At 60.4% G+C, this 55,346-nt stretch carries 61 protein-coding genes, 1 pseudogene and 1 riboswitch (2 of these 63 cut by a window edge); of the genes and pseudogenes, 39 read left to right on the plus strand and 23 right to left on the minus strand.

Annotation, left to right across the window (positions count from 1 at the left end; translation table 11 throughout):
• From rplB to I5L03_RS06435, 28 genes and pseudogenes are all read left to right on the plus strand, one after another.
• On the plus strand, window positions 1-462 hold the 3' portion of the coding sequence (gene rplB / locus I5L03_RS06300) for a 50S ribosomal protein L2 (RefSeq protein ID WP_197920904.1). Its footprint begins 375 nt before the window's first position; the window shows 462 of its 837 coding nt (coding positions 376-837); its start codon lies beyond the left edge, outside the window; the stop codon is at window positions 460-462.
• A 6-nt stretch (window positions 463-468) separates the two neighbouring features.
• On the plus strand, window positions 469-744 hold the full coding sequence (gene rpsS, locus I5L03_RS06305) for a 30S ribosomal protein S19 (RefSeq protein WP_197920905.1): 276 nt from the start codon (window positions 469-471) through the stop codon (window positions 742-744).
• Window positions 744-1,121: a 50S ribosomal protein L22 gene (rplV, locus tag I5L03_RS06310; protein WP_197920906.1), complete on the plus strand. Its 378-nt coding sequence runs from the start codon at window positions 744-746 to the stop codon at window positions 1,119-1,121. Before rpsS ends, rplV begins: the two co-directional genes overlap by 1 nt.
• Window positions 1,121-1,816 carry a 30S ribosomal protein S3 gene (gene rpsC / locus I5L03_RS06315; RefSeq protein WP_197920907.1) on the plus strand — a complete coding sequence of 232 codons (696 nt, stop codon included), beginning with the start codon at window positions 1,121-1,123 and terminating at the stop codon, window positions 1,814-1,816. Before rplV ends, rpsC begins: the two co-directional genes overlap by 1 nt.
• A 14-nt stretch (window positions 1,817-1,830) precedes the next feature.
• Complete coding sequence (gene rplP / locus I5L03_RS06320) at window positions 1,831-2,268, plus strand: 50S ribosomal protein L16 (protein ID WP_197920908.1); 438 nt, start codon at window positions 1,831-1,833, stop codon at window positions 2,266-2,268.
• Window positions 2,268-2,486, plus strand: a complete 219-nt coding sequence (rpmC, locus tag I5L03_RS06325; RefSeq protein WP_197920909.1) for a 50S ribosomal protein L29 — start codon at window positions 2,268-2,270, stop codon at window positions 2,484-2,486. Before rplP ends, rpmC begins: the two co-directional genes overlap by 1 nt.
• A 10-nt stretch (window positions 2,487-2,496) precedes the next feature.
• Window positions 2,497-2,778, plus strand: a pseudogene (gene rpsQ, locus I5L03_RS06330) (30S ribosomal protein S17); the annotation flags it as partial.
• 182 nt (window positions 2,779-2,960) lie between these two features.
• Window positions 2,961-3,329 carry a 50S ribosomal protein L14 gene (gene rplN / locus I5L03_RS06335; protein ID WP_197920911.1) on the plus strand — a complete coding sequence of 123 codons (369 nt, stop codon included), beginning with the start codon at window positions 2,961-2,963 and terminating at the stop codon, window positions 3,327-3,329.
• Window positions 3,329-3,649, plus strand: a complete 321-nt coding sequence (rplX, locus tag I5L03_RS06340; RefSeq protein ID WP_197920912.1) for a 50S ribosomal protein L24 — start codon at window positions 3,329-3,331, stop codon at window positions 3,647-3,649. The genes rplN and rplX overlap by 1 nt, the downstream gene beginning before the upstream one ends.
• Window positions 3,642-4,223 carry a 50S ribosomal protein L5 gene (rplE, locus tag I5L03_RS06345; protein WP_197920913.1) on the plus strand — a complete coding sequence of 194 codons (582 nt, stop codon included), beginning with the start codon at window positions 3,642-3,644 and terminating at the stop codon, window positions 4,221-4,223. The genes rplX and rplE overlap by 8 nt, the downstream gene beginning before the upstream one ends.
• A 25-nt stretch (window positions 4,224-4,248) precedes the next feature.
• Window positions 4,249-4,554 carry a 30S ribosomal protein S14 gene (rpsN, locus tag I5L03_RS06350; RefSeq protein ID WP_197920914.1) on the plus strand — a complete coding sequence of 102 codons (306 nt, stop codon included), beginning with the start codon at window positions 4,249-4,251 and terminating at the stop codon, window positions 4,552-4,554.
• A gap of 11 nt (window positions 4,555-4,565) precedes the next feature.
• Complete coding sequence (rpsH, locus tag I5L03_RS06355) at window positions 4,566-4,961, plus strand: 30S ribosomal protein S8 (protein ID WP_197920915.1); 396 nt, start codon at window positions 4,566-4,568, stop codon at window positions 4,959-4,961.
• Window positions 4,961-5,494: a 50S ribosomal protein L6 gene (rplF, locus tag I5L03_RS06360; protein WP_197920916.1), complete on the plus strand. Its 534-nt coding sequence runs from the start codon at window positions 4,961-4,963 to the stop codon at window positions 5,492-5,494. The genes rpsH and rplF overlap by 1 nt, the downstream gene beginning before the upstream one ends.
• Window position 5,495: 1 nt before the next feature.
• Window positions 5,496-5,840 (plus strand): 50S ribosomal protein L18, encoded by a 345-nt coding sequence (gene rplR / locus I5L03_RS06365; protein ID WP_197920917.1) that lies wholly within the window; start codon window positions 5,496-5,498, stop codon window positions 5,838-5,840.
• Entirely contained in the window at window positions 5,840-6,673 is an 834-nt protein-coding gene (rpsE, locus tag I5L03_RS13440) for a 30S ribosomal protein S5 (protein ID WP_234035114.1), read from the plus strand. Before rplR ends, rpsE begins: the two co-directional genes overlap by 1 nt.
• Before the next feature lie 5 nt (window positions 6,674-6,678).
• Complete coding sequence (gene rpmD / locus I5L03_RS06375) at window positions 6,679-6,867, plus strand: 50S ribosomal protein L30 (RefSeq protein ID WP_197920918.1); 189 nt, start codon at window positions 6,679-6,681, stop codon at window positions 6,865-6,867.
• A 100-nt stretch (window positions 6,868-6,967) separates the two neighbouring features.
• Window positions 6,968-7,492, plus strand: a complete 525-nt coding sequence (gene rplO / locus I5L03_RS06380) for a 50S ribosomal protein L15 (RefSeq protein ID WP_197920919.1) — start codon at window positions 6,968-6,970, stop codon at window positions 7,490-7,492.
• A gap of 107 nt (window positions 7,493-7,599) precedes the next feature.
• Window positions 7,600-8,964: a preprotein translocase subunit SecY gene (gene secY, locus I5L03_RS06385; protein WP_197920920.1), complete on the plus strand. Its 1,365-nt coding sequence runs from the start codon at window positions 7,600-7,602 to the stop codon at window positions 8,962-8,964.
• Between the two features lie 42 nt (window positions 8,965-9,006).
• A complete protein-coding gene (locus tag I5L03_RS06390) occupies window positions 9,007-9,657 on the plus strand; it encodes an adenylate kinase (protein WP_197920921.1) in 651 nt (216 codons plus the stop codon).
• 42 nt (window positions 9,658-9,699) lie between these two features.
• The gene (locus I5L03_RS06395) at window positions 9,700-10,260 is read left to right on the plus strand and encodes an SRPBCC family protein (RefSeq protein WP_197920922.1); all 561 of its coding nucleotides are present in this window, start codon (window positions 9,700-9,702) and stop codon (window positions 10,258-10,260) included.
• A gap of 294 nt (window positions 10,261-10,554) precedes the next feature.
• Window positions 10,555-10,923 (plus strand): 30S ribosomal protein S13, encoded by a 369-nt coding sequence (rpsM, locus tag I5L03_RS06400; RefSeq protein ID WP_197920923.1) that lies wholly within the window; start codon window positions 10,555-10,557, stop codon window positions 10,921-10,923.
• Between the two features lie 58 nt (window positions 10,924-10,981).
• The gene (gene rpsK / locus I5L03_RS06405; RefSeq protein ID WP_047005430.1) at window positions 10,982-11,371 is read left to right on the plus strand and encodes a 30S ribosomal protein S11; all 390 of its coding nucleotides are present in this window, start codon (window positions 10,982-10,984) and stop codon (window positions 11,369-11,371) included.
• Between the two features lie 109 nt (window positions 11,372-11,480).
• Window positions 11,481-12,536: a DNA-directed RNA polymerase subunit alpha gene (locus I5L03_RS06410; protein WP_197920924.1), complete on the plus strand. Its 1,056-nt coding sequence runs from the start codon at window positions 11,481-11,483 to the stop codon at window positions 12,534-12,536.
• Window positions 12,537-12,693: 157 nt separating this feature from the next.
• Window positions 12,694-13,113, plus strand: a complete 420-nt coding sequence (gene rplQ / locus I5L03_RS06415; RefSeq protein WP_197920925.1) for a 50S ribosomal protein L17 — start codon at window positions 12,694-12,696, stop codon at window positions 13,111-13,113.
• A 154-nt stretch (window positions 13,114-13,267) separates the two neighbouring features.
• Complete coding sequence (locus tag I5L03_RS06420) at window positions 13,268-14,662, plus strand: serine hydrolase domain-containing protein (RefSeq protein WP_197920926.1); 1,395 nt, start codon at window positions 13,268-13,270, stop codon at window positions 14,660-14,662.
• An 88-nt stretch (window positions 14,663-14,750) separates the two neighbouring features.
• Window positions 14,751-16,916 (plus strand): prolyl oligopeptidase family serine peptidase, encoded by a 2,166-nt coding sequence (locus I5L03_RS06425; RefSeq protein ID WP_197920927.1) that lies wholly within the window; start codon window positions 14,751-14,753, stop codon window positions 16,914-16,916.
• Window positions 16,917-17,026: 110 nt separating this feature from the next.
• Window positions 17,027-17,629, plus strand: coding sequence for a hypothetical protein (locus tag I5L03_RS06430; protein ID WP_197920928.1), 603 nt, complete (start codon window positions 17,027-17,029; stop codon window positions 17,627-17,629).
• A gap of 95 nt (window positions 17,630-17,724) precedes the next feature.
• Window positions 17,725-18,534 (plus strand): hypothetical protein, encoded by an 810-nt coding sequence (locus I5L03_RS06435; RefSeq protein ID WP_197920929.1) that lies wholly within the window; start codon window positions 17,725-17,727, stop codon window positions 18,532-18,534.
• A gap of 7 nt (window positions 18,535-18,541) precedes the next feature.
• Here I5L03_RS06435 and I5L03_RS06440 read toward each other — a convergent pair whose 3' ends face one another.
• The 14 genes from I5L03_RS06440 to I5L03_RS06505 all read right to left on the minus strand — a co-directional run bounded on the left by I5L03_RS06440 (window position 18,542) and on the right by I5L03_RS06505 (window position 32,706).
• Window positions 18,542-19,171: a trimeric intracellular cation channel family protein gene (locus I5L03_RS06440; RefSeq protein WP_407647604.1), complete on the minus strand. Its 630-nt coding sequence runs from the start codon at window positions 19,169-19,171 to the stop codon at window positions 18,542-18,544.
• A complete protein-coding gene (locus I5L03_RS06445) occupies window positions 19,168-19,893 on the minus strand; it encodes a PepSY domain-containing protein (RefSeq protein WP_197920930.1) in 726 nt (241 codons plus the stop codon). Before I5L03_RS06445 ends, I5L03_RS06440 begins: the two co-directional genes overlap by 4 nt.
• Window positions 19,894-19,925: 32 nt before the next feature.
• A complete protein-coding gene (locus tag I5L03_RS06450; RefSeq protein WP_197920931.1) occupies window positions 19,926-20,354 on the minus strand; it encodes a VOC family protein in 429 nt (142 codons plus the stop codon).
• A gap of 31 nt (window positions 20,355-20,385) precedes the next feature.
• Entirely contained in the window at window positions 20,386-21,204 is an 819-nt protein-coding gene (locus I5L03_RS06455; RefSeq protein WP_197920932.1) for a hypothetical protein, read from the minus strand.
• Window positions 21,204-22,622 (minus strand): dihydrolipoyl dehydrogenase, encoded by a 1,419-nt coding sequence (lpdA, locus tag I5L03_RS06460; protein WP_325100110.1) that lies wholly within the window; start codon window positions 22,620-22,622, stop codon window positions 21,204-21,206. The genes I5L03_RS06455 and lpdA overlap by 1 nt, the downstream gene beginning before the upstream one ends.
• Entirely contained in the window at window positions 22,615-22,950 is a 336-nt protein-coding gene (locus I5L03_RS06465; RefSeq protein ID WP_197920934.1) for a hypothetical protein, read from the minus strand. The genes lpdA and I5L03_RS06465 overlap by 8 nt, the downstream gene beginning before the upstream one ends.
• Window positions 22,951-22,970: 20 nt before the next feature.
• Window positions 22,971-24,215, minus strand: a complete 1,245-nt coding sequence (gene odhB / locus I5L03_RS06470; protein WP_197920935.1) for a 2-oxoglutarate dehydrogenase complex dihydrolipoyllysine-residue succinyltransferase — start codon at window positions 24,213-24,215, stop codon at window positions 22,971-22,973.
• Window positions 24,216-24,239: 24 nt separating this feature from the next.
• On the minus strand, window positions 24,240-27,074 hold the full coding sequence (locus tag I5L03_RS06475; protein WP_197920936.1) for a 2-oxoglutarate dehydrogenase E1 component: 2,835 nt from the start codon (window positions 27,072-27,074) through the stop codon (window positions 24,240-24,242).
• Window positions 27,075-27,109: 35 nt separating this feature from the next.
• The gene (gene sucD / locus I5L03_RS06480; protein ID WP_197920937.1) at window positions 27,110-28,000 is read right to left on the minus strand and encodes a succinate--CoA ligase subunit alpha; all 891 of its coding nucleotides are present in this window, start codon (window positions 27,998-28,000) and stop codon (window positions 27,110-27,112) included.
• A gap of 28 nt (window positions 28,001-28,028) precedes the next feature.
• Window positions 28,029-28,304 carry a hypothetical protein gene (locus tag I5L03_RS06485; protein WP_197920938.1) on the minus strand — a complete coding sequence of 92 codons (276 nt, stop codon included), beginning with the start codon at window positions 28,302-28,304 and terminating at the stop codon, window positions 28,029-28,031.
• Window positions 28,301-29,263, minus strand: coding sequence for a malate dehydrogenase (gene mdh / locus I5L03_RS06490; protein WP_197920939.1), 963 nt, complete (start codon window positions 29,261-29,263; stop codon window positions 28,301-28,303). The genes I5L03_RS06485 and mdh overlap by 4 nt, the downstream gene beginning before the upstream one ends.
• Window positions 29,264-29,466: 203 nt before the next feature.
• Window positions 29,467-31,092: a putative bifunctional diguanylate cyclase/phosphodiesterase gene (locus I5L03_RS06495; RefSeq protein ID WP_197920940.1), complete on the minus strand. Its 1,626-nt coding sequence runs from the start codon at window positions 31,090-31,092 to the stop codon at window positions 29,467-29,469.
• A 114-nt stretch (window positions 31,093-31,206) separates the two neighbouring features.
• Window positions 31,207-31,524 (minus strand): hypothetical protein, encoded by a 318-nt coding sequence (locus I5L03_RS06500; protein ID WP_234035116.1) that lies wholly within the window; start codon window positions 31,522-31,524, stop codon window positions 31,207-31,209.
• 129 nt (window positions 31,525-31,653) lie between these two features.
• Window positions 31,654-32,706, minus strand: coding sequence for a cell wall hydrolase (locus tag I5L03_RS06505; protein WP_197921482.1), 1,053 nt, complete (start codon window positions 32,704-32,706; stop codon window positions 31,654-31,656).
• Window positions 32,707-32,827: 121 nt separating this feature from the next.
• Window positions 32,828-33,025, plus strand: a riboswitch (cobalamin riboswitch).
• Between the two features lie 94 nt (window positions 33,026-33,119).
• Here I5L03_RS06505 and I5L03_RS06510 point away from each other — a divergent pair.
• From I5L03_RS06510 to I5L03_RS06530, 5 genes are read left to right on the plus strand one after another with little or no spacing between them, the layout of a single operon-like run.
• A complete protein-coding gene (locus I5L03_RS06510; protein ID WP_197920941.1) occupies window positions 33,120-35,021 on the plus strand; it encodes a TonB-dependent receptor plug domain-containing protein in 1,902 nt (633 codons plus the stop codon).
• On the plus strand, window positions 35,018-35,824 hold the full coding sequence (locus I5L03_RS06515) for an ABC transporter substrate-binding protein (RefSeq protein WP_325100111.1): 807 nt from the start codon (window positions 35,018-35,020) through the stop codon (window positions 35,822-35,824). Before I5L03_RS06510 ends, I5L03_RS06515 begins: the two co-directional genes overlap by 4 nt.
• Window positions 35,821-36,786, plus strand: coding sequence for a FecCD family ABC transporter permease (locus tag I5L03_RS06520; RefSeq protein WP_197920942.1), 966 nt, complete (start codon window positions 35,821-35,823; stop codon window positions 36,784-36,786). Before I5L03_RS06515 ends, I5L03_RS06520 begins: the two co-directional genes overlap by 4 nt.
• Window positions 36,783-37,526 (plus strand): ABC transporter ATP-binding protein, encoded by a 744-nt coding sequence (locus tag I5L03_RS06525; protein WP_197920943.1) that lies wholly within the window; start codon window positions 36,783-36,785, stop codon window positions 37,524-37,526. Before I5L03_RS06520 ends, I5L03_RS06525 begins: the two co-directional genes overlap by 4 nt.
• Window positions 37,523-37,831, plus strand: a complete 309-nt coding sequence (locus I5L03_RS06530) for a GCN5-related N-acetyltransferase (RefSeq protein WP_325100112.1) — start codon at window positions 37,523-37,525, stop codon at window positions 37,829-37,831. Before I5L03_RS06525 ends, I5L03_RS06530 begins: the two co-directional genes overlap by 4 nt.
• Before the next feature lie 17 nt (window positions 37,832-37,848).
• On the opposite strand, the gene I5L03_RS06535 is transcribed toward I5L03_RS06530, so the two are convergent.
• The 7 genes from I5L03_RS06535 to I5L03_RS06565 form a co-directional block, all read right to left on the minus strand.
• Window positions 37,849-38,094, minus strand: a complete 246-nt coding sequence (locus I5L03_RS06535; RefSeq protein ID WP_197920944.1) for a hypothetical protein — start codon at window positions 38,092-38,094, stop codon at window positions 37,849-37,851.
• Window positions 38,095-38,209: 115 nt separating this feature from the next.
• The gene (locus tag I5L03_RS06540) at window positions 38,210-40,381 is read right to left on the minus strand and encodes a M3 family metallopeptidase (RefSeq protein ID WP_234035118.1); all 2,172 of its coding nucleotides are present in this window, start codon (window positions 40,379-40,381) and stop codon (window positions 38,210-38,212) included.
• Window positions 40,382-40,546: 165 nt separating this feature from the next.
• Window positions 40,547-41,173 (minus strand): hypothetical protein, encoded by a 627-nt coding sequence (locus tag I5L03_RS06545; protein ID WP_197920946.1) that lies wholly within the window; start codon window positions 41,171-41,173, stop codon window positions 40,547-40,549.
• Window positions 41,174-41,286: 113 nt separating this feature from the next.
• The gene (locus tag I5L03_RS06550) at window positions 41,287-42,036 is read right to left on the minus strand and encodes a lysozyme (protein ID WP_325100113.1); all 750 of its coding nucleotides are present in this window, start codon (window positions 42,034-42,036) and stop codon (window positions 41,287-41,289) included.
• A gap of 300 nt (window positions 42,037-42,336) precedes the next feature.
• Window positions 42,337-42,870 carry an RNA 2',3'-cyclic phosphodiesterase gene (gene thpR, locus I5L03_RS06555; RefSeq protein ID WP_197920947.1) on the minus strand — a complete coding sequence of 178 codons (534 nt, stop codon included), beginning with the start codon at window positions 42,868-42,870 and terminating at the stop codon, window positions 42,337-42,339.
• Window positions 42,871-42,929: 59 nt separating this feature from the next.
• Window positions 42,930-43,286: a hypothetical protein gene (locus tag I5L03_RS06560; RefSeq protein ID WP_197920948.1), complete on the minus strand. Its 357-nt coding sequence runs from the start codon at window positions 43,284-43,286 to the stop codon at window positions 42,930-42,932.
• A gap of 196 nt (window positions 43,287-43,482) precedes the next feature.
• Window positions 43,483-43,848, minus strand: coding sequence for a UrcA family protein (locus I5L03_RS06565; RefSeq protein ID WP_197920949.1), 366 nt, complete (start codon window positions 43,846-43,848; stop codon window positions 43,483-43,485).
• A gap of 213 nt (window positions 43,849-44,061) precedes the next feature.
• On the opposite strand from I5L03_RS06565, the gene I5L03_RS06570 reads away from it, so the two are divergent.
• From I5L03_RS06570 to I5L03_RS06595, 6 genes are all read left to right on the plus strand, one after another.
• Complete coding sequence (locus tag I5L03_RS06570) at window positions 44,062-46,344, plus strand: winged helix-turn-helix domain-containing protein (RefSeq protein ID WP_197920950.1); 2,283 nt, start codon at window positions 44,062-44,064, stop codon at window positions 46,342-46,344.
• Between the two features lie 132 nt (window positions 46,345-46,476).
• The gene (gene uvrA / locus I5L03_RS06575; protein ID WP_197920951.1) at window positions 46,477-49,392 is read left to right on the plus strand and encodes an excinuclease ABC subunit UvrA; all 2,916 of its coding nucleotides are present in this window, start codon (window positions 46,477-46,479) and stop codon (window positions 49,390-49,392) included.
• A gap of 110 nt (window positions 49,393-49,502) precedes the next feature.
• The gene (locus tag I5L03_RS06580; protein WP_197920952.1) at window positions 49,503-50,591 is read left to right on the plus strand and encodes a hypothetical protein; all 1,089 of its coding nucleotides are present in this window, start codon (window positions 49,503-49,505) and stop codon (window positions 50,589-50,591) included.
• Window positions 50,588-51,046, plus strand: a complete 459-nt coding sequence (locus tag I5L03_RS06585) for a hypothetical protein (protein WP_197920953.1) — start codon at window positions 50,588-50,590, stop codon at window positions 51,044-51,046. The genes I5L03_RS06580 and I5L03_RS06585 overlap by 4 nt, the downstream gene beginning before the upstream one ends.
• 562 nt (window positions 51,047-51,608) lie before the next feature.
• Window positions 51,609-51,797: a hypothetical protein gene (locus tag I5L03_RS06590; protein ID WP_197920954.1), complete on the plus strand. Its 189-nt coding sequence runs from the start codon at window positions 51,609-51,611 to the stop codon at window positions 51,795-51,797.
• Complete coding sequence (locus tag I5L03_RS06595) at window positions 51,794-52,735, plus strand: hypothetical protein (RefSeq protein WP_197920955.1); 942 nt, start codon at window positions 51,794-51,796, stop codon at window positions 52,733-52,735. Before I5L03_RS06590 ends, I5L03_RS06595 begins: the two co-directional genes overlap by 4 nt.
• A gap of 36 nt (window positions 52,736-52,771) precedes the next feature.
• Here the strand turns inward: I5L03_RS06595 and I5L03_RS06600 are convergent, their stop codons facing one another.
• Together I5L03_RS06600 and I5L03_RS06605 are read right to left on the minus strand one after the other, a co-directional pair.
• The gene (locus tag I5L03_RS06600; protein ID WP_234035119.1) at window positions 52,772-53,338 is read right to left on the minus strand and encodes a septal ring lytic transglycosylase RlpA family protein; all 567 of its coding nucleotides are present in this window, start codon (window positions 53,336-53,338) and stop codon (window positions 52,772-52,774) included.
• 907 nt (window positions 53,339-54,245) lie between these two features.
• On the minus strand, window positions 54,246-55,346 hold the 3' portion of the coding sequence (locus tag I5L03_RS06605) for an argininosuccinate synthase (protein ID WP_197920956.1). The gene runs 114 nt beyond the window's last position; 1,101 of the gene's 1,215 nt are visible here — the last part of the coding sequence; its start codon lies off the right edge, out of view; the stop codon is at window positions 54,246-54,248.

Genomic DNA, 55,346 nt, shown 5'->3' on the forward strand with positions numbered 1-55,346 from the left:
CCTGGCAACGCCATGCTTCTGGGTCAGATGCCGGTCGGCACCATCTGCCACAATGTGGAGATGAAGCCGGGCAAGGGTGGTCAGATCGCTCGTTCGGCAGGCACCTATGTGCAGCTGGTCGGTCGTGACCGCGGCATGGTCATCGTGCGCTTGAACAGTGGTGAGCAGCGTTACCTGCGCTCCGACTGCATGGGCACCGTTGGCGCCGTGTCGAACCCCGACAACCAGAACCAGAACCTGGGCAAGGCCGGTCGTCGCCGTCACATGGGCATCAAGCCGCTGACGCGTGGTGTCGCCAAAAACCCGGTCGACCACCCGCACGGTGGTGGTGAAGGCCGCACCAGCGGTGGCCGTCATCCGGTTACCCCGTGGGGCAAGCCGACCAAGGGCGCCCGTACCCGTAAGAACAAGCAGACCGACAAGATGATCATCCGGTCGCGTCACGCGAAGAAGAAGAGGTAAGAGACAATGGCACGTTCCGTCTGGAAAGGTCCGTTCGTCGATCTTCACCTGCTGAAGAAGGCGCAGGACGCGCAGGAAGCAAACAGCACGAAGCCGATCAAGACCTGGTCGCGTCGTTCTACGATCCTGCCGGATTTCGTTGGCCTGACGTTCAACGTCTACAACGGTCACAAGTTCATCCCCGTCTCGGTCAACGAGGAAATGGTCGGCCACAAGCTTGGTGAATTTGCGCCCACGCGCACGTTCCCGGGTCACGCTGCTGACAAGAAGGGTAAGCGATAATGGGCAAGGCAAAGTCTCCCCGTCGCGTTGGCGAAAACGAAGCAATGGCTGTCGGCACCACGATCCGTGGTTCGGCGCAAAAGCTGAACCTTGTTGCTGCGCTGATCCGCGGCAAGAAGGCAGAAGAGGCATTGAACATCCTCTCCTTCAGCAAGCGTGCCATGGCTCGTGACGCCAGCAAGGTTCTCGCATCGGCTATCGCCAATGCAGAAAACAACCACGATCTCGACGTGGACGCACTCGTCGTCGCTGAAGCCAGCGTCGGCAAGTCGATCACGATGAAGCGGTTCGCAACGCGCGGCCGTGGCAAGTCCACGCGCATCCTGAAGCCGTTCAGCCGGCTCCGGATCGTCGTGCGCGAGCAGGAGGAAGCGTAATGGGTCATAAGAGCAATCCGATTGGCCTGCGCCTGCAGATCAACCGTACCTGGGACAGCCGCTGGTACGCCGAAGGCGGCGACTATGCGAAGCTGCTCAAGGAAGACATCGAGATCCGCAAGCACATCACCACGAGCCTGCCGCAGGCAGCGATTTCAAAGGTGGTGATCGAGCGTCCGGCAAAGCTTTGCCGCGTTTCGATTTATGCTGCGCGCCCCGGCGTCATCATCGGCAAGAAGGGTGCAGACATTGAAAAGCTGCGCGCCAAGCTCGCCACGATGACGGACAGCGAAGTGAAGCTGAATATCGTCGAAATCCGCAAGCCGGAAATCGACGCCAAGCTCGTCGCTCAGGGCATCGCGGATCAGCTGGTTCGCCGTGTGGCGTTCCGCCGCGCGATGAAGCGCGCCATGCAGTCGGCCATGCGCCTTGGTGCTGAAGGCATCAAGATCATGTGTGGCGGCCGTCTTGGCGGTGCGGAAATCGCCCGTGTCGAACAGTACCGTGAAGGCCGTGTGCCGCTGCACACCCTGCGCGCCAACATCGATTATGCCGAAGCCGAAGCACTGACTGCTTATGGCATCATCGGCATCAAGGTGTGGGTCTTCAAAGGTGAAATCCTGGGTCACGATCCGACCTCGCAGGATCGCCTGATGATGGAATCGCAGACGTCCGGCGTCCGCCCGGCACGTTGAGGTGAGTAGATAACATGCTGCAACCGAAGAAAACCAAGTTTCGTAAAGCCTTCAAAGGCAAGATCCATGGCAATGCCAAGGGCGGAACCGAGCTGAATTTTGGCTCCTATGGCCTGAAGGCCCTGGAGCCGGAGCGTATTACTGCACGTCAGATCGAAGCTGCACGTCGTGCGATCACGCGCCACATCCGCCGTCAGGGCCGTCTGTGGATCCGCGTGTTCCCCGATGTTCCGGTGTCGAAGAAGCCTGCCGAAGTCCGTCAGGGTAAAGGTAAGGGTTCGGTCGAATTCTGGGCTGCTCGCGTAAAGCCGGGCCGCGTATTGTTCGAGCTTGATGGCGTTCCCGGCCCGCTGGCCGCCGAAGCCTTCAGCCGCGCTGCGATGAAGCTGCCGATCAAGACCAAGGTTATCGCCCGCCTGGGTGATACCTCGCACCTCGGAGGGAACAAGTAATGGCGAAGACAACGTCCACTATGGAAGACCTTCGTACGAAGACTGACGATCAGCTCGCAGAGCAGCTCGTCATGCTCAAGAAAGAGCAGTTCAACCTGCGTTTCCAGGCCGCGACCAACCAGCTCGAGGGTTCTGCCCGCGTGAAGGAAGTCCGCCGCCAGATCGCGCAGATCAAGACGCTTCAGGGCGAACGCGCCCGCGAAGCAGCAAAGGCTTAAGGAGCTTACGATGCCGAAGCGTATCCTGACCGGTATTGTCTCCTCCGACAAGACCGACAAGACCGTGACCGTGCTGGTCGAACGCCGCGTGAAGCACCCGCTTTACGGCAAGATCATCAAGCGTTCGAAGAAGTATCACGCGCACGACGAGAAGAACGAGTACGTCGTTGGTGACAAGGTTCGTATCGAGGAGACCAAACCGATCTCCAAGACGAAGACCTGGACGGTGAAGGACCGTCTCGTCGCCAGCAAGGGTCAGGCCATTGCCGCCGACCTCGACGTAGCCGAAGCAACGCCGACCGGCGCTCCTGAGGAGAAGAAAGCTCCGCAGAAGCCCGCCAAGGCGAAGAAGGAAGAAGCGACCACCGAGGACGCCGAAGCCTAAGTTAGCAATTCGTTTTCCGCATCAGCGGGAAGCAGACGTTAGGAACTGCCAGACTGGTTCTGGCAAGCCAATGAGAAGGAACCGGATCAATGATCCAGATGCAATCCAATCTCGACGTCGCAGACAATAGCGGCGCCAAGCGCGTCCAGTGCATCAAAGTGCTGGGTGGCTCGAAGCGTCGTACTGCGAGTGTCGGGGACGTGATCGTGGTTTCCGTGAAGGAAGCCCAGCCACGCGCCCGTGTCAAAAAGGGTGACGTTCACCGCGCGGTGATCGTGCGCACCCGCAAGGACGTTCGTCGTCCTGACGGCAGCGTGATCCGTTTTGACAGCAATGCTGCTGTCCTCGTGAACAAGACCGAGGAGCCGATCGGCACTCGTATCTTTGGCCCGGTTGTGCGTGAACTGCGCGGCAAGGGCTTCATGAAGATCATCTCGCTTGCTCCGGAGGTGCTGTGATGGCGTCCGCTAAGATCAAGAAGGGCGATACGGTCGTCGTGCTGTCCGGCAAGGACAAGGGTGTCACCGGCACCGTCCAGCAGGTCATGCCGAAAGAAGGCAAGGTTCTCGTGGAAGGCGTCAATGTGATGACCCGCCACCGCAAGCCGAGCCAGGCCAACCCGCAGGGTGGCATCGATCGCATTCCCGCTCCGCTGCACATCGCCAAGGTTGCGATTGCCGATCCTAAGGATGGCAAGCCCACCCGCGTCCGTTTCGAAGAAAAGGACGGCAAGAAGGTGCGCGTTGCTGTGAAGTCCGGGGAGACTATCGATGGCTGATTACACGCCTCGCCTTAAGCAGAAGTATAACGATGAAATCGTCAAGGCGATGACCGACAAGTTCGGTTATAAAAATCACCTTGAAGTTCCGAAGCTGGAAAAGATCACGCTCAACATGGGTGTGGGCGAAGCCAGCCAGGATAAGAAGAAAGTCCAGACTGCTGCTGCGGAAATGGAAAAGATCGCTGGCCAGAAGCCGGTGATCACCAAGGCCAAGAAGTCGATCGCCCAGTTCAAGCTGCGCGACGGCATGCCGATCGGTTGCAAGGTGAACCTGCGCCGTGACCGCATGTATGAATTCCTGGACCGTCTTGTGACCATCGCGATGCCGCGTATTCGCGATTTCCGTGGTCTCAATGCAAAGTCGTTTGATGGCAATGGCAACTACGCCATGGGCATTAAAGAGCAGATCATCTTTCCGGAGATCAGCTACGACCAGATCGACACGGTGCGTGGCATGGACGTGATCGTCACCACCACCGCCAAGACCGATGAAGAAGCACGCGAACTGCTGCGTCTCTTCGGTTTCCCGTTCCCGGCTGAAAAGGCCGATGAAGAAAAGGAAGCGGCGTAAGCCGCTGCAGGAGAGCTTAAGTCCAATGGCGAAACTGAGTTCCATCAACAAGAACGAGAAGCGTAAGGCTCTCGTCAAGAAGTATGCTGGCAAATATGCCAAGCTGAAGGCAATCGCAGACGATGAATCGCTCGACGATTCAGAGCGTCTGATCGCGCGCCTGAAGATGGCTGAACTGCCCCGCAATGCGAACCCGACGCGCGTTCGCAACCGCTGCAACACCACCGGCCGTCCGCGCGGCTATTACCGCAAGTTCGGGCTTAACCGCATCGAGCTCCGCGATCTGGCCAACAAGGGCCTGATCCCGGGTGTGACCAAGTCGAGCTGGTGAGGAATTAGACAATGGCTATGACCGATCCCCTGGGTGATATGCTCACCCGCATCCGCAACGGCCAGCAGGCAAAGAAGGACTCCGTCCTCTCGCCCGCCAGCAAGCTGCGTGCAAACGTTCTCGAAGTGCTCCAGCGCGAAGGCTACATCCGTGGCTACAGCGAAGATGCTTCGGGCAAGCACCCCGCCCTGCGGATTGAACTGAAGTATTTCGAGGGCGAGCCTGCAATCAAGCACATCGCCCGCGTCTCCAAGCCGGGTCGCCGGGTCTATTCGGGTTCGAAAGAGCTTCCGACTATCCGCAACGGCCTTGGCATCACCATCGTCTCGACGCCGAAGGGCGTGCTTTCGGATATCGAAGCACGCAACGATAATGTCGGCGGCGAAGTGCTTGCGGAGGTGTTCTGATGAGCCGCATTGGCAAAAAGCCGGTGGCGCTTCCCAGCGGAGTGACCGCCAAGACCGAAAACGGCGTGCTGAGCGTTAAGGGCCCCAAGGGCGAGCTTAGCATGAGCCAGTTCGACCTGATCGAATACAAGATCGAAGACGGCGAAATCCAGGTCAACCCGATCAACAAGACGCAGAAGGCGCGTCAGTTCTGGGGCATGCAGCGCACGCTCGTTCAGAACCTGGTCGACGGTGTGACCGAAGGATTCACCAAGGTGCTGGAAATCAACGGCGTTGGTTACCGTGCGCAGGCCCAGGGCAAGAAGCTCAAGCTTCAGCTAGGCTTCTCGCACGACATCGACCTCGATGTTCCGGAAGGCATTGACGTCAAGACCCCCGATCAGACCACGGTCGAGATTTCGGGTATCGATAAGCAGAAGGTCGGTCAGTTCGCTGCCGAGATCCGCGAATGGCGCAAGCCTGAGCCTTACAAGGGCAAGGGTGTGAAGTATCGCGGCGAGTACATCTTCCGCAAGGAAGGGAAGAAGAAGTAAGATGGCAAAGCTCTCTCTCTTTGAACGTCGTCGCCGCCGCGTGCGGACCGCGCTTCGCAAGCGTTCGGGCGACAAGCCGCGTTTGTCCGTGCACCGCACCGGCAAGCACATCTATGCGCAGATCATCGATGACAAGGACGGCAAGACCGTCGCCGCAGCAAATACGCTGGGCGAGAAGTCTTCGGGCGCCAATGTCGATGCCGCTGCCAAGGTGGGCAAGGACATCGCCGCCGCCGCCAAGAAGGCTGGCGTGACCACTGTCGTGTTTGATCGCGGCGGGTTCCTGTTCCATGGCCGCGTGAAAGCGCTGGCCGATGCCGCTCGCGAAGGCGGGCTGGAGTTCTGATGATGGCTGACGAAACCAAAAACGAAGAAACCAAGGCGGACACCGTCAAGGAAACGCCGGAAGTGGCCGCTGCTAAGGCCGCTGCCCAGGTGCAAGAAAACATCGACGGCTCGACCCCGACGCCTAGCGTTACGGGTGAAAGCGAAGCTGCTGCCAACCAGTCGGCTGCGCAGGGCGCAGAAGGCCGTCCGCGTCAGCGCGGTGGTCGCGACAACAACCGCGGCGGTGGCCGTGACGGTGGTCGTGGTCGTGGTCGCGGTCGTGACGATCGCCGTGGCGGTCGCGGCGATGATGATGGCGAAGAGCTGATTGAAAAGCTCGTCCACATCAACCGCGTTGCCAAGGTGGTGAAGGGCGGTAAGCGCTTCGGTTTTGCTGCACTGGTTGTGGTTGGTGACGGCAAGGGCCGCGTCGGCTTCGGCCACGGCAAGGCGCGCGAAGTGCCGGAAGCCATTAACAAGGCGACTGCTGCTGCAAAGAAGAAAATGATCCGCGTTCCGCTGAAGGAAGGCCGCACGCTTCACCATGATGGCAAGGGCCACTTTGGCGCAGGCCGCGTGGTCGTTCGCTCGGCACCTCCGGGTACCGGTATCATCGCCGGTGGTCCGATGCGTGCCGTGTTCGAAGCGCTTGGCGTGGCAGACGTGGTGACCAAGTCGGTCGGTACGTCCAACCCCTACAACATGATCCGCGCCACATTCGATGGCCTGACCAACCAGTCTTCTCCGAAGGCTGTGGCTCAGCGTCGCGGCAAGAAGGTTGCAGACCTTCTCGGCCGTGGTGGTGCGAGCGAAGCCGAGGCCCAGGCCGACGCTGAAGCTATCGCGGAGTAATTCAGATGGCTGACAAGAAAACAATCAAGATCAAGCAGATCGGTTCGCCGATCCGCCGTCCTGAAAACCAGCGCAAGATCCTGATCGGCCTCGGGCTGAACAAGATGCACAAGGTTGTCGAACTGCAGGACACCCCGGAAGTGCGCGGCGCCATTAAGAAGGTGCCGCACATGGTGGAGATCGTTGAGGGCTAACGCCTTCAACCTCCGCAAAACAATTTGACGGTGGTGGTCCGCTCGGTTAGCGGGCAATTCCTTTTTATCAGCGCGAAAACAGCGAAAGCGAGTGCATATTATGAAACTGAATGAAATCCGCGACAACAAAGGCGCCCGCCAGGACCGTACCCGCGTCGGACGCGGCATCGGCTCGGGCAAGGGCAAGACCGGTGGCCGTGGTCAGAAGGGCCAGAAGAGCCGTTCGGGCGTTGCCATCAAGGGCTTCGAAGGCGGCCAGATGCCGCTCCACATGCGCCTTCCGAAGCGCGGCTTCAACAATCCGTTCGGCAAGGAGTATGCCGAAGTGAACCTTGGCCAGGTGCAGCGCCTTGTCGACGACAAAAAGCTCGATGCCAAGGGCACGATCGATCACGAAGCCCTGAAGGCTGCTGGCGTTGCGCGCGGTGGCAAGGACGGCGTTCGTCTGCTGGGCAAGGGTGAATTCTCTGCCAAGCTGACTTTCAAGGTTGCCGGTGCATCCAAGGGTGCTGTCGCCGCAGTCGAAAAGGCTGGCGGCAAGGTCGAAGTGATCGACAAGGGCAAGCCCGAGCACGAAAAGAAGGCCGAGCGTCGCGAGGCCAACAAGGCTAAGAAAGCCGGATAAATTCGAAATTTGGGAAGCGCGGGTTCGACATCGGGCCTGCGCGTCCCTATCTAGCCTTCCTGAGCCGGGAGGGACCGGCGTCTTGACCAGGATCTGAAAGATTTCTCATGGCTTCACGCGCCGATAATATCGCAAGCTCGCTCAGCTTCTCCAATTTCTCGAAAGCGACCGAGCTCAAGCAGCGCATCTGGTTCACCATCGGTGCACTGATCGTTTTCCGTTTCCTCAGCTTCGTGCCGCTTCCCGGCGTGAATCCGATGATTCTGGAGACCCTTTACGATCAGACGCGCGGCGGCATTCTCGACATGTTCAACATGTTCTCCGGCGGATCGCTGGAGCGTATGAGCCTCATCGCGCTTGGTGTGATGCCGTATATTACGGCCTCGATCGTCGTGCAGCTCGCATCCTCGCTTCACCCCAGCCTGATGGCGTTGAAGAAGGAAGGCGAAGCTGGGCGCAAGAAGCTCAACCAGTACACCCGTTACGGTACAGTTTTCCTGTGCGCGATCCAGGGCTGGTTCCTCGCTTCCGGCCTCGAAGCCTACGGCGCGCAAAGCGGCCTGCAGGCTGTCGTAAACCCCGGCATCATGTTCAAGGTCGTGGCTGTCATCAACCTTGTCGGCGGCACCATGTTCTTGCTGTGGCTGGGTGAGCAGATCACCGCGCGCGGCATCGGCAATGGCGTTTCGCTTATCATCATGGCGGGCATCGTTGCCCAGTTCCCGACCTTTACGGCTAACCTTTTCGAAGGTGGCCGTTCGGGCTCCATCAGCAGCGGGCTCATCGTCGGCCTTGTGATCATGTTGATCATCTTGATCCTAGTGATCTGTTTCTTCGAGCGTGCACAGCGCCGCCTGCTGATCCAGTATCCCAAGCGCGCCACGCAGCGCGGCGGGATGCAGGCAGACCGTTCGCACCTGCCTCTGAAGCTCAACACTGCCGGTGTGATTCCGCCGATCTTCGCTAGCTCGCTGCTGCTGCTGCCGCTAACGATCACGCAGTTTGCCGGTAACTCGATCGACACGACCAGCACCGGTGGCAGCATCATCCAGACGCTGAACCAGTACCTGGCGCATGGGCAGCCGCTCTACATGCTGCTGTACGGTCTTGGGATCATCTTCTTCTGCTTCTTCTACACCGCTGTCGTCTTCAATCCGGAAGACACCGCTGAGAACCTCAAGAAGCAGGGTGGCTTTATTCCTGGCATCCGCCCGGGCAAGCGCACCGCCGATTATCTCGACTATGTGCTCAGCCGCATCACCGTGGTCGGCGCGATCTACCTGACCGCAGTCTGCGTTATTCCCGAATGGGGTATCGCCCAGACCGGCCTGCCGCTGTTCCTTGGCGGTACCAGCCTGCTGATTGTGGTGAACGTTACGGTCGATACGATCAGCCAGATCCAGTCCCACCTTCTTGCCCACCAATATGGTGATCTCATCAAAAAGGCTAAGTTGAAGGGACGGATGCGCTAGGCTAGCCCTGTTCGTCCAAGCAACAGGGATTCGCTCAGCCATATGAACATCATCCTTCTCGGCCCTCCGGGTGCTGGCAAAGGCACGCAGGCTAACCTGCTCGTTGACAACCACGGCATGCGCCAGCTCTCCACCGGAGACATGCTGCGCGCCGCAGTCAAAGCGCAAACGCCGGTTGGCCTCGAAGCCAAGGCTGTGATGGAGCGCGGTGAGCTGGTGTCGGACGAAATCGTCTCGGCGCTTATCGATGCCGAGCTGAACGCTATGGATGCGGAGACTGGCGCTATTTTCGATGGCTTCCCGCGCACCGCACCGCAGGCGGCGATGCTGGAAGAGATTCTCGCCAAGCACGATCGCAAGCTCGATCTGGTAGTCGAACTCGTCGTCGATGAAGATGCTCTGGTCGACCGCGTCACCGGTCGTTACACATGCGCCAATTGCGGTGAGGGCTATCACGATCGCCACAAGCAGCCTGCCGTCGAGGGCGTGTGCGACAAATGCGGCTCAACCGAATTCAAGCGGCGCAAGGACGATACTGAAGAGACCGTGCGCATGCGCATGAAGGAATATCGCGCCAAGACCGCGCCGATCTTGCCGGTCTATGAACCGCGCGGCATCGTACACCGGGTGGACGGCATGGCGTCGATCGACGAAGTGACCTCTGCCATAGAGAAGGTCTTGGCTTCGGCCTGATCCTGCGGCTATCCCTCTCTCGCACCACGCGGGAGGGATTTTATGTATCGTACCGGTCTACTTTTGGCTGCCGCAGCTTTCGCCGTCGCGCCTGCCAGCGCCTCGGCCGAAATCATCGAAAGCGAGAATGGCGGCTTTGCAAGCAGGCATAGCGTTGTGGTTGCTGCGAGCAGGGCGGATGTCTGGCGCGAATTGGTCCATCCGGAAAACTGGTGGACGCACACATGGTCGAACGATGCACATAATCTGCACCTCGATGCGCGAGCCGGTGGATGCTTTTGTGAAGCTCTGCCGCCGACAGATGGCTGGGCCGCTGGTTCGGTCGAGCACATGCGCGTGGTGATGGTGATGCCGGGCTCGCTCTTGCGTATGTCCGGATCGCTCGGGCCATTGCAGGCGGAAGGCCTCACCGGAACGCTCACCGTCACTTTGGCGGAGGAAAGCGAGGGCACGCGGATTACCTGGGATTACATTACCGGCGGACAGGCGCGCTTCCCGGTCGAGGAATTTGGGCCGATTGTCGATGGTGTGCAGGCGGAATTTCTGGGCGGTCTTGTCGCGCGGTTGGGGGACGAAACTGTCTCTGCAGCAAGCGAAAGTTAACGCCAATTTTGACTAGCGCGCGGCGCGGCGCTATAGACTGTATCACAACACGGGAAGACCGGAACGGGCTGCGGATGCCGCAGGCTCGCTTTCGCCTGTTGACGTAGAGGGGGAATCACCCTATCTGCGCCCTTCATTCGTTCAATTATCACAGATTTGTGTGCTTTGCCGTGCGCGCTGCGTCCGCCGGGCTCCCGCTTTGAAGATGATAGGGCGAGAATGAAAGCTATGAGATAGAGGCAGCTCAAGACCTTGCAGGACTTGAAAAATCCTCTGTGGAGCATGGAGATTTAAGTGGCTCGTATTGCCGGGGTAAATATCCCCACAAATAAGCGTGTGATCATCGCGCTCACCTATATTCACGGAATCGGTTCGACATCTGCGAAGAAGATCGTCGACAAGATCGGTATCGATCACGCGACCCGTGTGCAGGACCTTACCGATCAGGAAGTCCTGCAGATTCGCGAAACCATCGATGCTGATTACACGGTGGAAGGCGACCTTCGTCGTAACACCGCGATGAACATCAAGCGTCTGATGGACCTGCGGTCCTATCGCGGCCTGCGTCACCGTAACGGTCTTCCCGTTCGCGGTCAGCGCACCCACACCAACGCCCGCACCCGCAAGGGCAAGGCCAAGCCGATCGCCGGCAAGAAGAAGTAAGCTGCGGGTCTAGACCCACAGGCTTTTTCCTTCTTTCGAGATACGAGGAACAGAGAAAATGGCACGCGAACCAGGCCGAGTAAGGCGCCGCGACAAAAAGAACATTTCAAGCGGTGTTGCGCACGTCAACGCCAGCTTCAACAACACCATGATCACCATCACCGATGCGCAGGGCAATGCAATCAGCTGGTCCAGCGCGGGCATGATGGGCTTCAAGGGCAGCCGCAAGTCCACTCCGTATGCAGCACAGGTTGCAGCGGACGATGCCGGAAAGAAAGCCGCCGAACACGGCGTGCGTACCCTCGAAGTCGAGATCAAGGGTCCGGGTTCGGGCCGCGAAAGCGCGCTTCGTGCCCTGCAGGCGGTGGGTTTCACCATCACCTCGATCCGTGACGTGACGCCGATCCCGCATAACGGTGTGCGGCCGTCCAAGCGTCGCCGCGTCTGATCGAAGCCTGCCGCGGGGCACCTGCCTCGCAAACACAGTCATCGCATCGGCCGCGGCGGTTCAACCACCCCGCGGCTTTTGCGCAACCTAGATACCTTAGGGGAAGTCCATGTCCGTCAATACGAAGAACTGGCAGGAACTGAAGAAGCCCAACACGCTCGACATCAAGGAAGGCGCCGACAAGAAGCGTAAAGCTACTTTCGTTGCTGAGCCGCTTGAGCGTGGTTATGGCCTGACACTCGGCAACGCCCTGCGCCGTGTGCTCCTGTCCAGCCTTCAGGGTGCCGCGATCACCTCGATCAAGATCGAAAACGTCCTGCACGAGTTCAGCTCGCTTGCCGGTGTGCGTGAAGACGTCACCGACATCGTCCTGAACGTGAAGCAGATCGCGCTCAAAATGGAAGGCGAAGGCCCCAAGCGCCTGCAGCTTTCCGCAACCGGCCCGGCCGAAGTCAAGGCTGGTGACATCGCCGTTTCGGGCGACATCGAAGTCCTCAACAAGGACCTCGTGATCTGCCATCTCGACGAAGGCGCAACGCTCAACATGGAGCTGACCGCCGACACCGGTAAGGGCTACGCCCCGGCGGTCGCCAACCGCCCGGCTGATGCACCCATTGGCCTGATCCCGGTCGACAGCCTGTATTCGCCTATCAAGCAGGTCAGCTACAAGGTCGAAAACGCCCGCGTGGGCCAGGAACTCGACTTCGACAAGCTGAACCTGACAATCGAGACCGACGGCACGATCACCCCTGAAGATGCGATCGCCTATGCAGCGCGCATCCTGCAGGACCAGCTGACGCTGTTCGTCCACTTCGAAGACGGTATCCCGCAGCCGCAGAGCGCCATGATCGGCGTTGCTGCAGAGCCGCAGGAAAGCGACACCAACCAGCTCAACCGCTACCTTCTCAAGAAGGTGGACGAGCTGGAACTGTCGGTGCGTTCGGCCAACTGCCTCAAGAACGACAACATCATCTATATCGGCGATCTGGTCCAGAAGACCGAAGCCGAGATGCTGCGCACGCCGAATTTCGGTCGCAAGTCGCTCAACGAGATCAAGGAAGTTCTTTCCAGCATGGGTCTGCGCCTCGGCATGGATATCCCGGGCTGGCCGCCTGAGAACATCGAAGAAATGGCCAAGAAGCTCGAACAGGAACTTCTGGGTTAAGGCAAATGTCGTCACCCCAGCGAAAGCTGGGGTCTCGATTTCCGAAGAGATCCCAGCTTTCGCTGGGATGACGTTAGAGGGCAAAGGTGGCGGCCCAAACAGTCACCAGCATCGGGCTACCTCATACGGGCCCCCTACGAACTGAAGGAAGATAAAAATGCGTCACGGTATTTCCGGCCGTAAGCTCAGCCGTAAGTCTCAGCACCGTACCGCCATGTTCCGCAACATGGCTGCTGCGCTGATCAAGCATGAGCAGATCCTCACCACGACTGCCAAGGCGAAGGAAATTCGCCCCTATGTCGAAAAGCTGATCACGCTCGCAAAGCGTGGCGGCCTGTCGAACCGTCGTCTTGCGGCCGCTCGCCTCATGGACGATGCGCAGCTGGCCAAGCTGTTCGACACATTGGCAGAGCGTTATGCTGATCGTGAAGGCGGCTACACCCGCATCATCAAGGCCGGCTACCGCGCAAGCGACGCCGCAGCCATCGCCTACATCGAACTCGTCGATCGTGACGAGGACGCCAAGGGCCAGGACAGCGGCCCGGTGATGACCGAGGACGATTTCGAAGACGCGTAAATAGCCGTCACCCCAGCGGAGGCTGGGGTCTGGTTGTTAAGCGTCGAAATCTGTTTGGGCAGATCCCAGCTTTCGCTGGGATGACGGAATTCAGGGCTGCCGGAGCGATCCGGCGGCCCTTTTCTTTTGCGCGAATGCTGGCACAGTGCGCGCCATGATCCGGACAATTATTCTGACAGCCGCCGCGCTGTCGCTCGCCGTTCCCGCCTCGGCGCAAAGCATTTCGCAGAGCGAGTTGGAAGAACGCTACGATCGCGCGCTTGCAGCAGGGTATGTTGCCCTCTTCACCTGCGGTGCGATCGCCAATGCGGAACGCAGTGGGCAAATGCGCTCGCTGGAAAGCGTCAGAGAATGGGAGCTGACAGGCATCTATCCGCGCATTGCCGATATCGCCGCGGATATGGAGCCGCGTCTGCTTCGTGACGCTGACGGGCGGCTCGCCTTGGTCGAGGTTGATTGGGCTGATGACATGGCTGCGCGCTTTGCCGAGGTTCGCGGTGACGAGGGCTGCGCTCTCGCACCGATCGGGCTCTCTCCCAGCATGCCGGAAACAGTAGCTGTGTCGGCCGAGGCGACTGAGACCGTTTCCGGATGGGTCGCGCCGATGATTGGCCCCGCAACCGCATCACGCCCGCTCGATGAGGAATTGGAGGCGGCCTTTGACGGCACTTATGGCGAAGATGCGCGCACGACTGCGGTCATCGTGAGAGGCTCCGTGCTGCAACGCGTGCGATACGCTCCTGGGTTCAACGCCAATACTCCACAACGTACATGGTCGGTCGCAAAAAGCATCGCGGCGACTTTCGTTGGGGCTGCCGTCCACCGGGGCGAGGCCGATGTCGAAGCGCCGCTGGTCTACGATGATTGGCGTTGGGACGAGCGCCGAGTTATCACCATCGACGACCTGCTGCGCATGGCTTCGGGCCGTTATTCGGATACTCCGGGCAACCGCACCGATCCGCTTTACATGGGTGGCTCGGGTGTCGAGGAAACCGCCAGCAACTGGCCTTTGCTCCACGAACCCGGCGCCGTCTTCCGCTATGCCAACAATGACACGCTGATGGCAGTGAAAGCGATTGAAGACAGCTTCGATACAGTCGATGCTGCCGACTTTCTCGAGCAAATCGGCATGGACGATACCGTGGCCGAGACCGATTGGGCGGGTGACTACATCCTTTCGAGCCAGGTCTGGGCGACTGCTCCCGATCTGGTGACGCTTGGGCAATTGCATCTCGACGATGGCGTTCTGCCCGATGGAACACGCGTGCTGCCAGAAGGCTGGGTCGACTACATCTCCAATCCGGCAGGTCCGCAACCGGGTGGCTCACGCAACTGGGGTTATGGCGCGGGCTGGTGGTTGCTCAACCAGAGCGAGGGCATTCCGGCTGACACCTTCATGGCGGCAGGCAATCGCGGGCAGTATATCGTCGTCGTGCCGAGCCGTGACATCGTGATCGTGCGGCGCGGGGAGGACCCTGCTGGCGGCTCCGGCTTCGATATCGAGTCCTTTACGCGCGATGTGCTCGCCGCGCTGAGGCAACGGCGATAATTTGGAGTGCCCTTCGGCCACCTTGATCGCAACCGGTTTCGTCGCCAACTATATTCCCAATCGCAAACCCGCTTACCCATGAGGTTTTATGACTCGCAATCTCTTCGCCGCTGCGGCGGCCATCGCCATCATCGCCCCCGCCGCTAGCGCGCAGGATCTGACCGTGGGCGAGTATCCCGAAACGCGTCAGGGAGACGTGGTCGAGACGATCTTTGGCGAAGAGGTGGCCGATCCCTATCGCTGGCTTGAAGACGATGTGCGCAACAATGAAGAGGTCGCCGATTGGGTCCAGCGGCAGAATGCGCTGACCGATAACTACCTCGACATGTTGCCAGCGCGAGACTGGTTCTCTGAGCGGATCGGCGAGCTGTTCGATTACGAGCGGTTCGGCATCCCTACGGCCCGCGGTGACCGCTATTTCTACAACCGCAATTCCGGTCTGCAGAACCAGTCCCCGCTCTATGTGCAGGATGGGCTGACGGGCGAGCGCCGGGTACTGATCGATCCCAATGAATGGGCCGATGATGGCGCGACTGCTCTGGCAGGTTGGGTGCCGTCTCCCGATGGATCTAAGCTGCTCTACAGCGTGCAGGATGGCGGCAGCGATTGGCGTATCGTCCGCGTGCTAGATGTTGAAACGGGCGAGCATATCGGCGGCGAGATCCGCTGGGTGAAGTTCTCCGGCCTCAGCTGGGTGGGTGAGGAAGGCTTCGTCTATTCCCGCTTTCCGGAGCCGGAAGAGGGCGAGGATTTCCAGGCGCTCAACCTCAATCAGTCGGTCTATTACCACGCGCTGGGTACCGATCAGGCGGCAGACCAACTCGTCTATGCAACGCCGGACGCGCCAGAGCGGAACAACTTTGCAGGGACGAGTGAAGATGGCCGCTGGATGACCATCCTCTCCTCCACCGGCACGGACAGCCGTTACGAGGTTAACCTCGTCGATCTCGATGCGCGTGACGAGAATGGCTGGCGCATCATCCCACTGGTCGAAGGGTTCGATCACAGCTGGGACCAGATTGGCAATGTCGGCTCCACGCTTTATTTCACCACCAATCACGAAGCGCCGCTCTATCGCATCGTCTCGATCGACATGGACAACCCGCAGGCAGGCTGGACCGAAATCGTCGCCGAGCGCGATCAGCCGATTGCCGGCGCGAGTATGGTGGGCGATCACTTGATCGTAGAATATCTCGAAGATGCGAGCTCCAGCGCGTACGTCATGACGCTGGACGGAGAACTGGTACGCGAGATAGAATTCGCAGGACTCGGCAGTGCAGGCGGCTTCGGCGGCAGTGCGGACAGCAATGAGACTTTCTACAGCTTCTCCAGCTTCAACCGTCCCAGCACCATCTACCGCTATGATGTGGCGACTGGTGAAAACACCATCTTCGCCGCGCCGGAAGTCGGTTTCGATCCGGAAGACTTCGTGGTCGAGCAGCGCTTCTACGAGAGTCTGGATGGCACGCGCGTGCCGATGTTCATCGTGCGCCGCGCCGATGTGGCTGCCAGCGGGGAAGCAGTGCCAACACTGCTCTATGGCTATGGCGGTTTCGACATTTCGCTCACGCCCGGTTTTTCACCTTCGCGCCTCGCATGGGTTGAGGGTGGCGGTGCTTTCGTGATGGCGAATATCCGTGGCGGCGGTGAATATGGCCGCGCGTGGCACGATGGCGGTCGCCGGGCGAACAAGCAGAATGTGTTCGATGATTTCATCGCTGCGGGCGAATTCCTGATCTCTGAAGGTGTGACGCCGGAAGACGGCCTTGCCATTCAGGGCGGCTCCAACGGCGGTCTGCTGGTCGGCGCGGTTGCCAACCAGCGTCCGGACCTATTCTCTGCCGGGAATGCTGCCGTTGGGGTGATGGACATGCTGCGCTTCGACCAGTTCACCGCTGGGCGGTATTGGGTGGACGATTATGGCTATCCCGACCGCGAGGAAGACTGGCGCATTCTGCGGGCTTATTCGCCCTATCACAACATCCAGCCCGATACGGACTACCCGGCGCTGCTGGTAACGACTGCGGATACCGATGACCGCGTGGTGCCCGGCCACTCGTTCAAATACACCGCTGCGCTGCAGGCAGAGAACCTCGGCGAGCGCCCGCAACTGATCCGTATCGAGACCCGTGCGGGCCATGGTTCGGGCAAGCCGACCGACAAGGCAATCGAGGAAGCATCTGATATAGCAGCATTCCTTGCCTATTGGACGGGGCTCAACCCACAGGACGAGGGTGTTCAGGAAAGCGACTAGTTTCCTGAACGTCGGCTAACGCGGGAGTTCAGTAAGGCCACAGGGCCGATCGTCTATAACGCTAATCACCGGTGGAGGAATCCCCCCCGATGATTTGAGGAGACGACCGTATGAAGACCCTGACCAAAGCTCTGGCCAAAGGAACGTTCGCAACCGTCGCGGCTGGCGCGATGGCAGTTTCTGCGGCCGCTCCCGCAAGTGCGCAAGACCGCTATCGCGACCGCGATGACGACGGCATTTCTGCCGGTGAAGTCATTGCCGGTGCCGTGATCCTGGGTGGCCTTGCTGCCATCATCGCATCGGGCGACGATGATGATCGGTATGATTATCGTGATCGCCGCTATCGCGACCGTGACTATCGTGGCGATTATCGTGACCGCCGCTACCGTGATCGCCGCTATCGCAACGGCTATGACGGCTATGGCCCGCGTTCGAGCCGCCGCGCAGTCGAACAGTGTGTCCGCGCCGCCGAACGTGCCGCACAGCGCTGGACCGGATCGCGCGCCGAAGTTTACGAAATTCGCGATGTCGACCGTGAACGTCGCGGCTATGAAATCGAAGGCCGCATCGCCGTTCAGGAATATCGCGGCGGACGCTATCGCGACTATCGCCGTGGGTATCGCAACAATGGCTGGGATACGGGCCGCTTCGAATGCGATTACCGCCGGGGCCGTGTCGTAGACATCGACTTCAGTGGCATCCGCGGCCTTTGAGCCCGGCATAGCCTACCAAAGCAAGGCGGTTCAGGCTGGTGTCAGCCTGGGCCGTCTAGCCATGCCCGCAATATTGATACAGGGGTAGGTTCACCATGACCTTCAAACATTCCAAATTCGCTTCCCCGGCTGCATTGGCTGCAGCTCTGTCGCTCGTCGCAACGCCAGCGTCGGCTGTCGAGCTGCCTTTGCCTTCCGGAAATGCCGCGCAGGTCGAAACCGGTGCTGCGGCAGAGCAGAGCCATCACCATCGCTGGCGCCGCTATGATCGCCGCCACCGCAACCGCGTAGATGCGGGCGATGTGATCGCGGGCGTAGTAGTGCTTGGCACGATTGCGGCGATTGCCGGCGTGTTCGACGGAGACGATGATCGCCGTGACCGCCGTAACCGCGATTGGGATCGTGACCGTGATTACGATAATCGAGACTATCGCGGTGATCGCTACGAAAGCGGCGGCATCGAACGCGCAGCCGATATGTGCGTCGAGCAGGTTGAGCGTGGCCGTGACCGGGTGAGCGATGTGCTCGAAGCCAATCGCCGCGCTGATGGCTGGTATGTCTCCGGCACGCTGGAGGCCGGTGGCAGCTGGAATTGCTGGATCGACAATGACGGGCGTATCCGGAATATCGATTTTGGTGCCAGCGCTTTCCCGGCGAGCGATTACGCTGCAGGCCAGCGCGCGCCCGTGCCCTCGGCAGGCGAGCAGTGGGATGACAGCGCCTATGCCCGTGCCCGCGCCAATACGCGCACGCCGGGCGATGATGCCTATACCTATCGCAATCCTGAAGCGCCCATCGTGCAGGCGAGTGCCCAGCAGCCCGACTATCCGGGCGGCCCGCTTCCCGGCGAAGAAGGCTTAGGCGAGGCACCTGATTACGGCGAGATCGACGGCGATCTCGACTGAATGCGCGTCATACTTCGCGTGAGTAGCTCGGCAATTCGATAGACCAGATGAGCGCCGCGCCGCGCAGGGCAAATCCCGCCAGCGCGGCCACGGCCATGGATAGTGCTTGCGGAACGCCCAGCAGGATCATTCCCGCGCAAGACGCGGCAGTCAGCGCGGCGGCGGTGACATAAAGTTCTGGCCGCATGATAATCGAGGGCACGCCAGCGATAACATCGCGAATGATCCCGCCGACACAGCCGGTCACGATCCCCAAAACGATCGCAGCGAGTGGCGCGACATCGAAGGCGAGCGCTTTGGCCGTGCCGAGCGTGCAAAAGAGGGCGAGCCCCAGCGCATCCGCCCATTCGAGCCAGCGGCCCTCCCACCATTTGCGTGGGATGAACCAAGCGATCAGCGCCGCGGCCAAAATTACCGGCAACACCCAGAAATCGCGCAGCCAGAACGCTGGCACGCCAAGCAGCGCGTCGCGCACCGATCCTCCACCAACGCCTGTAAGCAAAGCGAAAAAGGCGCAGGTCACGAAGGTCTGCTTGAGCCGCGCCGCCAGCAGCGCACCGGACAGCGCGAACACTGCCGTGCCTCCCAGATCGAGGAAAGCCGGCAGGACCGGCGGGATGACCTCCACCGTGGTCACCTAGGCACCTTCACTTTCGGCTTGCGACGACGGAACATCAGCGTGCAGCCCAACAGTGCTCCTAACGCTGCAAGACCGGCGAAGAGCACCAAAATCATGTGAGTGAAAATGCTTTGCTGATCGAGCTCGCGCGTTTGCAGATCCATAATGTGCAGGCCCCACATGAAATCGAAGACCCGCCAGAAGCGTGTTCGCACTGCGGCGATCTGGCCCGTGCGCGCGTCAAAATAGATATGCGCGCCATCTTCCAGCGTCACTCGCCAGGATGGGATCGGGCGGCGAAAATCGAACGGCGATTCCTCGGCTGAGAACTGTTCGACAGCTACGGGGTTCTCGCCCCCCACGATCAGCCGCGCGGCGGCATTGCGGATGTAGGCTTCGTCGATAACCGGGAGTGGCTCGCCAGTCATATCGGCGGGCAGGCGTTCCAAATTGCCCTCCGCATCGGTCAGCAGCCAGACTGGTCGCCCGTCCTGCATTACCACACGCATTTCCCGAAATTGGGGAATATTATCAACGCGGAAAGCGATGGGGGCAGGGTTGCCAGCTGGCAGCAGCTGTTCCTCTTGGGGTATGCGGAGGTGATTGCCGCGCACTTCCTCGATAGGGTTGATCACCATGATGAGGCCGGTCACCGTCCACATCAGGATCGGCACGCCGACCAGCCATCCCAGCCAGATGTGCCACTTGGCGAACAATCGCATCACATTTTGCCTAGCCATCTTCGCGCGATAATGGCTTGGACGACTTCCGCCTAGCCCTTGGCAAAGAGTTTTGAGCAATCTGCGAACGCCTTCATCTCGATGGCATTGCCGCTGGGATCGCGGAAGAACATCGTCGCCTGCTCGCCCGGCTGGCCTTGGAACCGGATGTGCGGCTCGATTTCGAATTCCACGCCTCTCGCGGTCAGCCGGTCCGCGAGTTCCTGCCACTCTTCCATGCCCAATACGATGCCGAAATGCGGCACAGGTACATCGTGGCCATCAACCGGATTGCTGCCGTGCCCCCCTTTTGCGACAATTGACGGAGCCTGATGCGCAACGATCTGGTGACCGTAGAAATCGAAATCGATCCAGTCGTCAGACGATCGGCCCTCTTCGCACCCCATCACCTCTCCCCAGAACTCGCGCGCGGCGATGAGATCATGCACGGGGAAGGCGAGGTGAAAAGGGGACAGGCTCATGGGCGGACTCCTAAAACTTGGTATAGCTGCCTTAACGTCTTGGAATGCGCTTCAGTCCCAACGCCAGGCCGAAGCCGATGATCGGCGCGGCTCCATACCCGATCAGCGGATATGGGTAACTCGACATCATCGCGATCATGGAAAAGCCGAACAGCGTGCCGCCGATGGCGAAGCGCTTTTCACGCGACAGGGGGAGGGCGAAGAGCATTATGAGGAAGGCTGCCAACAGCGCGGTGCCAAGGGCTATCGCTGCGAAGATGTTGTCGCTCGCGGCATCCACCAGAACGCGCTCGATGAAGTGTTGCGGCGGCAATTCACCGCGCAATGTCATCTGGATGGAGGCAAGGAAGCCTAGGATAGCAGCGACGGCATATTTCCAGTCACGCTTCACGTGATGGATGCCCACTGCCGCGATAGTGAGCGCGAAGCCCGTCGCCGCATCGGGCTGCAGGAAAGCAGCTCCCACGCCCAGCAATAGGAAGGCAGCACCATAGCGATGCCGCGCGGCGAGCACTGCCAGCGCCGGCGCGGCGATCATTCCGGTATGCAAATTGAGCGATCCGAGCGGGAACCACCGCGCGACGCGGTGTCCCGTCACCGATGTCATTTCCGGCCCGATCCAAATTGGGCTGACGAGGATCACAAGCAGCGCCGCGAGCAGCATATGGCGGCTAAGCGAGGTATGCGGACCGCGGCCTACGGCAATCCACACCAGCATCACTGCCAGTACGCCGAGATTGGTTACCGCGTAATGCGCAGGCGCACCCGCCAATGTCATCCATGCTGCGCCCACCAGCACGGGTATCGCCAACGCCGCGAGGGCAGGGAGGCGATCCCGTAGGTGGGGCATCAGATATGGATCGGCTTGCCCTGTACGCCCATCGCGGCTTCCTTCAGCGCCTCGGCATGGGTCGGGTGCGCGTGACAGGTGTAGGCGATGTCTTCGCTCGTCGCGCCGAATTCCAAGGCGAGCGCTGCTTCGGCGATCATCGTTCCTGCGACAGACGCAATGGCCCAGATGCCCAGCACGCGGTCGCTTTCAGCTTCGGCGATGACTTTGACCAGGCCATCGGGCTCATGATTGGTCTTCGCGCGGCTATTCGCCATCATCGGGAACTTGCTCGTTTTGATGGCCTTCTTGTCGCCGCCCATCTTCTCGATTGCCTGCTCTTCAGTGAGGCCGACACCGGCGATTTCGGGCAGGGTGTAAACGACATTGGGGATCACATTGTGGTTCACGATGCCTGTTTCACCGGCGATCCATTCTGCCACCGCAATGCCTTCATCTTCCGCCTTGTGCGCGAGCATGGGGCCGGGCACGCAATCGCCAATGGCGCGAACGCCGTCGACAGCAGTGCGGAACTCGTGATCGACTTCGATCTGGCCGCGCTCATTGGTTTCAAGACCGATGTTTTCGAGGCCCAGACCGTTGGTATTCGGTATGCGACCGATCGACACCAGCACGCAATCGACCGTCATCGTTTCTTCATCGCCGCCTTTTGACGGTTCCATGGTCAGCGTGGCTTTCTTGCCTTTGACGGTGCAGCCGGTGACCTTGGTGCCGAGCTTGAATTCGATGCCCTGCTTCTTGAAGATCTTGCGCGATTCCTTGCGGATGTCGGCATCCATACCGGGCAGGATCTCGTCGAGAAACTCGATGCAGGTGACCTTTGCACCGAGACGACGCCATACGGAGCCAAGCTCCAGACCGATCACGCCGCCGCCAATGACGACCATTTCCTTGGGCACTTTCGGCAATTCGAGCGCGCCGGTGGAATCGACCACCACATGCTTGGAATTGTCGACTTCGATCCCGCCGAGCGGGGTGACGCTGGAGCCTGTGGCAATCACCACTTCCTTCGCGGTCACCGTCTCGTCACCCACCTTGACAGTGTGCGCATCCTGGAAGGTGGCGTGGCCCTTCTTCCAGTCGACCTTGTTCTTCTTGAACAGGAATTCGATGCCCTTGGTGAGGCCGTCCACCGCATCCAGGCGCTGCCCGTGCAGCTTGTCCATGTTGAGCTTGGGCGTCACTTCGATGCCCATATGCTCCATCGTGCCATTAGTCGCGGCGTCGAAATATTCGGACGCATGCAGCATCGCCTTGGAAGGGATACAGCCGACGTTGAGGCAAGTGCCGCCCAGCGTCTCACGACTTTCCGCGCAGGCAGTTTTCAACCCGAGCTGCGCCGCACGGATCGCAGCGACATAGCCGCCCGGGCCAGCACCAATAACAAGGACGTCGTAATCGTATTGTTGATCAGGCACCGGTTTCCTCCGCGGGGGTCTCTTCTGCAGGAGCGTCATTCATGTCGCCCGTCTGCTGTGTGCATTCATTGACGATTTCCTCGATCCGCGCCGGAGTGATGTCGTCGGCGGTCAAATCGGGGTCATCGATATATGTTTGTGCTGTACAGTCGCAAACTTCGGTCAGGCGGTCTGCAACAACGCCTGCACCTTCGGCGACGGCCTGGCACTGGTTGGCGATCTGGCTGCGAATTTCGTTATCGAGCGCATCGCCAGCGATTTCACTCGCCGCGTCGCAGCCTGTCAGCGCGGCTGCAAACAGCGCGGCGGATCCTATTACCCTGAGCATTTTCACAGCTTCCTTCGCTATCAAAGATCAATCAGCATCCGCATGGGATCTTCGATTGCCTCTTTCATGATTTTCAGCGCGGTAACGGCTTCGCGCCCGTCGATAATGCGGTGATCGTATGACAGGGCGAGGTACATCATCGGGCGGATGACGACTTCGCCATTAACGGCCACCGGGCGATCTTCGATGCGGTGGAGGCCGAGCACGGCGCTTTGCGGCGGGTTGATGATCGGAGTCGACATCAGCGATCCGAATACGCCGCCATTGGAAATGGTGAACGTACCGCCAGCCATATCTTCCATCTTGAGCGAGCCTTCCTTGGCGCGCTTGCCGTAATCGGCGATGGCGAGTTCGATTTCGGCAAAACTCATCTGGTCGATGCTGCGCACCACGGGAACGACGAGTCCGTTCGGCGCGCTAACCGCAACCGACAGATCGACATAGTCGTGATAGACGATTTCATCGCCATCGATCTGCGCATTCACCGCCGGAACATCCTTCAGCGCCAGCGCCGCAGCCTTGGCGAAGAAGCTCATGAAGCCGAGTTTGATACCGTGCTTCTTGGCGAACATGTCCTTGTACGCGTTGCGCGCTTCGATCACGGCCGTCATGTCGCAATCGTTGAACGTGGTGAGCAGCGCTGCCTCTTCCTGAGCGCCTTTCAGACGCTTGGCGATGGTCTGGCGCATGCGCGTCATCTTGACGCGTTCTTCGCGGCGCTCACCCTTGGCGGACGGAGCCGGTGCAGCTGCGGGAGCCGGGGCGGAAGTTGACGCGCTACCATCGCTGCCCTTGGCCTTGGCGGCAGCGACTACATCTTCCTTGGTCAGGCGGCCGTCCTTGCCAGAGCCCTTGATCGTGGTGGGATCGACACCGTGTTCGATCACCGCACGGCGCACGGCAGGCGACATGGTGACGGAGCCATCATCGGAAGAGGCGTTGCCACCATCTTCGCGCTTTTCGTTTCCCTCTTCGCGCTGTTGCTCTGCGCGGCCAGCCTGTTCGCCATTGGTGGCAGCAGGGGCAGCACCTTCGGCGATGACAGCGATCACGGCGCCGACTTCGACGGTTTCACCGACTTCGACCTTGAAGCTTTCGATCACGCCTGCGACGGGAGAGGGTGCCTCCACTGCGACCTTGTCGGTCTCGAGGCTCATGATCGGCTCGTCCGCAGCCACGGCATCGCCAGGCTGCTTCAGAAATTCGCCGACGGTGGCTTCGGTGACCGATTCACCCAGTGTCGGAACTTTAACTTCGGTTGCCATGTGTGTTTTCCCTTGGCTTCCTGATCAGGACTTGCGCGATTTGCGCTTGGCATTGGTGGCACCGCGTTCGGACAGGCCGAGCGCGACGGAGACGAGAGCTTCCTGCTGCGCCTGGTGACGGCTGGCAAAGCCCGTTGCGGGCGATGCGGCTTCTTCACGCCCGGCATAGGTCGGTCGCATGCCCTTATGTCCGGCGGCAGTTAGCGCTTCTTCGATGCGGTTCTGGACGAAGAACCAAGCGCCATTGTTGTGCGGTTCTTCCTGGCACCAGACGACTTCTTCCAGATTGGTCATGCGCTTCAGGCGCACGGCCAGCGGTTCGCCGGGGAAGGGATAGAGCTGCTCGATACGGACGATCGAGACATCGTCGATCTTTTCCTCATCGCGCTTGTCCATCAAGTCGTAAGAGACCTTGCCGCTGCACAGGACGAGGCGTTTCACCTTGCTGTCTGCCAATTCTTTGCGATCCGACAGGATGCGCATGAAATGGCTCTTGCCCATAAATTGCGAGGCGTCGGATTTGGCATCCGGATGCCGCAGCAGGCTCTTGGGTGTCATGATGACCATCGGCTTGCGGAACGGGCGTAGCATCTGGCGGCGCAGCACGTGGAAGTAATTCGCCGGCTCGGTGATGTTGAGCACCTGGATGTTGTCATTCGCGCACAGCTGCAGGAAGCGTTCGAGGCGGGCGGAAGAATGCTCTGGACCCTGGCCTTCATAGCCATGCGGCAGCAGCAGCACGAGGCCATTGGCGCGCATCCATTTCACTTCGCCGGCAGCGATGAACTGGTCGATCATGATCTGCGCACCATTGGCGAAATCGCCAAACTGCGCTTCCCACATCACCAAAGTTTTCGGGTCCGCCATGGCAAAACCATATTCGAAACCAAGCACACCGAATTCGCTGAGTGTGGAATCGTACACTTCAAACTTGCCGTGCGGCAGCGTGGCGAGCGGGATGTATTTGTCTTCGCTATTCTGGTCGACCCAGATGGCGTGGCGCTGGCTGAATGTGCCGCGGCCCGAGTCCTGGCCGGACAGGCGAACGCCGAACCCTTCGGTTACAAGGCTGCCAAAGGCGAGCGCCTCTGCCGTCGCCCAGTCGAAGCCTTCGCCGCTGCTGAACATTTCGCGCTTGGCATCGAGTACGCGGTTCAGCGTCTTGTGGACGGTGTGGTCGTCTGGGACCGTGGTCAGCGTGCGGCCAAGGCTATCGAACAGCTTCTTGGGCAGGGCGGTATCGACATTGCGGCGCGCGGTTTCGGGATCGACGGGCTTGTGCAGGCCGCTCCAGCGGCCGGCGAACCAGTCGACTTCATTGGGCTTGTAATCCTTCGCCTTCTCGAACTCCTCATCGAGGTGCGAGATGAATTCCTGCCGCGCATCGGCCAGTGCATCATCGCTGATAACGCCTTCATCCTTCAGCCGATTGGAATAAATCTCCGACACGCGCGTGTGCTTGCGGATTTCCTTATACATCAGTGGCTGGGTGAAGCTTGGCTCATCGCCTTCATTGTGGCCGAAGCGGCGATAACACCACATGTCGATCACGATATCGCGTTTGAAAGTCTGGCGATATTCGACTGCGAGCTTGCACGCGAAAGTCACCGCTTCGGGATCGTCACCGTTCACGTGAAGGATCGGGGCCTGAATGCCCTTGGCGACGTCCGAGGGGTATGGGGACGAGCGCGCGAATTTGGGACTGGTTGTAAAGCCGATCTGGTTGTTGATGATGAAGTGGACGCATCCGCCCGTGTCATAACCCTGCACGCCTGAGAGGCTGAGGCTTTCCCATACCACGCCCTGTCCCGCAAAGGCCGCATCGCCGTGGATCAGCACTGGCAGCACTTTCTCATGTGCGCCGAGATCATCGTCCATCGCCTGCTGCGCGCGCGTCTTGCCGAGCACGACAGGATTGACCGCTTCGAGATGGCTGGGGTTAGGGACGAGGCTCATATGCACCTTGATCCCGTCAAATTCGCGATCGGTGCTGGTGCCGAGGTGGTATTTCACATCGCCCGATCCGCCGACATCGTCCGGATTGGCGGAGCCGCCAGAGAATTCGTGAAAGATCACGCGGTATGGCTTGGCCATCACATTGGCGAGCACGTTCAAACGGCCGCGGTGGGCCATCCCGTAGATGATCTCGCGCACGCCGGAGCTGCCGCCATATTTGATGACCGCTTCCAGCGCCGGGATCATGGCTTCCCCGCCATCGAGGCCAAAACGCTTCGTGCCGACATATTTCTTGGCGAGATACTTCTCGTATTCCTCGCCGCGTATGACGGCCTTCAGGATCGCTTCCTTGCCTTCGGGCGTGAACTGGATCGTCTCTTCGGGGCTTTCGAACTTGTCCTGCAGGAAGCGTCGTTCGGTCGTGTCGGCAATGTGCATGTATTCGAGGCCGACGTGTCCGCAATAGGTTGCGCGCAGCGTTTCATACAGCTTGCCGATGGTGACCCATTCGTAACCGAAAACGCCGCCCACGAAGACTTCCTTGTCTTCCTTGCCTTCGAAACCGTGCCAAGCGAGCGAGAGGTCTTCGGGCTGCTCACGATGGGTGAGGCCAAGCGGATCGAGATCGGCTGCCATATGCCCGCGCACACGGTAGAGCCGGATCAGCAGCATCGCCTGGATCGAATCCCGGCACGCTTCTTCCACGCTCGCCGTGTCTGTTGGCTTGCCCGCCTTGGCGGCTGCTTCCTTTACCGCGGCCATCATCTCGGTCGGATCCATCGCCGCATCGAGATCGGGCGCGGCATCGGTCAGCGGCCAGCGCGGATTGCCCCAGCTCGGCCCCTGCTGGGGGCCTTCCTGGTCAGGCATTTCGGGAAGAAAATTGTCCGGTTCTTTACCCATGGGGCACCTTTGAACGCCGCGAAGGCGCGTTAGCGTTACGCCAGTTCTTTCAGCAGCGCGTCGAGCGTCGTGCCGAGTTCGCTGGGGGAGGGGGAGACGCGGATGCCCGCATCTTCCATCGCCGTGATCTTGTCTTCAGCGCCGCCTTTTCCGCCCGAAACGATGGCGCCGGCATGGCCCATGCGGCGGCCCGGAGGCGCCGTGCGACCGGCGATGAAGCCGACCATCGGCTTGGAACGGCCCTTGGCTGCTTCCTGCTTGATGAATTCGGCGGCTTCTTCTTCGGCGCTGCCGCCGATTTCGCCGATCATGATGATCGACTTGGTTTCTTCATCGTCGAGGAACATGTCGAGCACGTCGATGAAGTTGGTGCCGTTCACCGGGTCACCGCCAATGCCGACAGCCGTTGTCTGGCCGAGGCCGACAGCGGTTGTCTGGTGCACGGCTTCATAGGTAAGCGTGCCCGAGCGCGAAACGACGCCGACGCTGCCCTTCTTGAAGATCTTGCCCGGCATAATGCCGATCTTGCACTCTTCCGGGGTCAGGACACCGGGGCAGTTGGGGCCGATCAGGCGGGACTTGGAGCCGGTCAGCGCGCGCTTCACGGTGATCATGTCCATGACCGGAACGCCTTCGGTGATCGTAATGATCAGCTCGACCTCGGCCTCGATCGCTTCGAGGATCGCGTCGGCAGCGAAGGGCGGCGGCACGTAGATGCAGCTCGCCGTCGCGCCGGTGGCTTCCTTGGCTTCACGCACAGTGTTGAACTGCGGCAAGCCGAGATGCTCGGAGCCGCCTTTTCCCGGCGTCACACCCGCAACCATCTGCGTCCCGTAATCGAGCGCCTGCTGCGTGTGGAAAGTACCGGTATTGCCGGTCATCCCTTGCGTGATGACCTTGGTGTCTTTGTTTACGAGGATGGACATAAGTTGGTCGTTCCTTGAATTTCGACGGTCAAAAGCCGTTTCGAACGGCATTCGCCAGCGAGTTGAAATTGAAACCAATTAGGCACGCCAGCATCGGCAAAACTGCCCCGACATACCCTATCAATTTCTGCTCTGAGGCAGATTGCGTTGCCGTATAAAACATCAATATTCCGATGATCGCGGTGCCAAGAAGTGAAATGGCAAATATCGTCGTTCCGATTGCATCCTCGCGGTTCCCCGCCCAAAAATTGATGAGGAATGGCAACAATACGAAAAGGCCGAGATACCACAGAGTATTCGTCATTTTAGGCCTTCGTCCAGACCCTTGCACGCCTCGAGCAGCTCTTCGACCGCGTCGGTGCTGACCTTGAGGTTGCTCTTCTCTTCGTCGGACAGTTCGATTTCGATCACTTCTTCGGTGCCGCCTGCGCCGATCACGGTCGGGACGCCGACATAGAGGCCGTCGAGGCCGTACTTGCCTTCGACATAGCTGGCACAGGGCAGGATGCGTTTCTGGTCACCCAGATAGGCTTCGGCCATCGCAATCGCACTGGTGGCGGGGGCGTAATAGGCCGAGCCATTGCCGAGCAGGCCGACGATTTCGCCGCCGCCCTTGCGGGTGCGATCCACGATTTCATCGATGCGGCTTTCGGACACGCCCTTGATCTTGGCGTAGTCGTTCACCGGGATGCCGTTGATCGTGGTGTAGCTGGTGACGGGGACCATCGTGTCGCCGTGGCCGCCCAGCACGAAGGCGTTCACGTCCTTCACCGAGCAATCGAATTCCCAGGCGAGGAAAGTTGCGAAACGCGCGCTATCGAGCACGCCCGCCATGCCAACAACCTTGTTGTGCGGCAGGCCGGAAAATTCGCGCAGCGCCCAAACCATCGCGTCCAGCGGGTTGGTGATGCAGATCACGAAAGCGTCGGGGCAGTTGTTCTTGATGCCCTCACCGACCGACTTCATCACCTTGAGGTTGATGCCGAGAAGGTCGTCGCGGCTCATGCCCGGCTTGCGCGGCACACCTGCGGTCACGATCACGACATCTGCGCCAGCGATATCGGCATAGTCGTTCGAGCCGGTGATTTTCGCGTCGAAACCTTCGATCGGGCCGCACTGCGAAAGGTCCAGCGCCTTACCTTGCGGCATGCCCTCGGCAATGTCGAACAGGACGATGTCGCCCATTTCTTTCTTCGCTGCGAGGTGGGCGAGGGTGCCGCCAATCATGCCGGAACCGATGAGGGCGATTTTCTTGCGTGCCATGGGTAAGCCTTGAGTCCTTCAGTACGTGCGGGCGCGTGCCAATCGAACTGCCAGACTTCGCCGCAAGCGCCCAGCGGGACGAAAGTCTGATTTCGACCCGCCCTAGGATGCTGGAAACGGCTTGGCAACCGTGTATCGAGATAAGTTTTTGATAAGAGTTCGCAGTAGCAATAGGATGGCTCTTGGGCCCTTCGCTTTGCCGTTCAGCCCGCCCGTTTCTGCATCGGATCGGGCCCGATAGGATGGACTGTGCCCGAAGAAACCTCATCCAGTCTGCATTGTTCCTGTGCAAGCAGCATGGCGGCAGTAAAATCGGGCACGGCGCGGCTGAAATAATAGCCTTGGCCCAGCGTGCAGCCTGCCGCGCGAACGCTGTGTACCTGATCGATCGTCTCCAGCCCTTCGGCAACGATTTCCATGTCGAGCGTGCGGCCCATTTCGGCAACCGCGCGAATGATGGCTTCGCTGCACGTGCCCGCATTTACTCCCGACACGAAGCTGCGATCGACCTTGATCGTGCGGAAGGGGTGGCGATTGATGTAGGCTAGCGAGGAATAACCCGTGCCAAAATCGTCTAGCGAGAAGTGTATGCCTTCCTCGGTCAGGATGTTGATGAAAGCCGAGGTGTGTTCATCATCTTCAAGAAACAGGTTCTCGGTCAGCTCAAGTTCCAGCCGGGATGGCGCCAGGCCCGCATCGCGCACTGCGGCCAAAATGCCCAGAGCAGCGCCTGGAGCCTTTATCTGCACTGGCGAAAGATTGACGGCCAGTGTCACATGCTCCGGCCAGCTGGTCGCCGCCTTGGCGGCCTGCCGCGTAATCCAATTACCCAGCGTGATTATGAGGCCTGTTTCCTCCGCCACAGGAATAAATTCGTCAGGGTAAAGCTCGCCCTTTTCAGGGTGGAACCAACGCACCAGCGCTTCGAAACAGCGGATGCGACCAGTGCGCAGGTCGAATATCGGCTGGAAGAAAATCGATAGCTCGTCCCGCTGGATCGCGGCGCGAAGCTCGGCCTCGATCTCCTTCTTGCGCGCCAGAGTCCGCGTCATGGAATCGTGGAAGAAGCGCACTTCATTGGGGCCGCTTGCCTTGGCATGATAGAGCGCGAGGTCGGCCGCCTGTAGCAAGTTTTTTTGCGAGATCGCGTCATCGGGCAAGGCGGCAACGCCGATCATCGATCCGCTTTCAATCCGATGCCCCTTGATCCGGTACGGCTGGGCAAGGGCATCGCGCATGGCGTTCGCGATCTGCTGCGCTTTCTCGACCGAGGGAACATGGACAGCGACAACGAATTCATCGCTCGCAAAGCGGCTGAGCGCAGCATTTTCGGGCACGTTTTGGCGCAGGCGTTCGGCAGCTTCCTGCAGCACCTGGTCACCCACAGCATGGCCAAGTGAATTGTTGGTCTCGATAAAGCGATGCAGATCGACCCACATCACCACGAGCTTCGTGCCGAGCGACAAGTCTTCGATCATGCGGGCCACATCGTGTTCGAAGCCAACGCGGTTGGACAGCCCGGTGACCGGATCGGCGCGAGAGCGTTCCTCCATGTCCCGCGCATATTCCCGGTGCATTGCGGCTTGATCGATCTGGTCGCGCAGCTGGTATCGGGTGCGGATCGCTGCATAAATGCTCATAAAGGTGACCAGCGCCACGCCCGTAAGCGTCAGCAGCCAGGGCAGAGGCAGGACGAACAGGCTGGCGACGAGAAGGGGCGATGCCAATAGAAAGGCAGGTCCAGCCCAGGCTGAACGCCACGGCTGCGCATCGACACCCAGCCAGCGCACTGCTCGTGAAAAACCACTGGAAGGTTCGGTCCGTCCCATAGGTTCAGCAGCTTAGGCTGATCACGTCACTCAATGGTTAAGCCGCGCCTTACGCTGTGGCTACGTATGGGCAGGCCGAAACTTGGTAAGAAAACGCGCCTTTGCAAGCGGGACTTATCGACCGGTATCACCAGCGCAGGCATGGCTACGATGAAGCTTCCTCGCCATGCGTCGATCTAGTGCCCGGCAGATCTCCAGCCACCATTCGAATGTCGGCCGATCACCGGCGCGAGCCGCGATAATCGCCTGTTCGCGCGCGTGCTGGGCTGCGGCGAGCCCATGCTTTGCAAAGTGCCGCAGCGCTGCATGCATATGCGCCGGATCGACCAGATCGCCATTGTCATTGGCGGGCATGCGATGGGCAGCGCGCACCCGGTCTCGCGTCATGCGGGCAGGCATGGACGTGGCAGGGGCGGCAAATCGAATGGGCATGTAGGGGTCAATCCGTTCAGTTCAAAACAGGCGCTCTGCGGCGCGTGTCAGCTTTGTAAAACGGACTGTCTAAGCAAGCGTGTGGCAGGATGGTTTCCGGATTCTTAGCATTCTTTCAAGGAGCTACCCTCAGGGCCGTTCAATCCATCGTCCACTGTTGCGGAATTCGGGCCGCACGCTGCCGCTGCCTTCTTGGGCTTCCCCTGCTGGAGCGCTTGCTGCGGGCTGCGGGGCCTCGGCCGGTGCTACGGGTGCTGTGTTGGGCGCGGGCGTGGCTGCAAACTGTTCGATGCTGCCGGGATTGACCGGATCAGGCGCATCCTGTGTTACTGCCCTCGCGCGGCCGGGTGCAGGCTCTGCCCCGGCATAGCGCGCGGAGAAAGCATCTGGCTGGCCCGCACGCCCTGGCCAGCGATAGAAGATATGCGCGCCGATGATGCCGATGGTTTCGAGGCTCGGCGCCCAATAGGGGCTGACCGCGAGCGTATGGTAATGCGTTGCCGTGCCGACGCGGGCATAGACCACGCCCGAAAGCGCCTCACGAGCAATGCGGCTGGCGCGGTTCCAACCGCTTTGCGATGGCTGGCGCGCAAGCGATCCGTCGCAGGTAAAGGTGAATTGGCAACCGGTTCGCCGCTCGCTGCCTTGATACACAACGCCGCACACGCTGCGCGGATAGGCGGGATGCGCGACACGGTTGAGCACCACCTGCGCCACGGCGCGCTGGCCGGATTCGCTTTCGCTCGCCGCTTCGTAATAAATCGCCTGCGTCATGCACTGCTGCGCGCGAACATGATCGCGGTCGCTGCCGGCGATCCGCAGGACTGGCGCGGCAAGCGGCATAGTATTGCCATCGTCCGCGCGGACGAAGGCCGTGTCTCCGATGATTTCGACCGGGCCTGCAAAACCCGCCATCTCGACCAGTTCAGGCGATTGCTCCAGATAATAGAATGCCGATCCGGGAAAACTCTCCCCCGGAGTTTCAAAAGGCATCAGCTCCACTTGCGGCTCTTCCGGCTCGCTCTGCAAGGCTTCCAAGGTGGCAGGCGCAGCGAGGGTAGGAACGGCCACGGCAAAAGCCAGCACGCCGAGCTTCTTTGCGAAGCTTTTCGCGCGCACCTTTGCCGGGACACGCTTGGTGCGGAAATCGCGCCGCGGCTGGGCTGGAAAGGCGGGGGACATGTCCACGATGATCCCATAGGCGCAAAAGCCTTGCCAAACACTTGCGATTTCCCCCGCGTTCCAGCGCGGGACGATGGGCTTCGCACAGCTTGGCCTTGCGGAGCGAAATCGCGGCGACTAAAGCGGCCCCGACGTCATGGGTTGCCAGCGAAGGCTGGCCTAAGAGGGAAGCGGGTGAGGATCCCGCGCTGCCCCCGCAACTGTGACCGGGGAGGGACATCTTCTGTATGCCACTGCGCGCGGGATTGCCGGGCGTGGGAAGGCGGGGATGGACCGCTGATCCGGGAGCCAGGAGACCTGCCTGCGATGGTCGCTTTTGCGGTCGGGCGGGGTGTACCGAAAGCAAACGGGAGAGCGCGAGGTTTGCGCTCCCTCCGTCACAAGCGACGAGGTCGCTTTTGATAGGAGGTATTGTGCGTAAATTACTGTTTATTGGTGTTTCTCTTTCGGCTCTGGCGTTGCCCGCCATGGCGCAGGATGCCGAGGATGAGGATGTCATCACTCTGGCGAGCGAACGCCTGCCGGAGGAAGAGACCATCACCGTGACCGCCACCGGAACGCGCGGTTCGGTAGAGGCGTCAGGCCAGGCGATTACCGTGCTCGGGGTGGATGAGATCGCGTCGCTTCAGGGACCGGACCTCATTCGCGTTCTCGAGCGTGTCCCCGGTCTTACCTATAGCCGCAGCGGCAGTCTTGGCAGCCAGACGAGCGTTCGCTTGCGCGGGGCCGAGGCTGAGCAGGTGCTTGTCGTGCTCGACGGAGTGCGGGTGGCTGATCCGGCATCGCCTGCGGGCGGGTTCGATTTCGGCAATTTGCTCAGCAGCAACCTCGCCAAGGTTGAAGTGCTGCGCGGCTCCAACTCCACGATTTGGGGATCGGATGCGCTGGGCGGGGTGATTGTCGCTTCGACCCGCGCTGAGACCGGGCTAGATGGCGCAATTGAATATGGCGCGAATGACAGCCTGACAGCATCGGCAGCAGGAGGCATGGCCGATGCCGACACCGGCTATCTTGGCGCTTCCGCCAGCTTTGCCCGCACCGATGGCTTCTCCGCTGCCGCCAATGGCAGCGAGGCAGACGGTTTCGAGCAGTGGGCGGTGGAGGGCTATGGCCGCTATTACGTCTCATGGGCGGTCGAGGCTTTCGCCCGCATCCGCCATGCCGAGGGCGAGTTGGAAATCGACGGTTTCCCTGCACCCGATTTCACGCTTGCCGATACGGATGATGTGCAGGACACGCGGCAGACCTTCGGGTCGGCTGGCCTCATCCTGGATAACGGGCCGCTCTATGTGCAGGCCGCCTACAGCTTTGCCGACACCGCGCGCGACAATCTGGATGGCAGCGGCGTGGAGACCTTCACCAGTGAAGGCCAGTCCGATCGCCTTTCCTTGCGCGGTGAGTGGCGGCCCATCGGCCCAATCATCGTCAATTTCGGGGCGGAGAACGAGTGGACGCGCTACGAAACGCTGTTCGATGATGGCAATTCGGCGCGGCTCTTCGGTGCCTACACGCAGGCCGGGATCGAATGGCGCGGCATTTCCGGCCATGTGGGCGCACGGGTGGACGATCACAGCGAATTCGGAAGCGAAGTGAGCTTCGGAGCGGATGCGAGCTATGCAGTCGCCCACAATCTGCGCCTGCGCGCCAGCGTGGGGGAAGGTTTCAAGGCGCCAAGCCTGTTCCAGCTCTATTCCGATTTCGGCAACCAGCTGCTGACACCCGAACAATCGACGACTTTCGACCTCGGCCTCGCCTATGGTGGGCGGGCGCTCGCCGATACGCCGTTCTATGCTGCGGTCACCTTGTTCCGCCGCGATGCGCAGGACCAGATCGGCTTTGTCAGTTGCTTCGGTAATACCGATCCGCTTTGCGATGACCGCCCGTTCGGTGGTTTTTACGACAATATCGCCCGCACCCGCGCCGAGGGGATCGAACTCGAGCTGCGTGGCCGCATAGGCGAAACCCTTCAGCTGGGCGCAGCCTACGCTTTTACCGATGCCGAGAACCGCGACACTGGCAATCGCCTCGCTCGCCGCCCACGCCATGCTGCGACCTTCACTGCCGAGTTGATACCGCTCCAAGCACTCTCGCTAGGTGCAGACCTGCGTATTGTCGGCGCAAGCTTCGACGATGCGGGCAACTTCACCCGCCTCGATCCATATGAAGTGCTCACACTGCGCGCTGCCTATGATGTGACCGAGCAGGTACAACTCTATGGTCGGATCGAGAATGTCTGGGATGAGGAATACCAGACTGTCGCCGGTTATGGCACGCGCGGCCGGGCCGTCTTCATCGGGGCGCGGCTGGCGCTGTGAGACTGGGCGCCGCCTTGCTGCTGATGCTGGCGGGATGCGCGCAGCCCGAGACTGAGCGGGCGAGTGCCGAACATCCCACCATAGTCAGCCTCAACCCCTGCGCGGATGCGATCCTTGCGGAGATCACCGCGCCGGGTCAGCTGCTGGCGATATCGCATTACAGCCACGATCCCTCCGCGAGCTCGATGTTGGCGGAGGACGCGGCGCGCTATGCCAGCAGGGGCGGCACGGCAGAGGAGGTGATCGCTCTCGCTCCCGACATGGTGGTGGGCGATATCTTCATGGCGCCCGCCACGCGCCGTGCATTCGAACAGGCGGGCATCCACGTTGAAACGATCGGAATTGTCTCCACTCTCGAAGAAAGCATTGCGCAGATCGAGGGTCTGGGCGAGGCCACAGGCAATTCTACAGCCGCTGCAGAGATGTCATCCGCGCTTGAAACTCAATGGACAGAGTTCGGCTGGCAGGGCGAGCGCATTCCGGCGCTGCTGATCCAGCAGGGCGATATTGTGCCCGGTGAGCAATCGCTGGCGCATGCGATGCTCGAACATGCAGGCTTTTCCAGCCTCTCCGCCGCGCGCGGCCTGGGGCAGGGGGCCTATCTGCCGCTGGAGCAGGTGCTGGCCGATCCGCCGCAAGTCGTGATTGCAGCGGGCGACACGCGGATGCTGGAGCACCCTGTGCTGGGTGAGCTCAGCGGAGTGGAGCGCCACAACCTGGATTCCTCGCTTCTCTATTGCGGAGGTCCGACAATCCCCCGCGCGCTGGAGCACCTGCTCGAAATCAGGCGACAAGTCGGATGACCCGCGCCTCGCTCACCTTCGGCGCGTTGCTGCTCATCGCCATACCACTTTCCCTGCTCGCAGGGCGGGTGTGGATCGATCCGGCGGGCGGCACCGCTAACGCCGCGCTGATCCTCGCCGAGCTGCGGCTGCCGCGCGCTGTGCTGGCGGTGGTGATTGGCGGAGGACTGGGCGCGGCGGGCGCGGCCATGCAGGGCTACCTGCGCAATCCGCTCGCTGATCCGGGGCTGTTCGGCATTGCGCCGGGCGCGGCCTTCGGTGCGGTCATGGCGATCTGGCTTGGCACAGCATCGACTGTCATCCTCACCGGCTCCGCGCTTGCTGGGGCCTGCGGAGCGATGGCGCTGCTCGCACTGATAGCCGGACGCACTGCCAATCCGCCGCACGGTATTGCGCTCTTTACACTCGCGGGGATGATGATCGCCAGCCTCGCAGGCGCGCTGACGAGCCTTGCTATCAGCCTTGCGCCCAATGCCTTCGCGATGAGCAGCATCGTCACGTGGCTCATGGGCGCGCTGACTGATCGCAGCTGGAACGACGTGACACTCGCGGCGCCGCTGACGCTGGCGGGCGTTCTCGTCCTATGGCGCGCCGGGAGATCTCTCGATGCCCTGACGCTGGGAGAAGAAGCTGCGCGCTCGCTCGGCGTGAATCCGCGCAGGCTGATGTGGGCGATGGTGCTCGGCACCGGCCTCACCGTGGGCAGCGGCGTGGCCGTGGCCGGGATCATCGGCTTTGTCGGCCTGATCGTGCCGCACCTCGTGCGCCCGATGACCGATAAGCGCCCGTCCAGCCTGATCGTACCCAGCGCACTCGCCGGCGCCTTGCTGGTGCTGGTGGCGGATGTCGTGTGCCGCATATTGCCGCTGGTGACAGAGCTGCGGCTCGGCATCGCGCTGAGCCTGATCGGCGCGCCGTTCTTCTTGTATCTTCTCCTGCGCATGCGCAGGGGGCTGGCATGATGCTCGCCTGCGAAAATCTGTCCGTCGAGCGCGAAGGAAAGCGCGTGCTCGACGATATCAGCTGCTCTCTGATGCCGGGCGATATTACCGCGATCTGCGGACCCAATGGCGCGGGCAAATCCACGTTGCTGTCGGCGATGGCGAATTTGGTGGAGCCTTCGTCGGGGTGTGTAAGGCTGAGCGAGCGCGACGTTGCGGCGATGCATCCGCTCACCCGCGCGCGCAATATCGGCTATCTGCCGCAATTGGCGCAGGTCGCGTGGGATGTGTCCGTCGCCAATTTGGTCGCGCTGGGCCGCCTGCCGCACCGCGATGCGGGTGAGGCGGAGATCCGTCAGGCGATGGGTGTCTGCGATCTCGACGCCTTCGCGGATCGCCCCATCTCGACGCTTTCGGGCGGGGAGAAAGCCCGCGCCTTGCTCGCCCGGGTGCTGGCCGGGACACCGCAATGGATTCTTGCCGATGAACCGCTCGCCGCGCTTGATATCGCTCACCAGCTCACCATGCTGAAGGTGCTTCGCGATGAGGCCGATGCGGGCTGCGGTGTCGTTCTGGTGCTGCACGATTTGTCGCTCGCGATGAACCATGCGGACCGGGTGTTGGTATTGAGCGAGGGCCGATGTGTGGCAGATGACGATCCCGAAATTGCACTCGCCTCTGACATAATCGACCGCGTCTGGGGCGTGCAAAGCCGCTGGATCGGGGAACCGGGCGAAAAGGCAGTCGTCGTTCACGGGTGACCGATCGTGACCTTCTGGAACAGCGCTGGTTTGCCCTGACGCGCGAGGAAATGCCCGCCGCCGCGCCCGCAAGGCACTGGCCCGTTCGCTTCGACCACTGCTTCCAGCGCATCCTGCTCGATAACGCCTGCGGCCAGCCATGGCGCGAAGTGATCGCAGCACCCGCCTATCGCAACGCCGATGCGGAACTGCTTGAAAGGGCCATCACCTTGGGCGAGAGAGCGCTCGCAGGTGATGAGGACCTTGCTGAGCTCAATCGCGAGTCCTTACGGCTGCGCGGGAAGCTGACTGAGCGCGATAACTAGTCCGTCACTTGGTCAAATTACGCGCTGTCGCCGCTTCGTTCCAAGCCATATTTCGACCAGACGCGCTCGCAATGGCGTTCGAATTGGTCTTTGTCGATCTGATCGACTTCCGAAGAGTGATCCAGCCGAGAAAGATAGGTTGCGTCCTTGACCAGCTCGCGTGCTTCGCGTGAAGGCACTTCGGCTCCGATGCGACGTCCTTCCACATTGAAGACGACGCGAATGGGCACACTGTTGCCAAGGAGGAAATATTCATATCGCATGGGTCGGACTCCGTCGGATATCGAGAAAAGAATAAGCAGGTTTTAGCCCACAGGAAGACAGAAAAAGGGCCGCCGGATCGCTCCGACGGCCCCATTTCGTTTGTGATGGTTCAGCTTACTGAACGCCCTCGGCGCCAGCAGGCTCTGTGTCGCCCGGGATGAGACCGCGCGCTTCGAGCAGAGGCTCAACGCGCGGATCGCGGCCGGTAAAGTCGCGGAACATCTGTTCGTAGCTTTTCGAATGGCCCTGGCCGAGGAATGTGTTGACGATGTGGTCGCCCATTTCGCGCGTCATGCCGCCGTTTTCCTCGACATAGCTATATGCATCGTGATGCAGCATTTCCGTCCAGGTGTAGGCGTAATAGCCCGCATCGTAGCCGTGTTCGAAGATATGGCGGAAGTACGGGGTTTTGTAGCGCGGCGGCACAAGGTCGCTGCGCAGGCCGATCCGATCAAGCGCGGCAGCTTCGAAGCCCATCACATCGTTTACCCGCGTGTTCGGGTCCATCGAGTGCCATTCCATATCCAGCAGCGATGCAGCGATCACTTCGCCAAAGCTGTGGCCCTGGTTGAACCGCCCGGCGCGATTGATCGCTTCGACCAGTTCCATCGGAATCACTTCGCCGGTTTCGTGATGGCGGGCATAGCGCTGGAGGACTTCGGGCAGGGCTGCGAAATTCTCATGGAACTGGCTGGGGAATTCAACCCAGTCGCGCGCCGTATTGGTGCCCGAAAGCGATGGGTACTGCTGATCGGCAAAGATGCCGTGCAGCGCGTGACCGAATTCATGGAACATGGTGGTCACATCATCCCACGTCGCCAGTGCCGGCTCACCCGGAGCGGGCGGGGCGATATTCTGCGTGTTGGTGACGACCGGGCGCAGGCCAAGCAGATGGCTCTGCTCGACAAAATTGCTCATCCACGCACCGCCACGCTTGCTGTCACGCTGCATCGGGTCGAAATAGAACAGTGCGATCGCTTCACCATCCTGGAAGACGGTGTAGACCGAGACGTCCGGGTGGTAGGTCGGAATGTCATTACGCTCTTCAAAGGTCAGGCCGTACAGCTCGCCCGCCATGTAGAAGATGCCATCCTCCAGTACGCGGTCGACGACGAAGTACTGTTTGATCTCTTCATTATCGAGGGCGTAGCGTTCCTGGCGGACGATCCCGGCGTAATATTCCCAGTCCCACGGGGCGAGCTGGAAAGAATGTCCGTCCTGCTCAATGCGGTCCTGCAACACGGCGGCCTCGCGTTCCTGCGTGGCGCGAAGGGCCGGAACCATATCGGTCATGAAGCCGATGGCCATCGCGGGATCGGACACCATGCGATCATACATCTGCCAGTTTGCATGCGTCGGCTCACCAAACAGCTGGGCGCGGCGATTGCGAAGGCCGATGGCCTCTTGGATCATCGGCAGAGTGGAAGTCTCGCCTGATTGATTGCGGTCGACGCTGGCGCGGTAAATCCGTTCGCGCACGTCGCGGTTGCTAAGTTGCGAGATGATCGGAACGCCTGTCGTGTTGCTGACAGTGAGCATGTAGTGCCCATCGTGTCCGCGATCGGCTGCAAGTGCAGCGGCGGCGGCGATCTGGCCGTCGGACAAGCCTTCCAGTTCTTCGCGCGTTTCCACGACGATGGCAGCATCATTCTGCCCGCGCGTGATCAGCTGCGAGATTTCGGACGAGAGGGAGGAAAGACGGCCGTTGATGCTGCGCAATTCGGTCTGTGCCTCATCACCCAGCAGCGCGCCACGGTGGACGAAATTGTTGTAGTAAACTTCCAGCAACATCGCGTCTTCAGGCGTCATCGCCATGGCCGCGCGATTATCGTAAATCGTGCGCACGCGGTTGAATAATTCCGGGTTCAGATAAATGCTGTCGACCATCGCAGCGATCTGCGGGGCGAGGGCGGCGTCGGTCGCGGCGATCGTATCATTGATATTCGCGCCAACGATCTGGCTAAAGGCGCCATAGCTGCGGGAGAAGACTTGGCCCGAACGCTCCATCGCGACGAGGGTGTTCTCCATCGTCGGCGGGTTCGGATTGTTGGCGATGGCTTCCACTTCGGCAAGCTGGATTGCGATCGCTTCTTCGATAATGCCCTGCCACTCGCTATCTTCCACTTGGTCGAACTGCGGGGCGTGCATGTAAAGCGGCGACAGCTCGGCGAAGATGCTGGTCGCCTCGGGAATTTCAGGGTCGTAATCGACAGTTGCGGTTCCGGGCAAGGATGCCATTTCGGTCTCCTGCGGAGTGGCGCACGCAGTGGTTGCGGCGATGATCATGGTGGTGGCTAACAGGCGCGATTTCATATTCGGGCGGCCTCTCATCTTTCTTCTGTTTAGGACGGGCCGGGCGAAGGACTCGCCCGGTTTCCGTTGAAACGAACGTGTACTCATAGCAGGCCAAGCTGCCAAGGTGCTGAACGAAGGGCTGAGGGGCCGTCTGGCCTATTCGGCTGGCGCAAGTTCAGCGGGTGTGAGCGTTTCGGTTTCTTCGCTGGCCGCAGCGATGATCGCTTCATTGAGTGCTTGCTGGTTCACGGTGCGCAGACGCGGCCTGCCGCCACGCTCGGTTGCCACTAGCCAAACCGAACCCAGTTCGAAAAAGCCGCCCTGATCAGGGACAACTGTCATGTCTTCGAGCTCGATGCGTTTCAGCAGGTCGAGCATTTCGGGCGGAAAAATTTCATCGAAATGTGCCTCCACCTCCATTGATTCCGGCATATCGCGGCGCTCACCGGCATGGTCGATGTAAAGGAGTGGCACCTCAATTTCGCGCAGCAATGCCGCGCGATCCTGCGATGAAGCTGCTTGCCTGATGTCGGCCAGCATGGCTTCGAATTCACTGGGCGTCGTGCCGGTGGCGCATGAGATGGAGCCGCCTTCTGCCAGATCGTGCGCGCGGTCGAACGCGCGGTTTGGATCGGGCTGGTTGGACCATAGATCCGTCAGGCAATCGGCATCATCATCCGCTTGCGCCTCCGCGACATTGTCAGCCAGAGCAGCGGAAGAAGTCGCTTCATTTTCAGCCGGAGCATCTGCCCCATCCGTGATGAAGCCGCAGGCGCCAAGCATGAGAACGGGCGCCAGCGCACTTAAGCGCGCTGGCAACCTGAATTTATTTACAAAAGTAGCACCCGGCATAGCGCTGTTTACTTCGTCCGTATTGCGATTGCGATCAGGCTTTATCAGGCGGAAACTTCACCCGATACACTGATTTCGATCGGGCGAGGATCACCATATGCCGCCTCGCTGAAAATAGCCTGTCGACGCTCCGAGCGGTAAACAAGCCCGTTGGCTTTCGATCCGGCAGCAGTGTGATAATGCAATTGGCTGGCGATGGCTTCATAATTGCCTGCCTTCATTGCAGCATTCAATTTGGGACTCTCGCTCGCGGACACATTGCCTTCACCGACATTATAGACAAGGTCCACAAGGGCATCGAACTCATATTGATAGAGCGGAAGATCGCCTACGAGCCTTTTCACTGCCTCTTCAGCGTGCTTGATGTCGTTTTCGAGAAATTCGATAGCCTGCTCATAGGTGATCGTGTCACCGACTTTGAGATTGTCAGCAGGGCGGACAAGGTGCCCAACACCTACGGTCGGATAACCAGCGACATCGCGGTACACGGTAAGCATTACGCCTTCTTCTTCAGCCAACGCTTCCATCATCGCTTCGCTGACAGTCAGTTTCTCGGCATCAACGCGATACTTCATTGCATCAACCGAAGCTTCGGCAGCGGCGACAGTAGCGTGTGAAGGCGCATCGCGTCCGAATTCGACTGCACCGGGGCTGAGTGCCATGATACCCGCGGATAAGGCGAGGGCCGTCTTGCGCTTGCGGCGACTATTTTCCGAGCCCTTGCGCTTGCGGCGCATACGGCGAACAAATTCACGGACCATCTCGCCACGCATCCAGCGTGCAAGCTTGCTCACTTCCTTCTGCGCAGGCGTTTTCGGTCGTGCAAGCGCAGAGGGTGGCGGATGAGTCGCCCCTTCCGTCCCCTTAGCGGGCATGCGTTTCGCTTTGATAGGCCCTGTTTTTGCGTCAGACATCACGATGTCATTTACTTTCTGGGCGATGCGGGAATTCAGAAAGCTGCAGTGCGCCCGTTTGTGTTCCATTCAATCAATCAACGGCTGAGAGGTAGTGTTGGTCCACGCTTCGTCCGATAGCGCTAACGCTCTGACTATTGCCGCTTGCACCGTGCAGCACGGACAGCTGCGCACCTGGAGTTAGCCAAATGTCTCAATTTGCTCGTAAATCGCGCCCTGCGGCGTCAGATTGCTTTCATACAGAGCGAATTTCTGCGCGCGCCACGGGCCCATCGCCAAATCGCTGTGCTGCGCAATCCAGCCCGCTATCGGCGCGCTTCCGGAATTGAGCCGTGCCACGGTCACATGGGGGATGAATTTGCGGCTGACGGGCGGAAGTGCGGCCCGGCGACAGGCCATTTCGACCGAATGCTGCAAATCGCCGAGCGCATCGGACTGCTCGACGCGTGCCCAGATCGCTTTGGGCCGATGCTTACCTTCGAAATGTCCGACGCCCGCGATCCTGAGATTGAAAGGCCTAAAAGGTACACTTTCCAGCGCGGTCACGACATCGGCAAATTGGTGGCGGTCGACCTCGCCGATGAAGCGCAAGGTGATATGGAGATTATCCGCATCCTGCCAGCGCGCACCGGTAACGCCTTCCATCGTGTCGAGAAGGGTGTCGCAGACCTCTTCAGGCGGGCGCAGGGCTACGAAAAGGCGGCAGCTCGACATGACCCGCGCCATGCCACGCGTATCACTTCCTGGCTAGGCGGTGCGTTCCGGCAATTCGGTCAGTCGCAATACTCGTAATGGCCCGCGCGGCACAGGCGTACAGCTCGGCGCCACGCCGCCACTTCTGCCTCATAGTCGGCGCGGTCGCGCTCGTAATCGGCCATATCTTCGCGGTATCGATCCTGCTGCTCGAATTGTTCATCGTAAGCGCGCACTCGCGGCGCATTGCGCGCATCGCGTTGGCGCACATAGCGCGCCTGCTCAAGGTTCAGCCGGCGGATCTCTGCCGCATCGGCCTCACGCTCTTCCGAAGTGCGCGTATCGACGCAATCACGATCCTGCATGCAAGCCTCAGCCGGCGCATGCAGCAAAACCGTGCCGAGTCCAAGCGCAGCAGTAACAACCAAAAATTTCATAAGGTGCGACCCTCCCTTTCCAACGCGATAATACGCCGCGAATATGAACCGCAACCGGACTAATTAGGTTCAACGCGCCGTCCGTCGCGCTGGCAGCACAGATCGTCGCGACACGGAAAAAAGGGCCCGGGGAGGTAGTTCCCCGGGCCCTTCCTGCCCGGATCGCCTTACCACGCGATCCGGCCTGGACATCGGCTCAGCTGCTGCGCTGGACGCTGAAAGATGTGTAGGCGAGGCGTGTACCGTCTTCGCTGCGCGCAGCAGCGATCACGGTGTTGCGGGTCTGCTGAACCGAAGCGATGGTTTCGCGCAAGCACTGGCGCACCGGCCCGCCAAACAGGGCATTGGGTTCTGCGCGGCCGCAAACCCGCTGGGCGGCAGCACGAATGCGGCTGTCGAGCAGTTCGACGCCTGCATCGCTTTGCAGGTTAAGATCGGCGAAGACGACTGTCGCGCTGGGGCCGCTATGGGCCATTTCGTGAGAATCCTGTGCACTGGCGCCCGGTGCGATAGTGAGAGCCGAGAAAGCGGCGAGGGCGGCGAAAGCAAAAGTCTTGGTCATGGTTCATTCCTCCGTATGTGAAGTCCGGATCGGACGATCAGAGGAATGCGGGGTTTCAGGCTTATGGTGCTACCAAATCGGCCTGATTTTTAGCTTATGGTTTCGTGATTTTTGCCGAAATCAGTCGATTATTGCTCTCGGGGCGTGATTCTTCGTGGAAAATGTTGCATCACGGATGCAGCGGTTTGGCAGGCGCGCTTTTGGGGGGCAGTGATGAACATCGAAGGCACGGGCAGCTTGTCATCGCCGCGCATCGACCTTGCGCATGAGCAGCCCTTTACTCTCGGCCCGATGCTGGTGGAGCCTGCATTGCGCAAACTGACGGCGGGCTCGGATGAGGAAACCGTCGAACCCAAGGTCATGCAGGTTCTAGTGGCGCTCGGCAAAAAGCCGGGAGCGATCCTTTCGCGCGATGACCTGATCGAGTGTTGCTGGGACGGACGGATCGTCGGCGATGCCTCGATCAACCGGGTGGTCAGCCTGTTGCGTACGGCCTTGCGCGAACTGACCGATGAGGCTGTGACCATCGAGACACTGCCAAAGGTTGGCTACCGCGTACTGGTGGCGAGCGACGCGGTGGAAGGGAGCACTTCTGAGCAAGCTCCAGAAACGGCGTCCGCGCCCTCTTCGCGTCGAAGGAGTATTCTCGCTCTTGCCGGAATTGCCATGGCGATGATGCTGGGCGTTGCCGGTTGGTGGTGGCTTTCCCAGCCAAATTCGGAGCAGATCACCATAGCCATGTTGCCAATTGAAGCGAGCGAGGGTGTCGATCCGCTCTATGCAGCGGGGATGGCGGCAGAGATCCGATCCCAACTTGGCAGCAGCGTCAATCTTGAGGTCACGGCAGGGGAAAGTGCTCGGCAGCTTGTCGAGCAAGACCGCTCCGCTGCAGAAATCGGCGTAGCGCTTCAGGTCGATTACGTCTGGCAGGGCACACTATCCAATTCGGCAGATAATGTGTCATTGGACGCTCGATTGGTTGAGGCAGAGAGCGGCGATCTGGTTTGGTCGGAGAGTCTTCAGGCAGCGCCTGATGCGGCGCAGTTTCTTCCAATGCGCGCAACGCGTATCATGCTTGAAGCGCTGGATCGCCCGATCAATCCGAACGTCCAAGAGCCGAATATCTCCAGCGGTGATTATGCTCTGTACCTGACTGCAATGGGATTGTTGCGTTCGCGCGGTGTGGAAGAGCGTTTGGCAGCACACGAAATTCTCGAGCAATTGGTGGACCGCAATCCTGATTTTGGGGACGGGCTGGCTGGTCTGGCCAAGGCTAACTATCTCTATCCGACTGCTGATCGCGCGGAAAAAGATGCGCTGTGGGCCACCGCGCTCGAGCAGGCGGAAGCAGCGCTTGAGATTGATCCGCTTTCTGCCGATGCGCTGAAAGTCTCCGGAATGCTGCGGACCGATGATCTTCAACTCCAGCTTGAGCGCCTGCAATTGGCGACGGAAATCGATCCCGGCGATGCAGAGGCTTGGTTTTGGCGCGGGATCATCCAGCGCGATGCCGGACCATTGGCTGCTGATATGCTCGAAATCTCCAGCCAATTGATTGCGGTGGATCCCCTTTGGCCAGCGAGCTGGGCGGCTTCGCAATCGGCAATCGAATTCGGCGATTTTGCCTTGGCGCGCGAATTGGAAGAACGGGTTATCGCGGCATCGGCGACAGAGCCCCAGCGCCTGCTCGCCAGGGCGCGGCTGGCGCGCATCGACGGGGACTTCTCGGAATTCATGCGATTGGTGCGCGAGGCGAGGGGCAATTTGTCGGACGCCGAACGGCGCTGGGGGTTTTTCACCCTTGAACGCTACACGCGTTTCCTACTGGGTTTGCAGCCAATGGATTCCGGGCAGGTCGTTCCGACCGACGCCCGCACCCGCCTGCTCGATCGCATTCGCGAGAATGTTGCGCCAACTCCAAGCGATTTCATTGCTGCAGGGATCACAGACCAGACCTTCTGGGACGATGCGCATATCGCCAGCGAGGCGCTACCCTTATTGCTTCGCGATAATCGCGAGACTGAATTGCTCGTCTATTACGATACCAATTTCGGCTCCACTGCGGACTTTGCCGAATGGGCCCGGGAAACCGATCGTGCTCATCACATCATTCCGTTTGTCGCGCCCTACATGGCCATGGCGATGCGTCGCGCAGGGCGTGATCGAGAGGCCAGTCAATTGATCGATCTGGCACGCGAGTGGACACAACTATGGTCGGACGCGGACCAGACATCGGTCTTTTCGTTGCTGTACCAATTGCAATTCGAGGCAATCACCGGTGACAGTGCCTCCGCCATAGAAACGGTGCATCGATTGCCCGACTTTGGCTGGCCACTGCAATTGAGCCACACGGACAATCACGCCATCGGCCTGCTGAACGACGATCCGCTTTTCGCAGAGATACGGCTATTGCCCGAGGTGCGCGCAGTGCTCGATCCGATCCGCGCGCAGCTGGCACGGGAAAGGGCTGAAGTCCTGGCGCTTGGTTTCGAATAGAGGGCCGGTACCCCGCTGCAGGGCTTGACCCTAGTGAACATTTAGGGAACATCACGCGCCCGTCAGCGCCTATCGCGCTACGTCCATCACCCCCTCTGGACTCTGCGCCGGACAGCCCCCACTTGGACCGCCATGGCTCTTACCAAAATCTCCGTCAAAGGTGCCCGTGAGCATAATCTCAAGGGTGTCGATATCGACCTGCCGCGCGATAGTCTTATCGTCATCACCGGGCTCTCCGGCTCGGGCAAGTCTTCGCTCGCTTTCGATACGATCTATGCCGAGGGGCAGCGGCGCTATGTCGAGAGCCTGTCCGCCTATGCGCGCCAGTTCCTCGAGATGATGCAGAAGCCCGATGTCGAGCATATCGACGGGCTCAGCCCCGCGATCTCGATCGAGCAGAAGACGACGAGCCGCAACCCGCGCTCGACCGTGGCGACCGTCACCGAGATTTACGATTACATGCGCCTGCTGTGGGCGAGGGTGGGCGTGCCTTATTCGCCCGCCACTGGCCTGCCGATCGAGGCGCAGACCGTGTCCAACATGGTCGACCGCGTGATGGAATTGCCGGAAGGCACGCGGCTGTATTTGCTCGCCCCGGTGGTCCGCGGGCGCAAGGGTGAGTACCGCAAGGAGCTGGCCGAGTGGCAGAAGGCGGGCTTCACCCGCGTGCGGATCGATGGCGAGATGTATCCTATCGAAGAGGCTCCCGCGCTCGACAAGAAGTTCAAGCATGACATCGAAGTGGTCGTGGATCGTCTCGCGGTGAAAGAGGGGCTGGAAACGCGCCTCGCCGATAGTTTCGAAACCGCGCTCAAGCTGGCCGAGGGGCTGGCCTACGTCGACCTCGCCGATGGCGTGGTGCCGGGGCGCGAGGACGAGGCCGAGGGCGGCGGCGCGATGAAAGGCGCAGGCCTACCTTCCAACCGCATCGTGTTCTCAGAGAAATTCGCCTGCCCCGTTTCCGGCTTCACCATCGAGGAGATCGAGCCGCGGCTGTTCTCCTTCAACGCACCGCAAGGCGCCTGCCCGACCTGTGACGGCATCGGCGAGAAGCAGTTGTTCGACGAGCAGCTGGTCGTCCCGAACGAGGAATTGACGCTGAAGAAAGGTGCGGTGGTGCCGTGGGCCAAGTCCAACCCGCCGTCGCCCTATTACATGCAGGTGCTCGGCAGCCTCGCCAAGGAGTTCGGCTTCGATCTGACAACACCGTGGAAGGAGCTCTCGCGCGAGCATCAGGACGTCATCCTCTACGGCACGAAGGGCAAGCGCGTCCCGCTTACGTTCAAGGATGGGCGCAAGCAATACACGGTGCAGAAACCGTTCGAGGGCGTAATCGGCAATCTCAACCGCCGCATGGCGCAGACCGAGAGTGCGTGGATGCAGGAGGAGTTAGCCAAGTTCCAGACCGCGCAGCCGTGCGAGACGTGCCACGGCGCGCGCCTGAACGAGAAGGCGCGGGCGGTGAAGATCGACAGCACCGATATCAGCCAGCCCACCCGCTATTCGGTGTCCGATGCGCTGGAATGGTTCGAGAACCTGCCCGAGAAACTCACCGACACGCAGAACCAGATCGCCCGCGCCATCCTCAAGGAAATCGTCGAGCGGCTGGGCTTCCTCAACAATGTCGGCCTCGATTACCTCAACCTCGATCGCACCAGCGGCACGCTGAGCGGCGGAGAGAGCCAGCGCATCCGCCTCGCATCGCAGATCGGCAGCGGCCTCTCCGGCGTGCTCTACGTGCTGGACGAGCCCTCCATCGGCCTCCACCAGCGCGATAACGATCGCCTGCTCGAAACGCTCAGGCGCCTGCGCGACCTCGGCAACACCGTGATCGTGGTCGAGCATGACGAGGACGCGATCCGGCAGGCGGACCATGTGGTCGATCTCGGCCCCGGCGCGGGTGTGCGCGGCGGCGAAGTGGTGGCGCAGGGCACGCTCAAGCAGATCCTGAAAAGCCGCAAGAGCCTCACCGCCGACTACCTCACCGGGCGGCGCGAAATCGCGGTCCCGGCAGAGCGCCGCGAGGGCAACGGCCACAAGCTGACGGTCCACGGCGCGCGGGCGAACAACCTCAACAACGTCACCGCCAGCATTCCGCTCGGCACCTTCACCTGCATCACCGGCGTTTCGGGCAGCGGCAAGTCCAGCTTCACCATCGACACGCTCTACGCCTCCGCCGCGCGCACGCTCAACAATGCCCGCGTGGTGGCGGGCGCGCACGACAAGGTCACCGGCCTCGAATATTGCGACAAGGTGATTGAGATCGACCAGTCGCCCATCGGCCGCACCCCGCGCTCCAACCCGGCGACCTACACCGGCGCCTTCACCAATATCCGCGACTGGTTCGCCGGCCTGCCCGAAGCGCAGGCGCGCGGCTACAAGCCGGGCCGCTTCAGCTTCAACGTGAAGGGCGGCCGGTGCGAGGCATGCACGGGCGATGGCCTGATCAAGATCGAAATGCACTTCCTGCCCGATGTCTACGTGACGTGCGAGGAATGCGGCGGCAAACGCTACAACCGCGAAACGCTGGAAGTGAAGTTCAAGGGCCACTCGATTGCCGACGTGCTCGACATGACGATCGAGGACGCAGAGGGCTTCTTCAAGGCCGTGCCCCCCATCCGCGACAAGATGCACATGCTGAATGAAGTGGGGCTGGGCTATGTGAAAGTCGGCCAGCAGGCGACGACGCTGTCAGGCGGAGAGGCGCAGCGCGTAAAACTCGCCAAGGAACTCAGCAAGCGCAGCACCGGCCAGACGCTCTACATCCTTGATGAGCCCACCACTGGCCTGCATTTCGAGGACGTGCGCAAACTCCTCGAAGTGCTCCATCGGCTGGTGGACCAGGGGAACTCGGTCGTGGTGATCGAGCACAATCTGGATGTGATCAAGACGGCGGACTATCTGCTCGACCTCGGCCCGGACGGTGGCGTGCGGGGCGGGGAGATTGTGGCCGAGGGCACCCCGGAGGAGGTTGCTGCGGTGAGCGGGAGTTATACCGGGGCTTATTTGAAGCCGATGTTGGAGCGGGCGAAACAGGCGGCGGAGTGAAGATTTACGAAGCCAATGCGTTCAAATAATCAACCACATCGACCGTAGTTCAAGTTGACAAATGCATCTCGAACTCTTGAAAGGTGCGACAAAATTTTGGGGGATTACAGATGCCGACGGTCGACTTAGCAACGACTATTGTTCCCAACGATCACCGAATATGGAAACTCTTTCCGGGAGAGGGGTACAAGTTCGAGCGTCAAATAGATGATAGGCGAGTCGCGTTTCTAGACGTTCGTGGGTTGGATCGTCTTCCAGAAAACAGTCGAGATTGGCGTCGTGACCGACTCGAAAACATTGCATCTTTAGATCGTTGGCGCCGTCAGGTTGCTGCTACCGGAATTCGAACTGACCGCCGGGTGTCGGCGGCTGACAAACGGACAGCGACTTATGTGGATGGGCTTCTCAATGTAGCAAGAAAGGGCGACTTTTTAGCAGTTCCGTCTCAGGGGGCGGACGCGAAAATCAACATTTATGAACTTGTCAGCCGTCCTGGTTCCGTAAGTCGTATTGAAGCGCGAGATCGTAGAGCCGATCACATTTTTCTGGGGCGTCGTGTCCGGTGGCTTGGTGCTATTCCGAAGCGCAATCTGAAATACGAAGTGATTGAATTGCTACAAACGCCAGTCGCGTTTTTCGACTTGGGCGATGCCGGTCGAGACACGATATACGAAGCAATCTTGGGCAATTACGTATATGAAGGCGAATATGTAGCTACCTATCGTGTTGCCAAGGAAGATTATAACTCGCGCGATAACCGAATCGTTTCGACTTGGATGGAATTTGTCGATTTGGCATCAAGCGGCGAGCAATTTGCCGCAGCGCTCAAAGCTACTCAAAGCAATGCGATTCCAACCATTTTGGATAGATCAAATTTGGATGAAGCGCTGCGGAGCGACCTTTCAATTAATATTAATTCGCCTGGCGACATTGTCATGGCAGCGAAAAGGCTTGCGCCTCTAATAGGCTTAGCCCTGTTCCAGTTGGCCGCAAATGGGGTTCCCTACAATGAGGCAATTGAGGCAGAGACGCAACTGACGATTCTCGGCGGTGCAGTCGATAATTGCACCGCTCAGATCGATGCGAGTGTGCGATCCATCATTGAAGCTATGGGTGCTCCGCGTTGGATTGAGGCTTGTGAAGTCGCGCAGTCAGCATCTCAAAATGCTGAGCTTTCGACCGATGCTAACTTAGAATGACCGTGCCAGAGGAAAGAGAAAAACAGACTGCGACGGGTTGGCTGCTGAAGAGCGGTCTTCTTGTTGCACTCGCTGTAAATGGCCTTCAGTTTTATCAGAATACTCAGCTTCAAAGACTAAATGCACAGATTGAAAAAATCTCAGAATTTCGCGAGTCAGGCTCAGAAATGGATCGCGCTACTATAGCTGTCTTCGATGCTCTTTCGAATGGTGCATTAAGTGACGAGGAGAGGCAGCAACTTCAGGATGCATTCTTGGAGCATGTTTTGACCACGGAAGAGAAGCGAGAATTCATCGGAGCTGAAGAAACGGAAAGCTACCTTCAAGCACTTAACGTGCTCAAGCAGGAGGTTGATAATGCGACAGGCGCCAGCAATGCTGGTCCGCGTATCGAAGCGCTGGCCGAAGTAATTAGGCTTCGCCGAGAAATTAGTGAAGAGGCTCTGGGCGTTTAGAGTTCTCGTTGATATTGGCCGCCTTCGCCAGCAGCCGGCGGAGAGAAAGGCTGAGTTCCATGCATCATAAAAGAGGCCGTGCGCACAACCGTCGGGCCGAGTGCAAGCCGTGGAAGGCGAACGGTGTTCGCACCGAGCGCTCCGATGGCGAGCGGTTTTCCGATCATCGGAGGAGAGAAGCGGCGCGGGTGGCGGTGGCGGCTCTTTGAGTGGCCGACCCCTGAAGGAGGCCCACCCCCAACCCCTCCCGCTTGCGGGAGGGGAGCGAGACTTGGCGAACCGCAGGTGAGCCTTAGTCGCAGCGGGGTGGGCATTCTTCTCTCTGTCAAAGGTAGCTGGACCCCCGCCTTCGCGGGAGTGACGACGTGCTTTGACCGCGCAAACCTCCGTTCGTCCTGAGCTTGTCGGACTCGTAGAGGGACCAGAGGCCAACGGCGTTTGCGCTGTCGCCCTTCGACAAGCTCAGGACGAACGGACGAGGGGACTAATTTCCCCTTTCCTACACCCCCACCAATGTGTCTCCCTGCGCGGTTCACACGAACCCACGCACAGGACGCACGCCATGAATTCCCTGACCACCATCGACGTTGCACAGGCCCGCCTTGCTGCGGTTGATTTGTTTGACCCTCAAGCGCCGGGCGCTGGCATCCGCCAGCTTGGCTCCTCGCAAAAGCTCGGACGCGCGGTCGCGCTTGCCTCGGCTGCGCCTCGGTTGCTCTCGCTCAACGCTAGCGTGGGAGGTGCAGCATGATGGCGCTCGTACCGGTCGACACCCCAAACCCCACCTTCGGCAATAGCGAAGCCCTAACGCCGGTGCGGATGGCGCTGTTTCTCAAGTCCATGCAGGTGATGGGCAATGTCTCCATCGCGTGCAAGCGAGCAGGCGTTGCTCGGCAGACGGCCTATCGCGCGCGGCGGCGGTATGCGGGGTTTGCGCGCGCCTGGGATGCGGCTTTGCTCGCTGCGCGGGTGGTGGCGGAGACGGAGCTGGCGGACCGGGCGATCAACGGGGTGGAGGAGAGCGTCTATTACCATGGCGAGGAGGTGGGGATGCGGCGGCGCTATTCGGACAGGCTGCTGCTCGCCCATCTCGCGCGGCTCGACCGGATGGCGCAAGATGCCGAATTGGTCGCGGCGGCGGAGCTGCTGGATGACCAGATCGAGGCGCTGGAGCGGGGGGAGGACATTGCGTCTCTGGATGCGTCCTTCGCTCCGGATGCGCAAAACGCCCTTCGACAGGCTCAGGACGAACGGATGGGGGGTGCTCAGGATGAGCGGGGTGGGGGTGCCCCACGCGAGCGGAATGGGGGTGCTGGGAAAGGGGCTGGGAATTCTGATCAGGACACTGTCACACCTGTCACACCCCCTGTTGATCCGTGCCCCGATTGCGGTGGCTATTGCGTGGATGCGGAGGAGGATGCGCGGGTCACGCTGACGCAGGATGACTGCATGTGGCTCGGCAATCGGCTCAACCGCATGGATGCCGCGCGGCCTGCTGGCGTGGCGCCGCCGCATATGCGCGGCCTGCCGATGGAGACCTATGCCGCAATCGAGAACGACCAGCTGCTCGCCTTCGAGGCGGGGGAGGAGCGCTGGTGGCTCGTCGGGTTTGAGGATGAGGATCAGGAAGACGCGGACGCGGAAGAGGGCAGCGATGGCCGGCTTGGTCCGCGCGGCGGCGTGGAATGATGGGGGAACGCTCCGCAGAGAACGGGGGCGGCTAGTCTAGTCGAGCAGTTCCAGCTCAACGCGCCCATGGCCGCGGCGGATCATGCCGATCTCGCTCGCAGCGGCGCGGGACAGGTCGATCGTGCGGCCGCGCGTGAAAGGGCCGCGATCGTTGATGCGTACGATAACGGACTGGCCGTTGCGCGGATTGGTCACCCGCACGCGGCTGCCGAAGGGGAGAGTGCGGTGCGCGGCCGTCATGGCGTTCATGTTGAACCGCTCCCCATTGGCCGTCAGCCGGCCGTGAAAGCGGCGACCGTAATAGCTGGCGACACCGCTGCCGAGCGAGGTGGCGGCAGGTGCAGCAGGCTCGATCATGGTGATGTCGACTGCGCCGTCCGTAAGCTCGGGTTCGATCGGCTCATCGAAAGGTGCGAAGACCTCCTCCAGCGCAGGCTCTTCATCGGGGATGAACATGGGCGCAGGCGGAGCTTCCACCACTCTGGCGGCGGACAAGTCGGCACGCTCCTGCGCCAGGCCCGAAGCCGACGTGCCGAGCATTCCCAGCGCGGCGAGCGCCAGGGCTGCGTGCGGGACGATATGCGAGAGCTTGCCTCCAGTCATGGCGGCGCATGTAGCGAAAGCGAGGCGGAATTGACAGTTTCGGCGGGGTTAACGGGCGCAAAACGGCGTCCTTCCACCGCCAAACGCCCTACAAGCGCGACGAATGGAGCCGGTCTGCGCTCGAAGGATGGTCACAAAGGCGCCGCAATTGACGGGATCGGCATCGGCTTCAGAGTCGCAGACATTGGGAAAACGCAATCGGGTACGAACCGTCGGGAGCGCAAAAGAGAAATGGGGCCGGCATTGCTGCCGACCCCACTCTCACCGGCGTGTGGACCCCCGAAGGGATACTTGGCGCCTGGCGTGTCTTCTTCCGGTCGTTGCCCGAAGGCCCGGTTCCTTCCGAATATGTCGCCCGGCGCTCGCGCCGGTGCCGGAGCTCGGTTTTCCGCTTGGCGAGCCTCGCAAGGAGTCTCAGCCGCGCTTTCCACCGTTCCGAGGCCGACATTGTCCTCTGGTGTCTCAGGCGGTTCCTTCCTGCACCGAAGTGCCCTTCCAGAACCTCGACACCGGATTTCTCCTCCGGCCTATCCAATGATTGCTTCTCTCGGTCTCAACAGTCCGGTTGGTGTCCAATCTCCCGAAGGAGATCTTCCATCTTCCTTTCCTCTTCCGCGACAAGGCAATCATCGCGTCGAAGCTTTCCGCTTTCCCCTGTATCCGAACCGGCAGGCGGTTCTTCGTGGCGGTCTGTTTCCGTCTTCGATGTTTGTAGAATGCGCGTGACAGCCGAGTCGGGCAAGGGCGCGAGCGTTGACTTATCCACTTTTGGCCGGAATGCCAGTGGACAAGGGTGGATAAGTCAACGGCTCGGCGTTTCTGGCGAAACTATCCCCGTTTTTGCGACGAATTGCGGCTCGAAGTGACTCAAAAGACTCACATTTGACGCCTTGGTGCGATTCGATTCTCAGCGATCACGTTTGGCGAGAAGCCGGAGTCGAAGGGCATTCAGCTTGATGAAGCCCGCTGCATCGGCCTGATCGTATGCGCCGGCATCGTCCTCAAATGTGACATGCGCTTCCGAATAGAGCGAGGCGGGGGACTTCCGGCCCACAACCATCGCGTTGCCCTTGTAGAGCTTCAGCCGGACGGTACCGATGACCTTCTCTTGGCTGAGGTCGATTGCTGCCTGCAGCATCTCGCGCTCCGGGCTGAACCAAAAGCCATTGTAGATAAGCTCCGCATATTTCGGCATCAGCTCGTCCTTCAGGTGAGCAGCGCCGCGATCGAGTGTGATCTGTTCGATACCGCGATGGGCGCGGGCGTATATCTCGCCGCCCGGCGTTTCATACATGCCGCGGCTCTTCATACCGACGAAGCGGTTTTCGACCAGATCGAGGCGGCCGATGCCGTGCTTGCGGCCCAGATCGTTAAGCGCGGTCAGCAGTGTGGCAGGGCTCATGGCCTCACCATTCAGCGCCACGCCATCGCCCTTCTCAAAGTCGATGGTGATGTATTCGGGCGCGTCGGGAGCTTGTTCCGGATGGTCGGTGCGCGAATAGACATAGTCGGGCGTCTCCTCCCACGGGTCTTCCAATACTTTGCCTTCGGACGAAGTGTGGAGGAGGTTCGCATCGGTCGAGAAGGGGCTTTCGCCGCGCTTATCCTTGGGCACCTGGATCTGGTGCTTTTCGGCCCAGTCGATCAGCGCGGTACGGCTGGTCAGATCCCATTCGCGCCAAGGGGCAATGACGGTTATGTCCGGATCGAGCGCGTAGGCGGAGAGTTCGAAGCGCACCTGATCATTGCCCTTGCCGGTCGCGCCATGGGCGATGGCATCGGCGCCGGTTTCATGCGCAATCTCGACGAGACGCTTGGAAATCAGCGGGCGAGCGATGCTGGTGCCAAGCAGGTAATCGCCTTCATACCGCGCGTTCGCACGCATCATCGGGAAGACAAAATCGCGCACGAATTCCTCGCGCAGGTCCTCGATATAAATGTGTTCGTCCGGAATGCCCATCGCCTGCGCCTTCGCGCGCGCGGGTTCTATTTCCTCGCCTTGTCCGAG

Source organism: Aurantiacibacter sediminis (assembly GCF_016019885.1).
GTDB lineage: Bacteria > Pseudomonadota > Alphaproteobacteria > Sphingomonadales > Sphingomonadaceae > Alteraurantiacibacter > Alteraurantiacibacter sediminis.

Bases quoted from the DNA above. Each gene is read 5' to 3' on its own strand.
- rpsS (WP_197920905.1), top strand. From the start codon at position 469: ATGGCACGTTCCGTCTGGAAAGGTCCGTTCGTCGATCTTCACCTGCTG.
- rplV (WP_197920906.1), top strand. From the start codon at position 744: ATGGGCAAGGCAAAGTCTCCCCGTCGCGTTGGCGAAAACGAAGCAATG.
- rpsC (WP_197920907.1), top strand. From the start codon at position 1,121: ATGGGTCATAAGAGCAATCCGATTGGCCTGCGCCTGCAGATCAACCGT.
- rplP (WP_197920908.1), top strand. From the start codon at position 1,831: ATGCTGCAACCGAAGAAAACCAAGTTTCGTAAAGCCTTCAAAGGCAAG.
- rpmC (WP_197920909.1), top strand. From the start codon at position 2,268: ATGGCGAAGACAACGTCCACTATGGAAGACCTTCGTACGAAGACTGAC.
- rplN (WP_197920911.1), top strand. From the start codon at position 2,961: ATGATCCAGATGCAATCCAATCTCGACGTCGCAGACAATAGCGGCGCC.
- rplX (WP_197920912.1), top strand. From the start codon at position 3,329: ATGGCGTCCGCTAAGATCAAGAAGGGCGATACGGTCGTCGTGCTGTCC.
- rplE (WP_197920913.1), top strand. From the start codon at position 3,642: ATGGCTGATTACACGCCTCGCCTTAAGCAGAAGTATAACGATGAAATC.
- rpsN (WP_197920914.1), top strand. From the start codon at position 4,249: ATGGCGAAACTGAGTTCCATCAACAAGAACGAGAAGCGTAAGGCTCTC.
- rpsH (WP_197920915.1), top strand. From the start codon at position 4,566: ATGGCTATGACCGATCCCCTGGGTGATATGCTCACCCGCATCCGCAAC.
- rplF (WP_197920916.1), top strand. From the start codon at position 4,961: ATGAGCCGCATTGGCAAAAAGCCGGTGGCGCTTCCCAGCGGAGTGACC.
- rplR (WP_197920917.1), top strand. From the start codon at position 5,496: ATGGCAAAGCTCTCTCTCTTTGAACGTCGTCGCCGCCGCGTGCGGACC.
- rpsE (WP_234035114.1), top strand. From the start codon at position 5,840: ATGATGGCTGACGAAACCAAAAACGAAGAAACCAAGGCGGACACCGTC.
- rpmD (WP_197920918.1), top strand. From the start codon at position 6,679: ATGGCTGACAAGAAAACAATCAAGATCAAGCAGATCGGTTCGCCGATC.
- rplO (WP_197920919.1), top strand. From the start codon at position 6,968: ATGAAACTGAATGAAATCCGCGACAACAAAGGCGCCCGCCAGGACCGT.
- secY (WP_197920920.1), top strand. From the start codon at position 7,600: ATGGCTTCACGCGCCGATAATATCGCAAGCTCGCTCAGCTTCTCCAAT.
- I5L03_RS06390 (WP_197920921.1), top strand. From the start codon at position 9,007: ATGAACATCATCCTTCTCGGCCCTCCGGGTGCTGGCAAAGGCACGCAG.
- I5L03_RS06395 (WP_197920922.1), top strand. From the start codon at position 9,700: ATGTATCGTACCGGTCTACTTTTGGCTGCCGCAGCTTTCGCCGTCGCG.
- rpsK (WP_047005430.1), top strand. From the start codon at position 10,982: ATGGCACGCGAACCAGGCCGAGTAAGGCGCCGCGACAAAAAGAACATT.
- I5L03_RS06410 (WP_197920924.1), top strand. From the start codon at position 11,481: ATGTCCGTCAATACGAAGAACTGGCAGGAACTGAAGAAGCCCAACACG.
- rplQ (WP_197920925.1), top strand. From the start codon at position 12,694: ATGCGTCACGGTATTTCCGGCCGTAAGCTCAGCCGTAAGTCTCAGCAC.
- I5L03_RS06420 (WP_197920926.1), top strand. From the start codon at position 13,268: ATGATCCGGACAATTATTCTGACAGCCGCCGCGCTGTCGCTCGCCGTT.
- I5L03_RS06425 (WP_197920927.1), top strand. From the start codon at position 14,751: ATGACTCGCAATCTCTTCGCCGCTGCGGCGGCCATCGCCATCATCGCC.
- I5L03_RS06430 (WP_197920928.1), top strand. From the start codon at position 17,027: ATGAAGACCCTGACCAAAGCTCTGGCCAAAGGAACGTTCGCAACCGTC.
- I5L03_RS06435 (WP_197920929.1), top strand. From the start codon at position 17,725: ATGACCTTCAAACATTCCAAATTCGCTTCCCCGGCTGCATTGGCTGCA.
- I5L03_RS06445 (WP_197920930.1), bottom strand. From the start codon at position 19,893: ATGGCTAGGCAAAATGTGATGCGATTGTTCGCCAAGTGGCACATCTGG.
- I5L03_RS06450 (WP_197920931.1), bottom strand. From the start codon at position 20,354: ATGAGCCTGTCCCCTTTTCACCTCGCCTTCCCCGTGCATGATCTCATC.
- I5L03_RS06455 (WP_197920932.1), bottom strand. From the start codon at position 21,204: ATGCCCCACCTACGGGATCGCCTCCCTGCCCTCGCGGCGTTGGCGATA.
- I5L03_RS06465 (WP_197920934.1), bottom strand. From the start codon at position 22,950: ATGCTCAGGGTAATAGGATCCGCCGCGCTGTTTGCAGCCGCGCTGACA.
- odhB (WP_197920935.1), bottom strand. From the start codon at position 24,215: ATGGCAACCGAAGTTAAAGTTCCGACACTGGGTGAATCGGTCACCGAA.
- I5L03_RS06475 (WP_197920936.1), bottom strand. From the start codon at position 27,074: ATGGGTAAAGAACCGGACAATTTTCTTCCCGAAATGCCTGACCAGGAA.
- sucD (WP_197920937.1), bottom strand. From the start codon at position 28,000: ATGTCCATCCTCGTAAACAAAGACACCAAGGTCATCACGCAAGGGATG.
- I5L03_RS06485 (WP_197920938.1), bottom strand. From the start codon at position 28,304: ATGACGAATACTCTGTGGTATCTCGGCCTTTTCGTATTGTTGCCATTC.
- mdh (WP_197920939.1), bottom strand. From the start codon at position 29,263: ATGGCACGCAAGAAAATCGCCCTCATCGGTTCCGGCATGATTGGCGGC.
- I5L03_RS06495 (WP_197920940.1), bottom strand. From the start codon at position 31,092: ATGGGACGGACCGAACCTTCCAGTGGTTTTTCACGAGCAGTGCGCTGG.
- I5L03_RS06500 (WP_234035116.1), bottom strand. From the start codon at position 31,524: ATGCCCATTCGATTTGCCGCCCCTGCCACGTCCATGCCTGCCCGCATG.
- I5L03_RS06505 (WP_197921482.1), bottom strand. From the start codon at position 32,706: ATGTCCCCCGCCTTTCCAGCCCAGCCGCGGCGCGATTTCCGCACCAAG.
- I5L03_RS06520 (WP_197920942.1), top strand. From the start codon at position 35,821: ATGACCCGCGCCTCGCTCACCTTCGGCGCGTTGCTGCTCATCGCCATA.
- I5L03_RS06525 (WP_197920943.1), top strand. From the start codon at position 36,783: ATGATGCTCGCCTGCGAAAATCTGTCCGTCGAGCGCGAAGGAAAGCGC.
- I5L03_RS06535 (WP_197920944.1), bottom strand. From the start codon at position 38,094: ATGCGATATGAATATTTCCTCCTTGGCAACAGTGTGCCCATTCGCGTC.
- I5L03_RS06540 (WP_234035118.1), bottom strand. From the start codon at position 40,381: ATGATCATCGCCGCAACCACTGCGTGCGCCACTCCGCAGGAGACCGAA.
- I5L03_RS06545 (WP_197920946.1), bottom strand. From the start codon at position 41,173: ATGCTTGGCGCCTGCGGCTTCATCACGGATGGGGCAGATGCTCCGGCT.
- thpR (WP_197920947.1), bottom strand. From the start codon at position 42,870: ATGTCGAGCTGCCGCCTTTTCGTAGCCCTGCGCCCGCCTGAAGAGGTC.
- I5L03_RS06560 (WP_197920948.1), bottom strand. From the start codon at position 43,286: ATGAAATTTTTGGTTGTTACTGCTGCGCTTGGACTCGGCACGGTTTTG.
- I5L03_RS06565 (WP_197920949.1), bottom strand. From the start codon at position 43,848: ATGACCAAGACTTTTGCTTTCGCCGCCCTCGCCGCTTTCTCGGCTCTC.
- I5L03_RS06570 (WP_197920950.1), top strand. From the start codon at position 44,062: ATGAACATCGAAGGCACGGGCAGCTTGTCATCGCCGCGCATCGACCTT.
- uvrA (WP_197920951.1), top strand. From the start codon at position 46,477: ATGGCTCTTACCAAAATCTCCGTCAAAGGTGCCCGTGAGCATAATCTC.
- I5L03_RS06580 (WP_197920952.1), top strand. From the start codon at position 49,503: ATGCCGACGGTCGACTTAGCAACGACTATTGTTCCCAACGATCACCGA.
- I5L03_RS06585 (WP_197920953.1), top strand. From the start codon at position 50,588: ATGACCGTGCCAGAGGAAAGAGAAAAACAGACTGCGACGGGTTGGCTG.
- I5L03_RS06590 (WP_197920954.1), top strand. From the start codon at position 51,609: ATGAATTCCCTGACCACCATCGACGTTGCACAGGCCCGCCTTGCTGCG.
- I5L03_RS06595 (WP_197920955.1), top strand. From the start codon at position 51,794: ATGATGGCGCTCGTACCGGTCGACACCCCAAACCCCACCTTCGGCAAT.
- I5L03_RS06600 (WP_234035119.1), bottom strand. From the start codon at position 53,338: ATGACTGGAGGCAAGCTCTCGCATATCGTCCCGCACGCAGCCCTGGCG.